Annotated in this window: 58 protein-coding genes and 1 other annotated feature (2 of these 59 cut by a window edge); of the genes, 23 read left to right on the forward strand and 35 right to left on the reverse strand. The window is 56.3% G+C overall.

Annotated elements, in window-relative coordinates:
- From UR504_RS02650 to ppsA, 3 genes are all read right to left on the reverse strand, one after another.
- On the reverse strand, window positions 1-197 hold the start of the coding sequence (locus UR504_RS02650; RefSeq protein ID WP_302234778.1) for a glycoside hydrolase family 3 N-terminal domain-containing protein. Its footprint begins 2,179 nt before the window's first position; the window shows 197 of its 2,376 coding nt (coding positions 1-197); the start codon lies at window positions 195-197; the stop codon falls past the left edge of the window.
- A gap of 3 nt (window positions 198-200) precedes the next feature.
- Window positions 201-1,601: an MFS transporter gene (locus tag UR504_RS02655; protein ID WP_048977420.1), complete on the reverse strand. Its 1,401-nt coding sequence runs from the start codon at window positions 1,599-1,601 to the stop codon at window positions 201-203.
- Between the two features lie 233 nt (window positions 1,602-1,834).
- Entirely contained in the window at window positions 1,835-4,213 is a 2,379-nt protein-coding gene (ppsA, locus tag UR504_RS02660; protein WP_302234777.1) for a phosphoenolpyruvate synthase, read from the reverse strand.
- 335 nt (window positions 4,214-4,548) lie between these two features.
- Here ppsA and UR504_RS02665 point away from each other — a divergent pair, with 335 nt between their 5' ends.
- Together UR504_RS02665 and aroH are read left to right on the forward strand one after the other, a co-directional pair.
- The gene (locus UR504_RS02665; protein WP_023311315.1) at window positions 4,549-5,382 is read left to right on the forward strand and encodes a pyruvate, water dikinase regulatory protein; all 834 of its coding nucleotides are present in this window, start codon (window positions 4,549-4,551) and stop codon (window positions 5,380-5,382) included.
- Window positions 5,383-5,534: 152 nt separating this feature from the next.
- Window positions 5,535-6,581: a 3-deoxy-7-phosphoheptulonate synthase AroH gene (aroH, locus tag UR504_RS02670; RefSeq protein WP_008500645.1), complete on the forward strand. Its 1,047-nt coding sequence runs from the start codon at window positions 5,535-5,537 to the stop codon at window positions 6,579-6,581.
- 19 nt (window positions 6,582-6,600) lie between these two features.
- Here aroH and UR504_RS02675 read toward each other — a convergent pair whose 3' ends face one another.
- On the reverse strand, window positions 6,601-7,503 hold the full coding sequence (locus tag UR504_RS02675) for a LysR family transcriptional regulator (protein ID WP_302234776.1): 903 nt from the start codon (window positions 7,501-7,503) through the stop codon (window positions 6,601-6,603).
- Between the two features lie 140 nt (window positions 7,504-7,643).
- Here UR504_RS02675 and UR504_RS02680 point away from each other — a divergent pair, with 140 nt between their 5' ends.
- From UR504_RS02680 to UR504_RS02700, 5 genes are read left to right on the forward strand one after another with little or no spacing between them, the layout of a single operon-like run.
- Complete coding sequence (locus UR504_RS02680) at window positions 7,644-8,351, forward strand: CoA transferase subunit A (protein ID WP_111965623.1); 708 nt, start codon at window positions 7,644-7,646, stop codon at window positions 8,349-8,351.
- Window positions 8,352-8,353: 2 nt separating this feature from the next.
- A complete protein-coding gene (locus tag UR504_RS02685) occupies window positions 8,354-9,010 on the forward strand; it encodes a CoA transferase subunit B (RefSeq protein ID WP_302234775.1) in 657 nt (218 codons plus the stop codon).
- Between the two features lie 9 nt (window positions 9,011-9,019).
- Window positions 9,020-10,201, forward strand: a complete 1,182-nt coding sequence (locus tag UR504_RS02690) for an acetyl-CoA C-acetyltransferase (RefSeq protein ID WP_302234774.1) — start codon at window positions 9,020-9,022, stop codon at window positions 10,199-10,201.
- Between the two features lie 44 nt (window positions 10,202-10,245).
- Window positions 10,246-11,637 (forward strand): GntP family permease, encoded by a 1,392-nt coding sequence (locus UR504_RS02695; RefSeq protein ID WP_302234773.1) that lies wholly within the window; start codon window positions 10,246-10,248, stop codon window positions 11,635-11,637.
- Window positions 11,638-11,647: 10 nt separating this feature from the next.
- Entirely contained in the window at window positions 11,648-12,418 is a 771-nt protein-coding gene (locus UR504_RS02700; protein ID WP_115874831.1) for a 3-hydroxybutyrate dehydrogenase, read from the forward strand.
- 44 nt (window positions 12,419-12,462) lie between these two features.
- Here UR504_RS02700 and selO read toward each other — a convergent pair whose 3' ends face one another.
- The 14 genes from selO to thrS all read right to left on the reverse strand — a co-directional run bounded on the left by selO (window position 12,463) and on the right by thrS (window position 25,102).
- On the reverse strand, window positions 12,463-13,905 hold the full coding sequence (gene selO, locus UR504_RS02705; protein WP_115874830.1) for a protein adenylyltransferase SelO: 1,443 nt from the start codon (window positions 13,903-13,905) through the stop codon (window positions 12,463-12,465).
- A gap of 61 nt (window positions 13,906-13,966) precedes the next feature.
- A complete protein-coding gene (locus UR504_RS02710; protein WP_111965617.1) occupies window positions 13,967-14,683 on the reverse strand; it encodes an EAL domain-containing protein in 717 nt (238 codons plus the stop codon).
- 294 nt (window positions 14,684-14,977) lie between these two features.
- A complete protein-coding gene (locus UR504_RS02715) occupies window positions 14,978-15,442 on the reverse strand; it encodes a C40 family peptidase (protein WP_111965616.1) in 465 nt (154 codons plus the stop codon).
- Window positions 15,443-15,516: 74 nt separating this feature from the next.
- A complete protein-coding gene (btuD, locus tag UR504_RS02720) occupies window positions 15,517-16,272 on the reverse strand; it encodes a vitamin B12 ABC transporter ATP-binding protein BtuD (protein ID WP_127730480.1) in 756 nt (251 codons plus the stop codon).
- Window positions 16,272-16,823 (reverse strand): glutathione peroxidase, encoded by a 552-nt coding sequence (locus UR504_RS02725; protein WP_111965614.1) that lies wholly within the window; start codon window positions 16,821-16,823, stop codon window positions 16,272-16,274. Before UR504_RS02725 ends, btuD begins: the two co-directional genes overlap by 1 nt.
- Before the next feature lie 22 nt (window positions 16,824-16,845).
- Window positions 16,846-17,826: a vitamin B12 ABC transporter permease BtuC gene (btuC, locus tag UR504_RS02730; protein ID WP_302234772.1), complete on the reverse strand. Its 981-nt coding sequence runs from the start codon at window positions 17,824-17,826 to the stop codon at window positions 16,846-16,848.
- A 104-nt stretch (window positions 17,827-17,930) separates the two neighbouring features.
- Entirely contained in the window at window positions 17,931-18,230 is a 300-nt protein-coding gene (gene ihfA, locus UR504_RS02735; RefSeq protein ID WP_003857805.1) for an integration host factor subunit alpha, read from the reverse strand.
- 4 nt (window positions 18,231-18,234) lie between these two features.
- The gene (gene pheT / locus UR504_RS02740; RefSeq protein ID WP_302234771.1) at window positions 18,235-20,622 is read right to left on the reverse strand and encodes a phenylalanine--tRNA ligase subunit beta; all 2,388 of its coding nucleotides are present in this window, start codon (window positions 20,620-20,622) and stop codon (window positions 18,235-18,237) included.
- Window positions 20,623-20,637: 15 nt separating this feature from the next.
- The gene (pheS, locus tag UR504_RS02745) at window positions 20,638-21,621 is read right to left on the reverse strand and encodes a phenylalanine--tRNA ligase subunit alpha (RefSeq protein ID WP_020884406.1); all 984 of its coding nucleotides are present in this window, start codon (window positions 21,619-21,621) and stop codon (window positions 20,638-20,640) included.
- A 62-nt stretch (window positions 21,622-21,683) separates the two neighbouring features.
- Window positions 21,684-21,808: a sequence feature (Phe leader region), on the reverse strand.
- On the reverse strand, window positions 21,759-21,803 hold the full coding sequence (pheM, locus tag UR504_RS02750; RefSeq protein ID WP_001386830.1) for a pheST operon leader peptide PheM: 45 nt from the start codon (window positions 21,801-21,803) through the stop codon (window positions 21,759-21,761). It overlaps the preceding feature by 45 nt.
- Window positions 21,809-21,925: 117 nt before the next feature.
- Window positions 21,926-22,282, reverse strand: coding sequence for a 50S ribosomal protein L20 (gene rplT / locus UR504_RS02755; protein WP_000124850.1), 357 nt, complete (start codon window positions 22,280-22,282; stop codon window positions 21,926-21,928).
- 50 nt (window positions 22,283-22,332) lie between these two features.
- The gene (gene rpmI, locus UR504_RS02760) at window positions 22,333-22,530 is read right to left on the reverse strand and encodes a 50S ribosomal protein L35 (RefSeq protein WP_003030583.1); all 198 of its coding nucleotides are present in this window, start codon (window positions 22,528-22,530) and stop codon (window positions 22,333-22,335) included.
- Between the two features lie 97 nt (window positions 22,531-22,627).
- Window positions 22,628-23,170: a translation initiation factor IF-3 gene (gene infC, locus UR504_RS02765; RefSeq protein ID WP_014069901.1), complete on the reverse strand. Its 543-nt coding sequence runs from the start codon at window positions 23,168-23,170 to the stop codon at window positions 22,628-22,630.
- Window positions 23,171-23,173: 3 nt separating this feature from the next.
- Window positions 23,174-25,102 (reverse strand): threonine--tRNA ligase, encoded by a 1,929-nt coding sequence (thrS, locus tag UR504_RS02770; RefSeq protein WP_302234770.1) that lies wholly within the window; start codon window positions 25,100-25,102, stop codon window positions 23,174-23,176.
- A gap of 322 nt (window positions 25,103-25,424) precedes the next feature.
- Between thrS and yncL the strand changes: the two genes are divergently transcribed.
- Window positions 25,425-25,517 carry a stress response membrane protein YncL gene (yncL, locus tag UR504_RS02775; RefSeq protein WP_021241082.1) on the forward strand — a complete coding sequence of 31 codons (93 nt, stop codon included), beginning with the start codon at window positions 25,425-25,427 and terminating at the stop codon, window positions 25,515-25,517.
- Window positions 25,518-25,615: 98 nt separating this feature from the next.
- On the forward strand, window positions 25,616-25,723 hold the full coding sequence (yniD, locus tag UR504_RS02780) for a small membrane protein YniD (RefSeq protein ID WP_008500658.1): 108 nt from the start codon (window positions 25,616-25,618) through the stop codon (window positions 25,721-25,723).
- Window positions 25,724-25,803: 80 nt separating this feature from the next.
- On the opposite strand, the gene UR504_RS02785 is transcribed toward yniD, so the two are convergent.
- Window positions 25,804-26,562 carry a YdiY family protein gene (locus tag UR504_RS02785; RefSeq protein ID WP_111965612.1) on the reverse strand — a complete coding sequence of 253 codons (759 nt, stop codon included), beginning with the start codon at window positions 26,560-26,562 and terminating at the stop codon, window positions 25,804-25,806.
- Window positions 26,563-26,857: 295 nt separating this feature from the next.
- Here UR504_RS02785 and pfkB point away from each other — a divergent pair, with 295 nt between their 5' ends.
- From pfkB to UR504_RS02800, 3 genes are all read left to right on the forward strand, one after another.
- Window positions 26,858-27,790, forward strand: coding sequence for a 6-phosphofructokinase II (gene pfkB / locus UR504_RS02790; protein WP_127732767.1), 933 nt, complete (start codon window positions 26,858-26,860; stop codon window positions 27,788-27,790).
- A gap of 106 nt (window positions 27,791-27,896) precedes the next feature.
- Window positions 27,897-28,187, forward strand: a complete 291-nt coding sequence (gene ghoS / locus UR504_RS02795) for a type V toxin-antitoxin system endoribonuclease antitoxin GhoS (protein ID WP_115874825.1) — start codon at window positions 27,897-27,899, stop codon at window positions 28,185-28,187.
- Between the two features lie 105 nt (window positions 28,188-28,292).
- Complete coding sequence (locus UR504_RS02800; RefSeq protein WP_024909435.1) at window positions 28,293-29,153, forward strand: fructosamine kinase family protein; 861 nt, start codon at window positions 28,293-28,295, stop codon at window positions 29,151-29,153.
- A gap of 36 nt (window positions 29,154-29,189) precedes the next feature.
- Here the strand turns inward: UR504_RS02800 and UR504_RS02805 are convergent, their stop codons facing one another.
- A complete protein-coding gene (locus tag UR504_RS02805; protein WP_023311291.1) occupies window positions 29,190-29,726 on the reverse strand; it encodes a YniB family protein in 537 nt (178 codons plus the stop codon).
- A 148-nt stretch (window positions 29,727-29,874) separates the two neighbouring features.
- Here UR504_RS02805 and hxpB point away from each other — a divergent pair, with 148 nt between their 5' ends.
- The 3 genes from hxpB (at window position 29,875) to UR504_RS02820 (ending at window position 32,757) form a co-directional block, all read left to right on the forward strand.
- Window positions 29,875-30,546 (forward strand): hexitol phosphatase HxpB, encoded by a 672-nt coding sequence (gene hxpB / locus UR504_RS02810; RefSeq protein WP_127730474.1) that lies wholly within the window; start codon window positions 29,875-29,877, stop codon window positions 30,544-30,546.
- Between the two features lie 101 nt (window positions 30,547-30,647).
- Window positions 30,648-31,238, forward strand: a complete 591-nt coding sequence (locus tag UR504_RS02815) for a metal-dependent hydrolase (RefSeq protein ID WP_302234769.1) — start codon at window positions 30,648-30,650, stop codon at window positions 31,236-31,238.
- A gap of 127 nt (window positions 31,239-31,365) precedes the next feature.
- Window positions 31,366-32,757: an L-cystine transporter gene (locus tag UR504_RS02820; RefSeq protein WP_302234768.1), complete on the forward strand. Its 1,392-nt coding sequence runs from the start codon at window positions 31,366-31,368 to the stop codon at window positions 32,755-32,757.
- 47 nt (window positions 32,758-32,804) lie between these two features.
- On the opposite strand, the gene cedA is transcribed toward UR504_RS02820, so the two are convergent.
- The gene (gene cedA / locus UR504_RS02825) at window positions 32,805-33,059 is read right to left on the reverse strand and encodes a cell division activator CedA (RefSeq protein WP_072032690.1); all 255 of its coding nucleotides are present in this window, start codon (window positions 33,057-33,059) and stop codon (window positions 32,805-32,807) included.
- A gap of 188 nt (window positions 33,060-33,247) precedes the next feature.
- Here cedA and katE point away from each other — a divergent pair, with 188 nt between their 5' ends.
- Entirely contained in the window at window positions 33,248-35,497 is a 2,250-nt protein-coding gene (gene katE / locus UR504_RS02830; protein WP_302234767.1) for a catalase HPII, read from the forward strand.
- 88 nt (window positions 35,498-35,585) lie between these two features.
- Here katE and chbG read toward each other — a convergent pair whose 3' ends face one another.
- From chbG to osmE, 7 genes are all read right to left on the reverse strand, one after another.
- Window positions 35,586-36,335, reverse strand: coding sequence for a chitin disaccharide deacetylase (gene chbG, locus UR504_RS02835; RefSeq protein ID WP_302234766.1), 750 nt, complete (start codon window positions 36,333-36,335; stop codon window positions 35,586-35,588).
- An 11-nt stretch (window positions 36,336-36,346) separates the two neighbouring features.
- Window positions 36,347-37,702, reverse strand: a complete 1,356-nt coding sequence (locus UR504_RS02840) for a 6-phospho-beta-glucosidase (protein ID WP_115874820.1) — start codon at window positions 37,700-37,702, stop codon at window positions 36,347-36,349.
- 109 nt (window positions 37,703-37,811) lie between these two features.
- Window positions 37,812-38,630: a transcriptional regulator ChbR gene (chbR, locus tag UR504_RS02845; RefSeq protein ID WP_029740446.1), complete on the reverse strand. Its 819-nt coding sequence runs from the start codon at window positions 38,628-38,630 to the stop codon at window positions 37,812-37,814.
- A gap of 29 nt (window positions 38,631-38,659) precedes the next feature.
- Complete coding sequence (gene chbA, locus UR504_RS02850; RefSeq protein WP_111965604.1) at window positions 38,660-39,007, reverse strand: PTS N,N'-diacetylchitobiose transporter subunit IIA; 348 nt, start codon at window positions 39,005-39,007, stop codon at window positions 38,660-38,662.
- Window positions 39,008-39,054: 47 nt separating this feature from the next.
- Window positions 39,055-40,413 carry a PTS N,N'-diacetylchitobiose transporter subunit IIC gene (gene chbC / locus UR504_RS02855; RefSeq protein WP_032657878.1) on the reverse strand — a complete coding sequence of 453 codons (1,359 nt, stop codon included), beginning with the start codon at window positions 40,411-40,413 and terminating at the stop codon, window positions 39,055-39,057.
- A 79-nt stretch (window positions 40,414-40,492) separates the two neighbouring features.
- Window positions 40,493-40,810, reverse strand: coding sequence for a PTS N,N'-diacetylchitobiose transporter subunit IIB (gene chbB, locus UR504_RS02860; RefSeq protein WP_008500676.1), 318 nt, complete (start codon window positions 40,808-40,810; stop codon window positions 40,493-40,495).
- Between the two features lie 281 nt (window positions 40,811-41,091).
- Window positions 41,092-41,436 carry an osmotically-inducible lipoprotein OsmE gene (gene osmE, locus UR504_RS02865; protein WP_010430142.1) on the reverse strand — a complete coding sequence of 115 codons (345 nt, stop codon included), beginning with the start codon at window positions 41,434-41,436 and terminating at the stop codon, window positions 41,092-41,094.
- A gap of 232 nt (window positions 41,437-41,668) precedes the next feature.
- Between osmE and nadE the strand changes: the two genes are divergently transcribed.
- Together nadE and cho are read left to right on the forward strand one after the other, a co-directional pair.
- Window positions 41,669-42,496 (forward strand): ammonia-dependent NAD(+) synthetase, encoded by an 828-nt coding sequence (gene nadE / locus UR504_RS02870; RefSeq protein ID WP_111965602.1) that lies wholly within the window; start codon window positions 41,669-41,671, stop codon window positions 42,494-42,496.
- A 114-nt stretch (window positions 42,497-42,610) separates the two neighbouring features.
- Window positions 42,611-43,489 carry an excinuclease Cho gene (gene cho / locus UR504_RS02875; RefSeq protein ID WP_302234765.1) on the forward strand — a complete coding sequence of 293 codons (879 nt, stop codon included), beginning with the start codon at window positions 42,611-42,613 and terminating at the stop codon, window positions 43,487-43,489.
- Here the strand turns inward: cho and ves are convergent.
- The 7 genes from ves to UR504_RS02910 form a co-directional block, all read right to left on the reverse strand.
- Window positions 43,467-44,024: an environmental stress-induced protein Ves gene (gene ves / locus UR504_RS02880; protein ID WP_302234764.1), complete on the reverse strand. Its 558-nt coding sequence runs from the start codon at window positions 44,022-44,024 to the stop codon at window positions 43,467-43,469. The two genes, cho and ves, sit on opposite strands and share 23 nt — an antisense overlap.
- Window positions 44,025-44,319: 295 nt before the next feature.
- The gene (spy, locus tag UR504_RS02885) at window positions 44,320-44,814 is read right to left on the reverse strand and encodes an ATP-independent periplasmic protein-refolding chaperone Spy (protein ID WP_274242758.1); all 495 of its coding nucleotides are present in this window, start codon (window positions 44,812-44,814) and stop codon (window positions 44,320-44,322) included.
- Window positions 44,815-45,152: 338 nt separating this feature from the next.
- Window positions 45,153-46,118, reverse strand: coding sequence for a succinylglutamate desuccinylase (gene astE / locus UR504_RS02890; RefSeq protein WP_127730464.1), 966 nt, complete (start codon window positions 46,116-46,118; stop codon window positions 45,153-45,155).
- Window positions 46,119-46,128: 10 nt separating this feature from the next.
- On the reverse strand, window positions 46,129-47,454 hold the full coding sequence (astB, locus tag UR504_RS02895; RefSeq protein WP_127730462.1) for an N-succinylarginine dihydrolase: 1,326 nt from the start codon (window positions 47,452-47,454) through the stop codon (window positions 46,129-46,131).
- A complete protein-coding gene (astD, locus tag UR504_RS02900) occupies window positions 47,441-48,928 on the reverse strand; it encodes a succinylglutamate-semialdehyde dehydrogenase (RefSeq protein WP_271367704.1) in 1,488 nt (495 codons plus the stop codon). Before astD ends, astB begins: the two co-directional genes overlap by 14 nt.
- On the reverse strand, window positions 48,925-49,959 hold the full coding sequence (gene astA / locus UR504_RS02905) for an arginine N-succinyltransferase (protein WP_115874811.1): 1,035 nt from the start codon (window positions 49,957-49,959) through the stop codon (window positions 48,925-48,927). Before astA ends, astD begins: the two co-directional genes overlap by 4 nt.
- Complete coding sequence (locus UR504_RS02910) at window positions 49,956-51,176, reverse strand: aspartate aminotransferase family protein (RefSeq protein ID WP_302234763.1); 1,221 nt, start codon at window positions 51,174-51,176, stop codon at window positions 49,956-49,958. Before UR504_RS02910 ends, astA begins: the two co-directional genes overlap by 4 nt.
- A gap of 433 nt (window positions 51,177-51,609) precedes the next feature.
- Here UR504_RS02910 and xthA point away from each other — a divergent pair, with 433 nt between their 5' ends.
- The 5 genes in view from xthA to UR504_RS02935 are tightly spaced (at most 15 nt apart) and all read left to right on the forward strand, a layout consistent with a single transcriptional unit that may run on beyond the window.
- The gene (gene xthA / locus UR504_RS02915) at window positions 51,610-52,416 is read left to right on the forward strand and encodes an exodeoxyribonuclease III (protein WP_111965595.1); all 807 of its coding nucleotides are present in this window, start codon (window positions 51,610-51,612) and stop codon (window positions 52,414-52,416) included.
- 6 nt (window positions 52,417-52,422) lie between these two features.
- The gene (locus UR504_RS02920) at window positions 52,423-53,106 is read left to right on the forward strand and encodes a TVP38/TMEM64 family protein (RefSeq protein ID WP_302234762.1); all 684 of its coding nucleotides are present in this window, start codon (window positions 52,423-52,425) and stop codon (window positions 53,104-53,106) included.
- Between the two features lie 15 nt (window positions 53,107-53,121).
- A complete protein-coding gene (locus UR504_RS02925) occupies window positions 53,122-54,282 on the forward strand; it encodes an ABC transporter substrate-binding protein (RefSeq protein WP_414464875.1) in 1,161 nt (386 codons plus the stop codon).
- A complete protein-coding gene (locus UR504_RS02930) occupies window positions 54,255-55,784 on the forward strand; it encodes a thiamine ABC transporter permease (protein WP_320739312.1) in 1,530 nt (509 codons plus the stop codon). Before UR504_RS02925 ends, UR504_RS02930 begins: the two co-directional genes overlap by 28 nt.
- Window positions 55,784-56,290, forward strand: the 5' portion of a protein-coding gene (locus UR504_RS02935; RefSeq protein ID WP_127730452.1) for an ATP-binding cassette domain-containing protein. Its footprint extends 114 nt past the window's final position; the window shows 507 of its 621 coding nt (coding positions 1-507); the start codon lies at window positions 55,784-55,786; its stop codon lies off the right edge, out of view. Before UR504_RS02930 ends, UR504_RS02935 begins: the two co-directional genes overlap by 1 nt.

Here is a 56,290-nt window from a genome sequence, read left to right on the forward strand (position 1 = left end):
TCACTCAGCGCTGCCTGCTCGCTCACGCCGGCGAATTCATCGCTGAGGTCGCTGCGTTCGCGGTGGTTGCCGTTTTCATCGAGGATCAGCCAGTAGGCATGCATCTGGGCGAACTTCTCTTCCGGGGTCATACGCGCCAGTAAATCGGCGACGCGCTCGTGCACGGGACGTCCCGCGTCCTTATAGATATCTGTCATGTTTTACTCCTGTAGTGCGGAAGGGGTTGCCGGGCTGAGCTGCCCCGCTTCGGGTCTGACTTCACGTTTGCTGGCCAGCTCACGGGCGATGGAATCCACCAGCCGGCTGTTAAGCTTGTAGATGGCCAGCAGCGCGACCATGCAGAGGAACAGCGCGCAAGGGATGAGGGTGAACAGCGCGTTGATGGTCGAGAGAACGCCTGGCGCCTGGGTTGCCTGTCCCGGGGCGTAATCCACCATGCCAAGCACCCAGCCGACCACCGCGCCGCCCAGCGCCAGGCCGAATTTGATGGCAAACAGCGCGGTGGAGAAGACCAGCCCGTCCAGACGACGGCCGCTGCGATGCTCCTCGTAGTCGACCACATCGGAGAACATGGTCCACTGCAGCGGCGTGGTGAGGTTTTGAATAAAGCTAAAGACGATGTTGAGGCCAAAGATCAGCCACACCTGCGAAGGCGGCAGGAAGAAAATCAGCGCACCAAAAATCACGAAGGAAATTATCGTCCACTGATAGGCGCGCACGCGGTCAAATTTTCCCAGCAGCCGTTCAGATAATAATGCGCCGCTTAAGGAGGCCACCATGCCGGAAACAATAAAGGCAAAAACCAGATCCGGGCGCAACAGCACATAGTTCACGTAATACATCGTGGCGGAACCGCGCGTCACCACCGCCGTTAACAGCAAAATATTAAACAGGAACACAATACGCCACTGGCTGTTCCCGGCCAGCAGTTTTAAATCGGTGAGCATCGAGCCGGAGGTATCATTGCGCGGCGAATAACGCTCGCGGGTCATCAGGAAACAGCAGAAGAACAGAACGATTCCCAGCAGGCCCATCAGACTCATGGCATAGAAATAGCCTTTCTGCACGTTGCCCTGGCCTAACAATGAGACCAGCGGCAGGGCAATAACCGTCACAATCAACCCGCCGATAAACGACAGGCCAAAACGCCACGACTGCAGGGAGTGACGCTCGCGCGGGTCCAACGTCAGCGCGCCGGGCATGGCGCAGTAAGGCACGTTAATCGCGGAGTAAATCAGGCTTAAAATTGCGTAGGTCACGCAGGCATAGACGATTTTCGCCGTCGGCCCCACGTCCGGTACATAAAAAGTGATAAGGCAGCTTACGCCAAACGGGATGGCGAACCACAGCAGCCAGGGACGGAAACGTCCGTGACGCGTCTGTGTGCGGTCAACCAGCGCGCCAATGCACGGGTCGACAAATGCATCGACCACGCGCACCACTAAAAACATGGTGCCCATAATTGCGGCGGGAAGCCCAAAAACGTCCGTATAGAAATAAGCGAGAAATAAGGTTGCCGTTTGCCAGACCAGTGCGCTGGCCATATCACCTAAGCCATAACCTATTTTATCTTTGGTACGCAATACAGAGGAAAGTGTCATTGTTATTTGCCTTTTTATCAGGTTAAAACGTATTTCAACCAGTTGCGCATCACCTGAAGGGAAATGCGCAGTAAGGCTCAAGTATTAGCAACGCGTTGCGCGCTAACAATTGTCTAAATTAACAGGCAAATTATGATATTTAGTTTTTTACTTTATTTGTGATGGGGAGCAAATAACAAATGAAATAAAAAAGGCGAGGAATAATATCCTCGCCTTTTCGGGTCAGCGTAGCGTTACTTGTTCAGTTCCGCCAGGCTCAGCCAGGTTTGCACCACCGTATCCGGGTTCAGGGACAGGCTATCGATCCCCTCTTCCATCAGCCAGGCGGCAAAGTCTTCATGGTCGGATGGACCCTGACCGCAAATCCCGACGTATTTGCCCTGCTTCTTCGCCGCGCGAATGGACATAGAAAGCAGCGCCTTCACCGCCTCGTTACGCTCATCGAACAGCTCGGAGACCACGCCGGAGTCACGGTCCAGACCCAGCGTCAGCTGCGTCATGTCGTTCGAGCCGATAGAGAAGCCGTCGAAATGTTCCAGGAACTGCTCGGCCAACAGGGCGTTGGACGGGATTTCGCACATCATGATGATCTTCAGCCCGTTCTCGCCGCGCTTCAGACCCTGACGCGTCAGCTCGTCAACAACGGCTTTAGCCTGATCGACGGTACGCACAAACGGGATCATGATTTCGACGTTGGTCAGCCCCATGTCGTTGCGCACGCGCTTCACCGCCTCGCACTCCAGTGCGAAACAGTCGCGGAAGCTGTCGGACACGTAGCGTCCGGCCCCGCGGAAGCCCAGCATCGGGTTCTCTTCTTCCGGCTCGTAGCGATCGCCGCCTACCAGGTTGGCGTATTCGTTAGACTTAAAGTCAGACAGACGCACAATCACGCGTTTCGGATAGAAAGCGGCGCCGAGCGTCGCGATCCCTTCGGTCAGACGGCCGACGTAGAACTCTTTCGGCGAGTCGTAGCCTTTCATCATCTCGCGGATTTCGTTCTGCAGCTTCGGATCCTGGTCGTCAAACTCCAGCAGCGCACGCGGGTGAACGCCGATCATACGGTTGATGATAAATTCCAGGCGCGCCAGGCCTACGCCTTCGTTCGGCAGGCAGGCGAAGTCGAACGCGCGGTCCGGGTTACCGACGTTCATCATGATCTTCAGCGGCAGATCCGGCATGGTGTCCACGCTGGAGCTCTTCACGCTGAAGTCGAGGATATCGGCATACACATAGCCGGTATCGCCTTCGGCACAGGAAACGGTCACGTTCTGGCCGTCCTTCATGCGCTCGGTGGCGTCACCGCAGCCGACAACCGCAGGAATACCCAGCTCGCGGGCAATGATCGCCGCGTGACAGGTACGACCGCCGCGGTTGGTAACGATAGCCGCCGCTTTCTTCATGATCGGTTCCCAGTCCGGGTCGGTCATGTCGGTCACCAGCACGTCGCCGGGCTCAATACGGTTCATCTCGCTGATGTCGTGGATCACTTTAACCGGACCGGCACCGATGCGGTGACCGATAGCACGGCCTTCCGCCACGATTTTGCCCTGGGCGTGCAGCGTATAACGCTCCATCACCTGGCCGCGAGAGCGGACGGTTTCCGGACGCGCCTGCACGATAAACAGCTTGCCGGTGTTACCGTCTTTCGCCCATTCGATGTCCATCGGACGGCCGTAGTGTTTTTCAATCTGCACCGCCTGCTTCGCCAGCTCCTGAACTTCAGCGTCGGTGAGGGAGAAGCGGTCGCGCTGCTCCTGCGGTACGTCTTCAATTTTAACCTGCTTGCCATGCTCCTGCGTCGGGGCATAGATCATGCGGATTTTTTTCGAGCCCATGGTGCGGCGCACTACCGCCGGACGGCCAGCTGCTAGCGTAGGCTTATGAACATAGAATTCGTCAGGGTTTACCGCACCCTGCACGACCATCTCACCCAGGCCCCACGCGGAGGTGATAAACACCACCTGGTCGAAGCCGGATTCGGTATCAATGGAGAACATCACGCCGGATGAGCCCACGTCCGAGCGCACCATGCGCTGTACGCCAGCGGAGAGCGCCACGCCGCGATGGTCGTAGCCCTGATGCACGCGATAGGAGATGGCACGGTCGTTGAACAGGGAAGCAAACACGTGCTTCACGGCCACCAGCACCGCATCGTAACCCTGGACGTTCAGGAAGGTTTCCTGCTGTCCGGCAAACGAGGCGTCCGGCATATCTTCTGCGGTCGCAGAGGAACGTACGGCAAAGGAAGCCTGCGCATCGTCAGCGGAGAGCTGGTTGTACGCGTCGTGAATGGCTTTTTCCAGTTCCGGCTGGAAAGGTGTGTCGATGATCCACTGGCGGATCTGCGCCCCGGCTTTGGCAAGCTCGGTGACGTCATCAATATCCGTTTTATCCAGCAGGTCGTAAATGCGCTGGTTAACACCGCTCTGGTCTAAAAACAGGTTAAAGGCATCGGCGGTGGTGGCAAACCCGTTCGGTACGGAGACACCCATACCCGAGAGGTTTGTAATCATTTCACCCAGGGAGGCATTTTTGCCCCCAACTCTGTCTACATCATTCATGCCGAGTTGGTTATACCAAAGCACCAGCGGTGACGAGCCATTGTTGGACATCGAAACAATCCTTTTGTGATATTTGATCGGAGTAAGTAACACCTGACTACGTTTTTATACTGGCATATTTATTTCCGCTAAAAAAACGGTGAATCGTGTAAGCAATTTAAAATTTCAACTTTTCGGATACTTTCCCATCAACGATTAACCCGATGATTCCTCTATATTCAGCCAGAAACCCCAAAAATAAAGTCGCTATTTGAAAAATGAAATCCACTTTTCAGGAAAATCAAAAACAGTGTTTCACTCATAATTAGGATAAGTTCTTTGCTGTGTAAATTACTTTTTTAATTTATGCTTTCAGACAATTACGTCTGATATTCAGGGTGGGTAAAATGGATAGTGCTGTCGATCGTCACGTTTTTTATATTTCTGATGGTACGGCGATCACCGCCGAGGTGCTGGGCCACGCGGTGATGTCGCAGTTTCCCGTATCGATCAACAGCATTACGCTGCCGTTTGTCGAAAATGAGAGCCGCGCCAAAGCGGTGAAGGACCAGATCGACGCCATTTACCAGCAGACCGGCGTCCGCCCGCTGGTGTTCTACTCCATCGTGATCCCCGAGATTCGCTCCATCATTCTGCAGAGCGAAGGCTTCTGCCAGGATATTGTGCAGGCGCTGGTGGCTCCGCTGCAAAGCGAGCTGAAGCTCGACCCGACCCCTATCGCCCACCGTACCCACGGGCTGAACCCCGGCAACCTGACCAAGTACGACGCGCGTATTGCCGCCATCGATTACACCCTCGCGCACGACGACGGTATCTCGCTGCGCAATCTCGACCAGGCGCAGGTGATCCTGCTTGGCGTGTCGCGCTGCGGCAAAACCCCGACGAGTCTCTACCTGGCGATGCAGTTCGGCATTCGCGCCGCCAACTACCCGTTTATCGCTGACGATATGGATAACCTGGTGCTGCCCGCTGCCCTCAAGCCGCTGCAGCACAAGCTGTTCGGGCTGACCATTAATCCGGAGCGCCTTGCCGCTATCCGCGAAGAGCGCCGCGAGAACAGCCGCTACGCCTCCATGCGCCAGTGCCGGATGGAGGTCTCCGAAGTGGAAGCCCTGTACCGCAAAAATCAGATCCCATGGCTGAACAGCACCAACTATTCGGTGGAAGAAATTGCCACCAAAATTCTCGACATCATGGGGCTAAACCGCCGTATGTACTAATATGCTAGTACATTAACTCAGATTCAGGTATCATCATCGGCAACCACGGGGCGGTGTCGCCCCGAACTTGAAATCAGCAGGGATTGGTTTAAGGTGATGCCCATCACTTCCCGGTAGTCTGCCGATGAAGCAAAAATTTTCTGAGACATTCCATGAATAAAACCGATGAACTCCGCACTGCGCGCATTGACAGCCTGGTTACGCCGGCTGAACTGGCCCAGCGGCATCCTGTTTCCGCTGCCGTTGCGGAACACGTGACGGCCTCCCGCCGCCGCATTGAAAAAATCCTCAATGGTGAAGACAAGCGTCTTCTGGTGGTGATTGGTCCCTGCTCCATCCACGACCTGGATGCCGCGATGGATTATGCAAAACGGCTTCAGGGCCTGCGGGATAAGTATCAGCACCGCCTTGAGATTGTTATGCGCACCTACTTTGAAAAACCGCGGACCGTGGTGGGCTGGAAAGGGCTGATCTCCGATCCTGACCTCAACGGCAGCTATCGCGTGAACCACGGCATCGAGCTGGCGCGTAAGCTGCTTTTGCAGGTCAACGAGCTGGGCGTACCGACAGCAACCGAGTTTCTTGATATGGTGACCGGGCAGTTTATCGCCGATCTGATCAGCTGGGGCGCAATTGGCGCACGCACCACCGAAAGCCAAATCCACCGCGAGATGGCCTCCGCCCTCTCCTGCCCGGTCGGCTTTAAAAACGGGACCGATGGCAACACCCGTATTGCGGTTGATGCCATCCGCGCTGCCCGTGCCAGCCATATGTTCCTGTCGCCGGATAAAAGCGGTCATATGACCATCTACCAGACCAGCGGTAACCCTTACGGGCACATCATTATGCGCGGCGGGAAGAAACCCAATTACCATGCACAAGATATTGCGGCAGCCTGTGAAACGCTGGCCGAATTCGACCTGCCGGAACATCTGGTAGTGGATTTCAGCCACGGCAACTGCCAGAAGCAGCATCGCCGCCAGCTGGACGTCTGCGATGAGATCTGCCAGCAGATCCGCAGCGGCTCGACCGCCGTTGCCGGGATTATGGCGGAAAGCTTCATCAAGGAAGGCACGCAGAAAATCGTTGCCGGACAGCAGATGGTTTACGGCCAGTCGATCACCGACCCGTGCCTGAGCTGGGAAGACAGCGAGCTGCTGCTGGAAAAGCTGGCTGCAGCAGTAGATACCCGCTTCTGAAGCATGCGGGTCAGCCGGGTCACACCGCCTGACCCGGCTGATAAAAATCCTTCAGCGTTTCCAGCAGGGCATGCGCCGCTTTTGAGAGCTGCGTGTGCCCGGGATGGATCGCCCCAATGCACTTTTCAATCGGCGGGTTATCCAGCGGAATACAGACCGCGCCCAGCGCCGTCATCTGGGCTTCACAGAGCGCCGGGACGGCGCTGCCGCCCAGCCCGCTCGCGACCATTCGCCCGACCGTAACCAGCTGATGGCTCTCCAGCGCGACGTCCAGCTTTCTGCCGCTTCGCGCCAGCTCCTCCTCCATCATCAGACGTACCGCTGAGGGGCGCTGCAGGGTGATGAAATCCAGCGTCAGCAGCGCTTCCCATGTCAGGCGCTTTTTGCCCGCCAGCGGGGAAGCTTTCGGCACAATGGCAACAAAGCGGTCGAGACCCAGCGGGGTAAACAGCAGGTTGTGCGTGGGCGCGGGCTCAAAGGCGATGCCCATCTCCACGCGCCCTTCCCGCACCATCTCTATCACCTGCTCGTTGATAACGTCATGCACGGTGACGTTAATCCCGGCATGACGATCGCGAAACGCTTTTAGCACCTCGGGCAGGACATTCGCGGCAAACGACGGCATGGCCGCAACCGAAATTTTACCGCGCTGCAGGGTAAAGCATTGGTGCATCGCCTCTTCGACGTTATCCCAGTCGGCAAGCAGCTGGCGCGCCATCGGCAAAAACGTCTCGCCCTCCTGCGTCAGCGCGACCTTGCGCGTGCTCCGCTGCAGCAGCGGTCCGCCGAGCGCGTCCTCCAGCGCTTTAATCGTCAGGCTCAGGGCCGGCTGGGAAAGATTCAGCCGTTCGCTGGCGTGCGCGAAATTAAGAGTGTGAGCTACCGCTAAAAACGCACGTAACTGTTTGACACTCATTCTCATTTTTCATCCTGTTAACTAATTGAAAAAATTTAGTTAACAGGAAATTAATAAAAAAACCAAATGAGTGGGTCACAAATTCAAAATTAACAAATGAGTTGCCGCCCCTAATGATACCGCCACGGTTAAGAGGAGGAATGACGATGGCGGGACTGGATAAGCGCGTCGACAGCTATGCGCAGGCGCTGGATGGGCTGACGGACGGAATGACTTTGCTGGCGGGCGGCTTCGGCCTGTGCGGTATTCCGGAGAACCTGATAGCAGAGGTCAGACGCCGTCAGGTGAAAGATCTGACGGTGGTATCAAACAACTGCGGCGTGGACGGCTTCGGTCTTGGGCTTCTGCTTGAGACGCGGCAGGTGCGTAAGGTGGTGGCTTCTTACGTCGGCGAAAACGCGCTGTTCGAGCAGCAGGTGCTGAGCGGCGAACTGGAGATTGAACTCACGCCTCAGGGCACGCTGGCGGAAAAGGTGCGCGCGGGCGGTGCGGGTATCCCGGCATTTTACACGGCCACCGGCTACGGCACGCCCGTGGCTACCGGCAAAGACGTGCGCCAGTTTGCCGGTAAGCACTACATCCTCGAAGAGGCCATTACCGGTGATTTCGCACTGATCAAGGGCTGGAAAGCTGACTGGTACGGCAACGTCGTCTACCGGCATACCGCGCAAAATTTTAATCCGCTGATGGCAACGGCGGGCCGGATAACGGTCGTCGAGGTGGAAGAGATTGTTCCCCCGGGCGAGCTGCCCCCGTCGTCCATTCATACCCCGGGCATTTACGTCGACAGGCTGATTGTCGGCCAGTTTGAAAAACGTATTGAACAGCGCACCCTGCGCGCGGAAGGAGTGTGACGATGTTAACCCGTGAACAGATGGCCATGCGCGTCGCCCGCGAGCTGCGCGACGGATATTACGTCAACTTGGGGATCGGTATTCCTACCCTGGTGGCGAACTACATTCCGGAAGGAATGGACGTGATGCTTCAGTCGGAAAACGGACTGCTGGGGATGGGCGCGTTTCCTGACGAAAAGAGCCTTGATGCGGACATGATCAACGCCGGTAAACAGACCGTGACCGCACGGACAGGCGCGGCCATTTTCGACTCGGCCCAGTCGTTTGCCATGATCCGCGGCGGCCATGTTGACCTGACTGTGCTGGGCGCGTTTGAGGTGGATGTCGAAGGCAATATCGCCTCGTGGATGATCCCCGGAAAGATGGTGAAGGGTATGGGCGGCGCGATGGATCTCGTCGCCGGAGCGCAGAACATCATTGTGGTGATGACCCACGCGTCGAAAAGCGGTGAGTCAAAGCTGCTGTCGCGCTGCACGCTGCCGCTCACGGGGGCGGGCTGTATCCGCCGGGTCTTAACCGACCTCGCGCTGCTCGAGATCGCGGACGGCGCGTTCATCCTGCGGGAATACGCCCCCGGCGTCAGTATCGATGAAATCGCGGCGAAAACGGCCGGGAAAATGATTGTGGCGGACGACGTTCGCGAGATGCGCTTTAGCTGAGGACTCACCATGAAAGAGGTCATGATTGTCGGGGCCACGCGAACCCCCATTGGCAGTTTTCGCGGATCGCTCGCGCCCCTCTCTGCGGCCGAGCTGGGTGCCGTCGCGGTACGTCGTCTGCTTGAAAAAAGCGGTTTTCCTGCTGAGACGGTCGATGAGGTGATTTTCGGCCAGGTGCTGACGGCGGGATGCGGGCAAAACCCTGCGCGCCAGACGGCCATCGCCGCCGGATTGTCCGTCAGCACGCCGGCGACTACGGTCAACCTGGTGTGCGGCGCGGGCTTGAAAGCGGTGCAGCTCGCCGCGCAGGCGATCCGCTGCGGCGACGCGGACGCGATTATCGCAGGCGGTCAGGAGAGCATGAGCAACGCCCCCTATCTACTGGACGGCGCGCGTTCAGGGCTGCGTTTTGGCCATGCGGGCCTGCAGGACAGCATGATTACGGACGGCCTGTGGGATGCGTTCAACGATTACCACATGGGGATCACCGCTGAAAACGTCGCCCGGCAGTTTGGCGTTTCCCGCGAAGAGCAGGACGCCTTCGCTGCCCGGTCGCAGCAGAAAGCGGCTTCCGCCGCCGAAGCGGGTCGTTTTGACCCGGAGATTGCGCCGGTGACGGTGAAACAGGGTAAAAAGCCTCCGCTTATTGTCAGCCGTGACGAGCAGCTCCGGCCAGGCACCACCGCCGAGCAGCTTGCGCAGCTGCGCCCCGCCTTTTTGCAGGAGGAAGGCACGGTCACGGCCGGAAATGCCTCCACGCTCAACGACGGTGCCGCTGCGGTGCTGCTGATGAGCGGCGAAAACGCACGGGCGAGCGGACTGCCGATCCTGGGCCGCATCGTGAGTTACGCCGTGACGGGCGTTGATCCGTCGGTGATGGGCATCGGTCCGGTCAGCGCCTGTCAGACCGCGCTGGCACGAGCGGGCTGGACGCTCGATGACGTGGACCTCATTGAAGCCAATGAAGCCTTTGCCGCGCAGGCACTGGCGGTGGGTAAGCAGCTCGGCTGGGATGAGCGAAAGGTGAACGTTAACGGTGGCGCTATCGCCCTGGGCCATCCGATTGGCGCCTCCGGCTGCCGCATCCTCGTGACGCTGCTGCACGAAATGCAGCGCCGTGACGTTAAAAAAGGACTCGTCACCCTGTGCGTAGGCGGCGGGCAAGGCATTGCCCTCACCGTTGAACGTTAAGCATCTCGTTGGTACCCGAATAATAATTAAAGTGAGGAGTCGTAATGAGCGTGTTAATTGCCCTGGCGGCGCTGGGGCTGCTGATGCTGGCGGCCTATCGCGGATATAGCGTGATTTTGTTTGCGCCAATTGCGGCGCTCGGTGCCGTACTGCTGACCGATCCGGGCGCCGTCGGCCCGACCTTTACCGGCCTGTTCATGGAAAAGATGGTGGGCTTCGTCAAGCTCTACTTCCCGGTGTTCCTGCTGGGGGCGGTGTTTGGCAAACTGATTGAGCTTTCCGGCTTCTCGCGCTCCATCGTCGCCGCCGCGATTCAGATCCTGGGCCGTCGCCACACCATCCCGGTGATTGTTCTGGTGTGCGCGCTGTTAACCTACGGCGGCGTGTCGCTGTTCGTGGTGGCGTTTGCGGTTTATCCGTTTGCCGCCGAACTGTTCCGCCAGAGCGGCATCCCTAAACGGCTGATCCCGGCCACCGTGGCGCTGGGGGCCTTCTCGTTTACCATGGATGCCCTGCCCGGTACGCCGCAGATCCAAAACATCATCCCCACCAGCTTCTTTGGTACCAACGCCTGGGCCGCCCCGTGGCTGGGGCTTATCGGCTCTCTGTTTATTATCGTCTTTGGCCTGCTCTGGCTGGAGCGCCAGCGTCGTAAGGCGTTCAATAACAAAGAAGGTTACGGCACGGATCTGAAAAATGAGCCCGAAACGCCGGACAACATTAACCTTCCTCACCCGCTTATTGCTATCTCCCCGCTGCTGGTGGTGGGCATACTGAACCTGCTGTTTACCCGCTGGATCCCCGTCTGGTACGGCACGACCCACGAGCTGACCCTGCCCGGTCTGGCGAAACCGATTGTGACCGAGGTGGGCAAGATCACCGCCATCTGGGCCGTGGAAGTGGCGCTGATCGCCGGTATTTTGCTGGTGCTGATTTTTGGCTTTCGCAATATCCAGGGGCGTCTGGCTGAAGGCAGCCGGACCGCGGTAAGCGGCGCCATTCTTGCGGCGATGAATACCGCCTCGGAGTATGGTTTCGGCGCGGTTATCGCCGCCCTGCCCGGTTTTCTGGTGTTATCCCACGCGCTGGCGGCTATTCCGAATCCGCTGCTGAATGAGGCCATCAGCGTGACGGTGCTTGCGGGGATCACCGGCTCGGCGTCCGGGGGGATGAGTATTGCGCTCGCCGCCATGTCCGACTCGTTTGTCGCCGCCGCCCACGCCGCCAATATCCCGCTTGAGGTGCTGCACCGCGTGGCTTCAATGGCGAGCGGCGGTATGGATACGCTGCCCCATAACGGCGCGGTGATTACCCTGCTGGCTATCACTGGCCTGAGCCATCGCCAGGCCTACGGCGGCATTTTTGCTATCACTATCATTAAAAGTCTGGCAGTGCTTTTTGTCATTGCCGTGTTCTATCTGACCGGCATTGTGTAAGGAGAGAAAGATGAATCTGAACGGTAAAACCGCCCTGGTCACCGGCTCGACCAGCGGCATTGGTCTTGGGATCGCCCGCGTACTGGCGAAGGCCGGGGCGCAGCTTATCCTCAACGGTTTCGGCGATAGCGAATCAGCAAGAGAAGCTATTGCGCACCTGGGCAAAAAGCCGGGCTATCACGATGCGGACCTGCGTGACGTGCTGGAAATTGAAGCTATGATGCGCTACGCCGAATCGCAGTTTGGCGGCGTGGACATTCTTGTTAACAACGCTGGCATACAGCACGTGGCGCCGGTTGACGCGTTTCCGGTAGAGAAATGGAACGACATTATCGCCATTAACCTCTCGTCGGTGTTTCACACCAGCCGGCTGGCGCTCCCTGCCATGCGCGAGAAAAACTGGGGGCGCATCATTAATATCGCCTCCGTTCACGGGCTGGTCGCGTCAAAAGAGAAGTCGGCCTACGTTGCTGCCAAGCACGGCGTGGTGGGCTTTACGAAATCGCTGGCGCTGGAAACCGCGCGCACCGGCATTACCGCCAATGCGATCTGTCCCGGCTGGGTACTGACGCCGCTGGTGCAACAGCAAATCGACAAGCGTATCGCCGACGGCATTCCGCCGGAGCAGGCTCGGGAACAGCTTCTGGCGGAGAAACAGCCTTCGGGCGAGTTTGTTACCCCGGAGCAGCTGGGCGAACTGGCGCTGTTTTTGTGCAGCGACAGCGCCGTTAACGTTCGCGGCGCCGCGTGGAATATGGATGGCGGCTGGGTCGCGCAGTGACGTTCAGGCCGGGTAAGGCAAAGCCGCCTCCCGGCAAAAAATCTCTAGCTTGAGCAACTGACCTCCAGCCGCTTGCCCCAGTCAGGTGGGCGGCTGACGTAATCATCATCACGGTCGGCAAACGGCGTGCGCAGCGCCACGTGCAGACGGTGTAACTCGTCGTACTCGCCCTGCTCCGCCTGCTCAATCGCCCGCTGCGCCAGCCAGTTGCGCAACACCATCGCCGGGTTCGTGGCGTTCATCTGCGTCTGGCGAGTCGCATCATCTACCTCTTCCTGCTGCAGCCGCGCGCGGTACGATGCAAACCAGTCGTCAAACGCCTGTCTGTCAATAAACTCATCGCGCAGCGGCGAGGCGGCGCTGTGCTGCTCCGTCTGCCCCAGCATCCGGAAGGTGCGCGTATAATCGCTGCCCTCGCGCGCCATCAGGGCAAACAGGCCATTGAGGATGTCGTTATCGCCCCTCTCCTGCGTCACCAGCCCCAGCTTGTTGCGCATCAGCGTGCCATATTCCCGCAGTAATATGTCCTGATAGCTGTCGAGCGCATCATTCAGGGCATCAACGTCGATAAACGGCGACAGGGTTTGCGCAAGCCGCTGCAGGTTCCACAGGCCCACCGCGGGCTGATTGTCAAAGCTGTAGCGCCCCTGATAGTCGGAGTGGTTGCAGATATACCCCGGCTGATAATCGTCCAGGAAACCAAACGGGCCGTAGTCGAAGGTCAACCCGAGAAGCGACATGTTGTCCGTATTCATAACGCCATGGGCAAAGCCTACCGTTTGCCAGCGGGCAATCAGGGTTGCGGTACGGGCCACCACATCCCTGAACCAGAGCACGTATTTATCCGCCTCGTCCATCAGATGCGCCCAGTGGTGGCGAATGGCAAAGTCTGCCAGCTGGCGCACCTTTTCCGGCTCGCGACGATAGTAAAAGTGCTCAAAATGACCGAAGCGCAGATGGCTTTGCGCGATACGCATCAGCATTGCGCCCTTTTCCACTGTTTCGCGCACAACCGGCGTATCGCTGGTAACGATCGACAGCGCGCGGGTGGTGGGGATCCCCAGGGCATGCATCGCTTCGGAGCCCAGGCATTCGCGGATCGTTGAACGCAGAACCGCACGCCCGTCGCCCATTCGCGAATAGGGCGTCAGGCCCGCGCCTTTCAGGTGCCAGTCAACCGTCTCTCCGTTGGGAAGCCGTTGTTCACCGAGCAGGATCCCCCTGCCGTCGCCCAGTTGACCCGCCCAGACGCCGAACTGATGTCCGCTATAAACCTGCGCCAGTGGTTGCATTCCGGCGAGTAACGTTTCACCTCCCCAGACGCCAGCGCCCTCTGAACGCTGAAACAGCTCAGGCGGAATGGCCAGTTCTTCTGCCAGCAAATCGTTATGCCAGATAAGGCGTGAATTTTGTAACGGTGTTGGTTTGAGTGCGGTGTAAAAGCCGGGCAACTCGTCATGCCATTGAGCAGTAAAAGACAGGGTCATAGGTCCTCCTGCTTTTAGTGTAGAGGGTTTACCCGGACTTAAACACGGGCGAAAGCAAGGGTTATCGCTGCTGAACCAGCGTTGTAACGTGCTCGGCAGAGACGGCTGGCCAAAGTGCGCCCTGCATGGCGCCAAAATTGAAGGACAACACGCGTTGCAACAGGCTGTGATCGTCAATGCCCGAGACGATCACTGACTGGCAATGCGGTGTGATTTGCCAGAGGATGGCGCGCATAAAAGGCTCAAAAGAGAGCTCCGGTGCGCGCTGCTGAATGAATCCTTTATCGAGGATAACCCGTTTAAATAATCCATCATAGACAGCTTTGAGCGAGGCGGCGCCTGCGCCAAAGTTTGCCAGCACCAACGGGAAATGGATTGCCATTCTCGCCAGCTGCAGATCGTCCTTGCCGTTATTTAAACCTGGATAATTCTCATTAACAGTAAACTCAAGAAACGGATAACGCTCAAGAATTGAAACAGCGTTTCCATTACTTAATAAAAATTCAACTATTGCAGGTGTAATATTGATCCATGCAATTAACTGATGCTGAATAAAAAACAGTTTACAGGTATCAAGCAATTGCAGTTTTTCGTTAAAAAGCACTAACTCTTCAGCTGCTGAAAGCCGAGGGATAACGAGTTCAGTGGGGATCCTCACATCGCTGCCGACGCCAGTAAAGTTAACCAGAACCTCTAAACCTTTAAGCTCCCCTGCGCTATTACGGGCGGGCAGAAGCAGCAGTTCAGACTGGTAAGCATTATCTAGCGTAATAATCATTGCACTCGCTCCGCATTAAAGATGAGAGAGGACATCCTGGAGCAATTGCCGACACAATTCCACTGTCTTGATTTTAATAAGAATAATTTCATTAGTTCCGTATTTATTTTCAGATTTATCCCTGAATCTAAAATAATTTTATCCTGGTTGCAAAATAATAGCCAGTTTTAGATAAAACAGACACATGCAGGATTCGATAATTTTAGATAAATTTAACTTTAAGCATCTTATTTGAGAAAAAACGGCATGATTTATTAGTTACCATGCCGCCATAAGAGAAGTTTCTGACAAAGACTATATACGTCGTGCCTGCCAGAAATTTTTACGCCAGTAAACATTATCAAGAGAAGAACGCATCACGCCGCGGCTGGTCGAGGCGTGAATGAACTGATTGTCTGTATCATAAATGCCCACGTGCAGACCACTTTCACCCGAGCCGGTTTTGAAGAAAACCAGGTCCCCGGGCAGTAGATCGTCTTTATCAATTTCAGTACCAATTTCGGCCTGCTTGCGCGTTTCGCGAGGAAGCTGTAAATCAAACTTGTCGCGAAACGTCATCAGAACGAAGCCGGAGCAATCTACGCCGCCGCGGCTCATGCCACCGTAGCGATAAGGCGTACCGCGCCAGTTGCTCAGCTGGTCGTTGAGGCTGGCAATAACGGTGATCGAATCTGAAAGCCGTGGGTTAGGCGGCGGCGCACGATGGCTACTGCATCCCGCAAGAAAGAGTGCGGCCATCAGGATAAACCAGAATCGCATTTTCAGACGAATCCTCTGCTTTTTTTATTCTTTTCGTAATTTAGCGTGCAATTGTGCTAAGAGGCAAGAAACGGTTACGTTTGCCCGGTAGAAATCAGCATCTTATGTCCCTCTATATCCAGCCTGCGGAACGACATATTGTATGCGCGGGCAAGATGGGGCGGCGTAAGCACCTGATCCCGCGTACCGCTGGCGACCATCTTTCCCTGCGACAGTAGCCACACCCGGTGGGCATGACGCAGCGTGTGATTGAGGTCATGACTGCTCATCACCACGGCGATGCCTTGTCGGCTCAGGGCGCTTAAAAGCGTATCCAGTGCTGCCTGCTGCGCCACATCCAGACCGCTCATGGGTTCATCGAGAAGCAGCATCCGCCCGTGAGGATTGCCAGCCGGGTGGATCTGAAGGATGACAGCCGCCAGTCGCACCCGCTGCCACTCTCCGCCGGAAAGCTGGCTGGCGTGCCGGGACAGTTTATCTTCCAGCCCGAGGGCCGCGGCCACGTCAGTCAGCAGTGCCGTATGTTGTTTGTCGTGCAAATGCAGCATCAGATAATGCCAGACCGGCATCGCAAAGGGCGGCACCTGCTGCTGCACGAGGTAACTGCGCCGATGCGCCAGCGAGACCGGTGACCAGTCGGCGAGCGTATGCTCAAGCAGCGTTATCTGCCCTTCTCCGTCAGTCATGCCTGCCATCCGTGCCAGCAGCGTGCTCTTTCCTGCGCCGTTCGGCCCGACAAGATGCAGGATTTCTCCCGCATTGACGGCGCCGGTCATCGGCTCAAGACGTCCCCTCTCGGCAACGTCCATGAGCTGCATCAGCAAAGACATTATTTCGCCAGCGCCAGCTTGATCGATTCCATGACGATCGGATCCTCTGGGGTCATATCGGGCGAAAAACGCTGAACGACCTGGCCATCGCGACCAATCAGGAATTTTTCAAAATTCCACAGGATATCGTCCGGGTAAAGCGGCGCGCGGCCTTTGCTGGCCATGCGTTCATAAAAACCGCTTCCTTCAGGCGCAACGGCCTTCGGCGCGGCAGCGATCAGCTTCGCATACAGCGGATGGCGGTCTTCGCCGTTGACATCGATTTTGCTGAACATCGGGAACGTCACGCCATAGGTGGTGCTGCAGAAGGTTTTAATCTCTTCTTCGCTGCCCGGCTCCTGGCCCAGGAACTGGTTGCACGGGAAGCCCAGCACGGTAAAACCGTCTTTCTCCCAGGCCTTCTGAATATTTTCCAGCTGCTCGTACTGCGGCGTCAGGCCACATTTGGATGCCACGTTGACGATAAGCAGCACGTTGCCTTTGTAGCGTTCCAGCGTGGTTTTATCGCCATCAATGGTGGTCACTTCAGTATTCAGGATATCTGACTGCATAGCATTTCCTCAGGTTGTCGATTTAACGTCCAGCTTTTAATAGTAGCCAGATAAATACCGGCGCGCCCAGCGTGGCGGTCACCACGCCAATGGGCAGCTCTGCGGCCGTCAGGGCAAGCCGGGCGATGACGTCGGCCACCAGCAGCGTGACGGCCCCGGCAACCCCCGAGGCCGGAAGCAGGGTTCTGTGGTCCGTGAGGCCACACAGACGCAGCATGTGTGGGATCACCAGCCCGATAAAACCGATCGCGCCCGCCAGAGCCACGCTGACGCCGACCAGCCAGCCAATAGCTATTACCAGCACATTGCGCCAGAATCCAATCGGCATACCGAGCTGGCGGGCAGAGGTTTCACCCAGCGCGAGCATATTCAGCGGCTGCGCCTGCAGGGCAGCCCACACGATGACCGGTACCAGCAGCGCCATCAGCCAGCCCTGGTGCCAGTCAACGCCGCCAAAACCGCCCATCATCCAGTACATGAGCTGTCGCAGGTCAAAGGATGTTGAGAAGTAGACCGCCCAGGTCATCAACGCGCTACAGATGATCCCCAGCGCCACGCCGGCAAGCAGCAGACGGCTGGTCGATAAGTGACGTCTGGCGAAACGAAGAAGGATCGCTGTGATCAGCAGTGCGCCGAGAATAGCGCTCAGGCTAATACGCCATCCCGAGAGTTCTCCTCCTCCCAGCATTACCGCCGCTATCAGGCCTACGCCCGCTCCGTTCGACACGCCGAGCAGCCCCGGCTCCGCCAGAGGGTTATCAAACAACGCCTGCATTATGGTGCCGCATAGCGCCAGCGCGGCGCCGACCAGAACCACCGCGACGGTCCGCGGCAGGCGAATTTGCCAGACGAAGAGCTGCCCGTCAGGCCCCCACCAGCTTTCAGGCCCAATCCATCTGTCGCCCGCGCAGAGGCTCACGCCCGCGGCGACAATGAGCAGCAGCACCAGCAAAAGCAGGTGACGCTTATCGGAACGGTGCTGGCGATGGGCATAATCAAGCATGTGTACGGTTTTAGTAGCGTGAGATGTAATTGATTTTACGGCGGGTTTGCCGAAGAGCGCAAAGAAAAAAAGGCCGCGTGGGCGGCCTTTTTAGTTAGTTCATATTACTCTGCTTTAGGCGTTGCGTTTTCGACACGGCTTTTTAACTTCTGGCCGGGTCTGAAGGTCACCACGCGGCGGGCTGTAATGGGAATATCTTCCCCCGTCTTCGGGTTGCGGCCCGGACGTTGGTTTTTGTCTCGCAAATCAAAATTGCCAAAACCGGAGAGTTTTACCTGCTCACCATTTTCCAGAGCACGACGGATCTCTTCGAAAAACAGCTCTACCAGCTCTTTGGCATCCCGTTTGCTAAGCCCAAGCTTATCAAACAGATATTCTGACATTTCAGCTTTTGTAAGCGCCATAGGTTCAATCCCTCAATGATGCCTGGAATCGCTCTTTTAATGCCTCTACACATTTGGCGACGGTAGCGGCAATCTCCTCTTCTTCGAGTGTACGGCTGGTATCCTGAAGGATAAGACTAATAGCGAGGCTCTTGAAACCTTCTGCTACGCCCTTGCCGCGGTACACGTCAAATAAGTTTACGCCAACTACCTGATTTACGCCAACTTTCTTACATTCGGCCAAAATATCTGCTGCGGGCACATTTTCCGCGACCACAACCGCGATATCACGGCGGTTTGCCGGGAAGCGGGAGACGTCCTGAGCCTGAGGAATCACGCGGTCAGCCACCGGGTTCCATTCCAGCTCGAACACGATGGTACGGCCGTTCAGATCCAGTTTACGCTCCAGCTCAGGGTGAACAACCCCAATAAAACCAACGCGTTTGCCGTCTAAATAAATGGCAGCGCTCTGGCCCGGATGCAGGGCCGGGATGGCTTCTGCGCGGAATTCAATTTCAGATAATTTACCGGTCAGATCCAGAATCGCTTCCAGATCGCCCTTCATATCGTAGAAATCAACCGTCCCTTTTGCCAGGTCCCAGTGCTCTTCATAGCGGTTACCGCTGATGGCGCCAGCCAGCATGAGATCCTGACGGATGCCTAAATTTGCCTGATTATCCGGTACAAAGCGCAAACCGCTTTCGAAAATTCGCACGCGGTTTTGCTGACGATTCTGGTTATAAACGATAGTACCCAGCAGGCCCGTCCACAGGGACAGACGCATCGCGGACATTTCGCTGGAGATTGGGCTTGGCAGGATCAGCGCTTCCTGGCCCGGATGGATCAGCTGCTGCAGTTTTGGATCAACAAAGCTGTAGGTGATCACTTCCTGATAGCCTTTGTCGTTCAGGATGGTTTTCACACGCTTCAGGGACAGGTCGGCTTCACGGTGGGTGCCCATCACCAGACCTGCCTGCACAGGCTCGTCAGGGATGTTGTTGTAGCCATAAACACGGGCCACTTCTTCCACCAGATCTTCTTCAATTTCCATGTCGAAACGCCATGACGGCGCAACGGCTTTCCATTCGTCCTGGCCTTCGGTTACTTCACAGCCCAGACGCTTCAGGATATCGGTCACCTGCGCATCGGCAACGTGGTGACCAATAAGACGATCCAGCTTGCTGCGGCGCAGGGTGATGGTCGCACGCTTCGGCAGCGTCGCTTCGTTGGTAACGTCGATAACCGGGCCCGCTTCACCGCCGCAGATGTCGATCAGCAGGCGGGTCGCACGTTCCATCGCTTTATACTGCAGCGCCGGGTCAACGCCGCGCTCGTAGCGGTGAGAGGCATCGGTATGCAGGCCGTGACGGCGTGCGCGACCGGTGATGGAGAGCGGGCTGAAGAACGCGCATTCCAGCAGCACGTTTTGCGTCTCGTCGTTGACGCCCGAATGCTCGCCTCCGAAAATACCGCCCATTGCCAGCGCCTTGCTGTGGTCAGCAATCACCAAAGTGTCGGCGTTCAGTTTCGCTTCGCTGCCGTCCAGCAGAACCAGGGTTTCGCCCTCTTTCGCCATGCGCACAACGATGCCGCCGTCGATACGATCTTTATCAAACGCGTGCATTGGCTGGCCCAGCTCCAGCAGAACGTAGTTGGTCACGTCGACCACGGCGTCGATAGAGCGAATACCGCAGCGGCGCAGCTTCTCTTTCATCCACAGCGGAGTTGGCGCTTTCACGTTGATGCCTTTCACCACGCGACCGAGGTAGCGCGGGCAGGCATCCGCAGCGTCAACCTGAATAGGCAGCACGTCACTGATGGTCGCTTCAACCGGCGCGATCTCCGGCGCGTTCAATTCGGTCTGGTTCAGCACGGCCACGTCGCGCGCCACGCCGATGATACCTAAGCAGTCGGCACGGTTTGGCGTGACGCTGATTTCAATAGTGTTGTCGTCAAGCTTCAGGTATTCACGGATATCGGTGCCGATTGGCGCATCCAGCGGCAGCTCGATGATGCCGTTGTGATCGTCGGAAATACCCAGCTCGGAGAAGGAGCACAGCATGCCTTCAGACGGCTCGCCGCGCAGCTTAGCCGCTTTAATTTTGAAATCGCCCGGCAGTACCGCACCGACGGTCGCCACGGCCACCTTCAGGCCCTGACGGCAGTTTGGCGCACCGCAGACGATATCCAGCAGACGATCGCCACCCACGTTCACTTTTGTCACGCGCAGTTTGTCCGCGTTAGGGTGCTGGCCGCACTCTACCACTTCGCCGACGACCACGCCGTTGAAGGCACCGGAAACCGGCTCAACGCCGTCCACTTCCAGACCCGCCATGGTGATCTGGTTAGAAAGCGCGTCGCTGTCCAGCGTGGTGTTCACCCACTCGCGTAACCACAGTTCACTGAATTTCATTGTTCTGTCCTGCCCTTATTTAAACTGTTTGAGGAAACGCAGATCGTTTTCGAAGAATGCACGTAAGTCGGTCACGCCGTAGCGCAGCATGGTCAGACGCTCCATGCCCATACCGAAGGCAAAGCCGGAGTAAACTTCCGGATCGATACCTACGTTGCGCAGCACGTTTGGATGCACCATGCCGCAGCCCAGCACTTCCAGCCATTTGCCGTTTTTACCCATCACGTCAACTTCCGCAGACGGTTCGGTGAACGGGAAGTAGGACGGACGGAAACGAACCTGCAGATCTTCCTCAAAGAAGTTGTTCAGGAAATCGTGCAGCGTGCCCTTCAGGTTGGTGAAGCTGATGTTTTTATCAACAATCAGGCCTTCCATCTGGTGGAACATTGGGGTGTGGGTCTGATCGTAGTCGTTACGATAGACGCGGCCCGGCGCGATAATACGGATCGGCGGTTCCTGCTCCTTCATGGTACGGATCTGAACGCCGGAGGTCTGAGTACGCAGCAGACGCGTTGCGTCGAACCAGAAAGTGTCGTGGTCAGCGCGTGCCGGATGATGGCCAGGAATGTTCAAGGCGTCGAAGTTATGGTAATCATCTTCGATTTCCGGGCCAGTCGCCACGGTAAAGCCGAGCTCACCGAAGAAACTTTCAATGCGATCGATAGTGCGGGTAACCGGGTGCAGACCGCCGTTCTCGATGCGGCGACCCGGCAGAGAGACGTCGATCGTCTCTGCGGCCAGACGCGCATTCAGCACAGCGCTTTCCAGCTCGGCTTTACGTGCGTTAAGCGCCTGCTGTACCTGCTCCTTGGCTTCGTTAATCACCGCTCCCGCTGCCGGACGTTCTTCTGGCGGCAGCTCACGCAGGGTTGTCATCTGAAGGGTCAGGTGCCCTTTCTTCCCAAGATATTCGACGCGGACATTGTCTAACGCGGCAACATCTGAGGCCTGATTAATGGCGGCTGTTGCACTGGCAACCAGCTCTGCGAGATGTGACATGATTTTCCTCATTATGTCGGTGCAGACACCGATTTGGTGGAGTTATTCTCTCAAATTCAGGCACAAAAAAAGCCTCCATCGGGAGGCTTATCTGGCGCTGTTTTTCGTTTCATCTTTCACGCGCTAGCCTCCTGAAATCAGGTGCTAAAGTAAAAGAAGAAGCGGAAAATAGCAGCATTCATGCTTGCGTTACCTTGTCTGGTAAAAACCGTTAAGACCTTATTGAAAAGCCTGCACGGGTAAATGTCAATCTTCTTACAGGGTTATATGAAAAGAGGGAGCCAGGCCCCCTCTCTCAACTGGCTTATGCCAGTGCTGCTTTCGCTTTTTCGACCAGAGCGGTGAACGCTACTTTGTCGAATACTGCGATGTCAGCCAGGATCTTACGGTCGATTTCAACAGAGGCTTTTTTCAGGCCGTTGATGAATTTGCTGTAAGAAATACCGTTCTGACGTGCTGCTGCGTTGATACGCGCAATCCACAGTTGACGGAACTGACGCTTACGCTGACGACGGTCACGGTAAGCGTACTGACCTGCTTTGATAACAGCCTGGAAGGCAACGCGGTAAACGCGTGAACGCGCACCGTAGTAGCCTTTAGCTTGTTTCAAAATTTTCTTGTGACGTGCACGTGCAATTACACCACGTTTTACGCGAGCCATATGTGCTCTCCTGTATCTATATTCTTAGTAAAAAATTAAACGTTAACGGCTTATGCGTACGGCAGGCACGCGATAACCAGACCCAGATCGCCTTTAGAAACGAGGCCTTTTGGACGCAGGTGACGTTTACGCTTAGTAGATTTTTTGGTCAGAATATGACGCAGGTTTGCGTGCTTACGCTTAAATCCACCACCACCGGTTTTTTTGAAGCGCTTAGCAGCACCGCGTACGGTCTTAATTTTTGGCATCTTAATAACTTCCACTTCGCATTGTTAAATAAACGAAACATAGGCGAACAAAACCTATGAAACCCGAAGGCTCCACAGATTTTGCTGCTTGAAGGCCTTACTGTTTCTTCTTAGGAGCGAGCACCATGATCATCTGGCGGCCTTCGATCTTCGTAGGGAAGGATTCGACTACTGCCAGTTCACTCAGATCGTCACGGACGCGGTTAAGCACTTCCATACCAATCTGTTGGTGGGCCATCTCACGACCGCGGAAACGCAGTGTGATCTTGGCCTTATCGCCATCTTCCAGAAAGCGAATCAGGCTGCGGAGTTTTACCTGATAATCGCCATCGTCGGTACCAGGACGGAATTTGATTTCCTTAACCTGGATAACTTTTTGCTTTTTCTTCTGTTCCTTAGAAGACTTACTCTTTTCATAAAGGAACTTGCCGTAGTCCATGATACGACAAACTGGCGGTTCGGCGTTAGGGCTGATTTCAACTAAATCTACTCCAGCTTCTTCAGCTTTTTCGATCGCTTCTCTCAGACTCACAATCCCCAGTGGTTCACCTTCAAGATCTGTTAAGCGAACTTCCTGGGCGCGAATCTCGCCATTGATACGATTCGGACGTGCCGTTTGAACTCGTTTTCCGCCTTTAATACCTTATTCCTCCAGTTGTTGAAGACTGCGGCTGCGAATCTCTTGTTGCAGCTTCTCAATCACTTCACCTACGTCCAGGCTGCCCAGGTCTTTACCACGGCGGGTGCGAACGGCAACTTTGCCTGCTTCCACCTCTTTATCACCACAGACCAACATATACGGGACACGACGTAAAGTGTGCTCGCGGATTTTAAAGCCAATCTTCTCATTTCTCAAGTCTGCTTTTACGCGAATGCCCGCATTTTGTAGTTTCTGCGTCAATTCTTTAACGTAATCCGCCTGAGAATCGGTAATGTTCATCACCACGACCTGCACTGGCGCAAGCCAGGTTGGGAAGAAGCCGGCGAACTCTTCGGTCAGGATGCCGATGAAGCGCTCCAGAGAACCAAGAATTGCGCGGTGAATCATTACTGGTACCTGACGTTCGTTGTCTTCGCCAACATAAGAGGCGCTTAAACGCTGCGGCAGGGAGAAGTCCAGCTGTACAGTACCGCACTGCCATGCGCGATCGAGGCAGTCATACAGGGTAAATTCAATTTTCGGACCGTAGAATGCGCCCTCACCCAGCTGGTATTCGAACGGAATGCCGTTCTCTTCCAGCGCCACGGCGAGATCCGCTTCTGCGCGATCCCAGGTCTCATCGCTGCCGATACGTTTTTCCGGACGCGTTGAGAGTTTGACCACGATCTTCTCGAAGCCAAAGGTGCTGTACATATCGTAGACCATACGAATACAGGCGTTAACTTCGTCACGGACCTGATCTTCAGTACAGAAGATATGCGCATCATCCTGAGTAAAGCCACGAACACGCATCAGACCGTGCAGCGCACCTGATGGTTCGTTACGGTGGCAGCTACCGAACTCCGCCATACGCAGCGGCAGGTCGCGGTAGGATTTCAGACCCTGGTTAAAGATCTGAACGTGACCCGGGCAGTTCATTGGCTTGATGCAGTATTCACGGTTCTCAGACGAGGTGGTGAACATCGCATCTTTGTAGTTGTCCCAGTGGCCGGTTTTTTCCCACAGCACACGGTCCATCATGAACGGGCCTTTTACTTCCTGATACTGGTACTCTTTCAGCTTGGAGCGTACGAACGTTTCGAGCTCACGGAAGATGGTCCAGCCGTCGTTATGCCAGAACACCATACCCGGCGCTTCTTCCTGCATGTGGTACAGGTCAAGCTGCTTGCCGATTTTACGATGGTCACGCTTCGCCGCCTCTTCCAGGCGCAGCAGGTACGCGTTCAGGGCTTTTTTATCGGCCCACGCGGTACCATAGATACGCTGCAACATCTTGTTGTTGCTGTCACCGCGCCAGTAGGCGCCGGCGATCTTCATCAGCTTAAAGTGATGACAGAAGCGCATGTTCGGCACGTGCGGTCCACGGCACATGTCGACGTATTCTTCGTGATGGTACAAGCCAGGCTTGTCATCATGGGAAATATTTTCGTCAAGAATAGAGACTTTATAGCTCTCGCCGCGCTTCACGAAGGTTTCACGCGCTTCGTGCCAGCTGACTTTCTTCTTGATGACGTCATAGTTCGTTTCGGCGAGCTCGTGCATACGTTTTTCGAGCGCGTCGATATCTTCCTGAGTCAGAGTATGGTCAAGGTCAACGTCGTAGTAGAAACCATTGTCGATAACCGGACCGATCGCCATTTTGGTGTTTGGCCACAGCTGTTTGATGGCATGACCTAACAGGTGCGCGCAGGAGTGACGAATGATCTCCAGACCTTCTTCGTCTTTCGCGGTGATGATGGCAAGCGTCGCATCGTTTTCAATCAGATCGGAGGCATCCACCAGCTCACCGTTAACACGGCCAGCAATAGTCGCTTTCGCGAGACCAGGACCAATGTCCAGGGCAACATCCATTGGGCTAACAGCACGGTCGAAATGGCGTTGGCTGCCATCAGGAAGAGTAATTACAGGCATTTTATATCCTTATTTGCAGTGATGCCCCACACATAAGAGCATATACAAAGAAAATAATCGTGATTTGACAATAGATTACGACACCATCTGACCAACAATCGTCAAATTGGTTCGTCATCATTCACCTGCCGAATTCAGATTAATTCGGATTTACGGCAAGCGACGTAATGTTAACACTAACGGAAAGGAGATTGCACCCTCTGCGGCCAGATTGATGGGCTGGCACTTTCGCACGAATTTGCAGATTGCTTCTCCCCTGCGCTCGCATTTCGATGATGCTGGGCTACTCTTGAACAGGTCCTTAAACCCAAAGGTGCATACCATGAACGTATCCAGTAGAACGGTTGTGATATTGAACATCCTTTCCGCAACAGGTTTATTGTTGATTCTCGCCGAACGATTCCACTGGTTCTGAGCCAATCCCTACGCTGGCATAACCCAATCGATCCTGAAAAGGGGCATATTTCGGCCCTGTTTGGTAGACTGTGGATATTAACGAACAAGGATTAGGTTATGCCAACAAAACGATTTGCCGTAAAACACTGGAAAATGGTGCTGGTGCTGATTGCCATCTGCGGCGCAATGCTGCTACTCCGTTGGGCGGCAATGATTTGGGGCTAGGGGCGAATGCAGGTCATCAGAAGGGACATCAAAAAGTCACAGACAATAAACGGGCCGACATCATCATCGGCCCGCTTTTATTACATTCTATAACCCAGTGAAACCGTGGTTCTGCGGTCGGTATGATCCGGCGCAGATTCTGGTGGTGAAGAGTTCCAGGTCACGTTGTAGGCGAGTTTCAGACCAAAGTGTTCGTTGATAGCCACGTTAAGCGCCGTCTCAGAGTTCAACGTCGTATCGTCGGCACCAAATACAGAAACACCCTGGGTAAATTTGGTGTTGTCAGTCATCTGCCAGGCATAGGTACCGGAAGCGTAACCGAGCGGTTGAGTTTTGGTATCGCCATTGGTGTATTCGTCATAACGCACACCCGGACCGAATTCAAAACGGAAGCTGTGTACCGGTCCGTTCAGGAACTGACGACCATAACCGGCGGTGAAGACATCGCGCTGGCGATAACCGTTGTAACGGTCGGTTAACCAGCTCCCCTGACCAAACAGATAGTCATAGTCGGTCATGTTGTAACGGCTACGTCCGCCTACCGCATATTTCTCGGAAGAACGTTCGTCGTTAGCGGAAGTGTTGCTGGCATTACCCCACAGAGACCAGGCGGTAGTATTACCGTACCATGTGAGCGTACTGTCCGCCGTCAGAGAAGAGCTTTTCGTGTTACCGGATTGTGCCAGGTACCCAGCATTCAGGTTACCTTCAAACGGTTTTTTCGCGGTGGATGGATCGTCCATGACAGTAAAAACGGAATCATCGGCGGTCGCGTTCATAGCCGCAAACACGCCACCCGCCAGCATCAGTGCAGCGGGCACTGTCTTTAAAAGCTTCATTTTATTAAGGAGTCCGTACAACAAAAAAAGAGACCACACGGTCCCGGAATCTTTCTTGAGGATCAATGACAAGGCGTCCAGAGAAAGGTAACAAATTATAAAAAGCCGCAAATAACATAGCAATGTTTTCTTATTTCATTTTTTGAATAAGAACGATCTCAAAAAGCGTTTTATTTTATATATCTCCGGCCTGACTTTTATTGAGTATTCATATTTAAAATCATACTGTTATTTACATTGCCTTCCTGACAAATGGTGCCAGACTAAAAGGAACCCATGCTAAAAGGAGGTAATGATGGTTTCTATCTACACCCTGACGCTCTCCCCTTCCCTTGATTCCGCTACCCTGACGCCGCAGATTTACCCGGAAGGTAAATTGCGCTGTAGCGCCCCGGTCTTTGAGCCTGGCGGCGGCGGGATCAACGTGGCGCGCGCTATTACCCACCTCGGCGGCAAAGCCACGGCCATTTTTCCCGCAGGTGGTGCTACCGGTGAACACCTGGTCTCTCTGCTGGCCGATGAACAGGTGGCCGTAGACACCGTCGAGGCGAAAGACTGGACGCGGCAAAACCTGCATGTCCACGTGGGATCCAGCGGCGAACAGTACCGGTTTGTCATGCCGGGCGCGAAACTTACCGATGACGAGTTTCGTCAGCTTGAAGAGAAAGTGCTGACGATAGAAAGCGGCGCGCTGCTGGTGGTAAGCGGCAGCCTGCCGCCTGGCGTCAGCACGGAAAAATTGACGGCGCTGATTCAGGCTGCACAGCAACGCGGTATCCGCTGCATCGTTGACAGCAGCGGTGAGGCCCTGCAGGCGGCACTGGTGCCGGGCAATCTTGAACTGGTCAAACCCAACCAGAAAGAGTTAAGCGCGCTGGTCAACCGCGAACTGACGCAGCCTGACGATGTTCGCACCGCCGCGCAGGAGCTGGTGCGCAGCGGCAAAGCGCGGCGCGTGGTGGTTTCCCTTGGCCCTCAGGGGGCGCTTGCAGTTGATGAATCGTCATCCGTTCAGGTTGTTCCGCCGCCGATGAAGAGTCAGAGCACGGTTGGCGCGGGTGACAGCATGGTGGGCGCGATGACGCTCAAACTGGCGCAGGGCGCGTCTCTGCTCGAAATGACACGCTACGGCGTAGCAGCGGGTAGCGCCGCCACCATCAACCAGGGCACACGTCTCTGTTCACTTGCCGATACGCAAAAAATCGTCGATTACCTGTCCCGAAATTAACGCCAATTCCCCTTCGTCTTTACGGAGGGGAATGTCATCACCGAGTCGCCAAACGCAAACTATCGACTATGCTAAGAAAACTTCCATGATAACAATGAGGTGAATTATGAGCAGTGGTGACATCACACGCTACGTCGTGACCATCAACCTTCATGAGGCATCGCTGACCGAGCTGAATGAGCTCAACAATGCGTTTACCCGGGCTAATTTTCTCCTCACGCTGACGGATGACGAAGGCAATATTCATGATTTAGGCACCCTGACATTTGGTCTGATCGGCGCCCTGAGTCAGGAAGAGGTTCAAGCGCTGGCCGCCAGTCTGGTGGAGAGCGTGACCGACAAGCCTGGCGAAATTAACGTGGATACCTGGGAAAACTGGCGAAAAAAAGAACAATAAGTGCGCTGCATGAATTTAAACCGCTCAGGTGTGCGTTAGTTCGTATTTTTTTACCGCAATTATGCGCTAACTTTATGATCTGGCAGACAACATGGGAGAGTGAACATGTGGCAGGCTATCAGTCATCTTTTACGTGAGCAACTGGGTGAAGGTGAAATTGAACTGCGTAACGAACTGCCAGGCGGTGAGATCCACGCCGCGTGGCATTTACGCTACGCAGGGCGCGATCTTTTCGTTAAATGCGATGAACGAGAGCTGCTTCCGATATTTACCGCCGAAGCCGATCAGCTGGAGCTGTTGTCGCGCAGTAAAACGGTGACGGTCCCACAGGTTCTGGCCGTAGGTAGCGACCGCGATTACAGTTTCCTGGTGATGGAGTACCTCCCCGCCCGTCCGCTGGACGCGCATAATGCATTCATTCTTGGCCAGCAGCTAGCGCGCCTCCATCAGTGGAGCGACCAGCCGCAGTTTGGGCTCGATTTTGACAATGACCTCTCCACCACGCCACAACCCAATGCCTGGCAGCGTCGCTGGTCGACTTTTTTTGCCGAGCAGCGCATTGGCTGGCAGCTAGAACTTGCCGCCGAGAAAGGGCTGGAGTTTGGCAATATAGATGCCATCGTCGAGCATGTTCAGCAGCGTCTGGCATCCCACCAGCCTCAGGCGTCTCTGCTTCACGGCGACTTATGGTCCGATAACTGCGCGCTGGGTCCAAACGGTCCCTACATCTTCGACCCGGCCTGCTACTGGGGTGACAGAGAGTGCGATCTTGCCATGCTGCCGCTTCATCCGGAGCAGCCGCCGCAAATATATGACGGATACCAGTCTGTTTCCCCCCTGCCGCCCGGTTTCCTCGACCGCCAGCCGGTGTATCAGCTTTATACCCTGATGAACCGAGCCATTCTTTTTGGCGGAGAACACCTTGTTAACGCGCAGCGAGCACTTGAGCGTATGCTTGCCGCCTGAGACGCGAACGGGTGGCTATGCAGCCACCCGTGTCGCTTACAGAAAACCGAGCAGTGAGAAGAAGAAATATCCCGCCACAATGATAATCACGGGAAGAATATAGAGCGGGAAAATTTGCAGGAAAATGGTGTGACGCGGCACAACAATGCGGGATTCAATCTGCTCCCGACTCATGCCTTCCGGGCCTTTGGCCTGCTCCAGAATCAACTGATCCTCAACGCCTTCGCGTAAAAAGCGCGTCTGACGACTCATTCGCGCCCCAGAGGCCTGCAGTGCCAGCGCGACAAAGATCAGGGCGTATATCACCCAAAAGCCGATATTCAGCTGTTGATGAAAATCCGGGGTGGGTGAGTTAAACCAGAAGACATTCAAAAATGGCGTATTGAAACGCATCATCTCAATCATAACATGCGCAAAATCAAGCATTACCGCATTGATACCCGGCTGTTTTTCGCTGTGGTCGTACATAAATTTGAGTACAGAAATCAGCGTAGAAATGACGGCAGGAATAAAAATCACCCAGCCTGCAATACGTTTTAAGACCGCAATGCGTCCAGCTTGTTGATACGTCATCAGTTCCTCTTCATAAAGACGCGTTATTTGTGCCTAAGTCTACCTGCTGGTCATCAATTTCGCCCGCTCTTTAAAAGCAATATGCTAAATTGCAGATTGTGCTTAGCACTTATCGTCTGTCGTACACCCTGGATAAGGAGACGTTGTGATGTCGACACCGCGCCAAATTCTTGCCGCAATTTTTGACATGGATGGATTACTGATCGATTCCGAACCGCTGTGGGATCGCGCCGAACTGGACGTTATGGCCAGCCTGGGCGTGGATATCAGCCGCCGTAATGAACTACCCGATACGCTGGGCCTGCGCATCGACATGGTGGTTGACCTGTGGTTTGCCCAACAGCCGTGGACTGGACCGGGTCGAGACGAGGTGACCGCACGCATTATCAGCCGTGCCATTTCGCTGGTGGAAGAGAACAAGCCGCTGCTGCCCGGCGTACGTGAGGCCGTCGCGCTGTGTAAAGCCCAGGGGCTGAAGGTCGGACTGGCCTCGGCTTCACCGCTGCATATGCTGGAAAAAGTGCTCGTCATGTTTGAACTGCGCGACAGTTTCGACGCGCTGGCGTCCGCTGAAAAATTGCCTTACAGCAAGCCGCACCCGCAGGTCTATCTGGACTGCGCCGCTAAGCTCGGCCTGGATCCCCTCAACTGCGTTGCGCTGGAAGACTCCGTTAACGGCATGGTCGCCTCTAAAGCCGCGCGGATGCGCTCCATTGTGGTGCCTGCGGAAGAAGGCCGCCACGATCCCCGGTTTGCCCTCGCCGATGTGAAGCTAAATTCACTGGCAGAACTCACGGCGCATCATCTGCAGGGCGGTTAACGCCCTCCTCCGGTTTGTGACAAACAGTTACACCGTCACCTCTTCCGCCTACTGTATAAAAACCCTATACTGTATGAATTGACAGTTTTGTGGGTTTTATCATGACGGCGGAAGGCCACCTGCTTTTTTCAATCGCGTGCGCAGTATTTGCCAAAAACGCTGAACTTACCCCCGTGCTGGCACAGGGGGACTGGTGGCATATTGTTCCTTCCGCCGTATTGACCTGTCTGCTGCCCGACATCGACCACCCCAAGTCCTTCCTCGGACAGCGCCTGAAGTGGGTGTCTAAACCCATCGCCCGCGCGTTCGGCCACCGGGGGTTTACGCACAGCCTGCTGGCCGTGTTTGGCCTGCTGACGCTGTTCTATTTAAAAGTGCCCGAAAGCTGGATCGTCCCCGCTGACGCTATCCAGGGGATGGTGCTGGGCTATTTAAGCCATATCCTTGCCGATATGCTGACGCCTGCGGGCGTGCCGCTACTTTGGCCCTGCCGCTGGCGTTTCCGTTTTCCCATCCTGGTGCCGCAAAAAGGTAACCAGCTTGAGCGGGTATTGTGCATGGCGCTGTTTGCTTACGCCGTCTGGATGCCGCAAACGTTGCCCGAACACAGTGCAGTCCGCTGGTCTTCCCAGATGATTAATTCGCTGCAATTTCAGTTTAATCGCTTTATTCATCACCAGATTGAACAGTAAACCAACAAAATTATCCCATTTGTCATAACCCATTCCATTTGGATATAAGCGCTACATCACACTTCTGCTAACCTTCCGCCAACAGGATCGGTAAAAACCGACCCGATAATAAATCAGGAGAACGGGGATGAATTTTCCACTCATCGCGAACGTCGTTGTGTTCGCTGTATTGCTATTGCTTCTCGCGCAGGCGCGCCACAGACAGTGGAGCCTGGCGAAAAAGGTGCTGGTTGGTCTGGCCATGGGTGTCGTATTTGGTCTGGCATTACAGGCAATTTATGGCTCCGATAATCCAGTTCTTAAAGATTCCATTCAGTGGTTCAACATCGTCGGTAACGGCTATGTCCAGCTGCTGCAGATGATCGTTATGCCGCTGGTGTTCGCCTCTATTCTGAGCGCCGTTGCCCGCCTGCATAACGCGACTCAGCTGGGAAAAATCAGCTTCCTGACCATTGGTACGCTGCTGTTCACCACGCTGATTGCCGCGCTGGTGGGTGTGCTGGTCACCAACCTGTTTGGCCTGACCGCAGAAGGCCTGGTTCAGGGTACCGCTGAAACGGCGCGTCTGACCGCGATTCAAACCAACTATGTTGGTAAAGTGGCTGATCTGACCGTGCCGCAGATGGTGCTCTCCTTCATTCCGAAGAACCCGTTTGCTGACCTGACCGGTGCGAGCCCAACCTCGATCATCAGCGTGGTTATTTTCGCCGCGTTCCTGGGCGTAGCGGCGCTGAAGCTGCTGAAAGACGACGCGCCTAAAGGCGAACGCGTGCTGACCGCGATTGATACCCTGCAAAGCTGGGTGATGAAGCTGGTACGTCTGGTGATGCAGCTGACCCCGTACGGCGTGCTGGCGCTGATGACCAAAGTGGTTGCCGGCTCTAACCTGCAGGACATCATTAAGCTGGGCAGCTTCGTTGTCGCCTCTTATCTGGGCCTGGGCATTATGTTCGTGGTGCACGGCATCCTGCTGGGCGTGAACGGCGTCAGCCCGCTGAAGTACTTCCGTAAAGTCTGGCCGGTACTGACCTTTGCCTTCACCAGCCGCTCCAGCGCCGCGTCTATCCCGCTGAACGTGGAAGCGCAGACCCGTCGTCTGGGCGTGCCTGAATCCATCGCCAGCTTCTCTGCCTCCTTTGGTGCTACCATTGGTCAGAACGGCTGTGCGGGTCTGTACCCGGCGATGCTGGCGGTGATGGTTGCTCCTACAGTCGGAATCAATCCACTTGATCCGGTCTGGATCGCCACGCTGGTCGGGATTGTTACCGTAAGCTCCGCAGGCGTTGCGGGTGTTGGCGGTGGCGCAACCTTCGCCGCGCTGATTGTGCTGCCTGCGCTGGGTCTGCCCGTGACGCTGGTCGCCCTGCTGATCTCCGTTGAACCGCTGATCGACATGGGTCGTACCGCGCTGAACGTGAGCGGCTCCATGACCGCCGGCACGCTGACCAGCCAGTGGCTGAAGCAGACCGACAAAACGATTCTGGAAAGTGAAGACGACGCCGAGCTGGCGCACCGCTAATCACGTCTGAAATAAAAAACCGCCTGATGGCGGTTTTTTTATGGCTGTTATTCCTCAACCTCTTCATCCTGGCGGATCTGCATCGCCCACCGCTGCGCTGACTCCGGCACCGTAAAGGTGGGTGAGCGACGGAAATGTTCGCCGATCAGCACAAAGGCCACGTATTTCCCCCGCAGCAGCCAGACATCGCGAAAACCCTCCACTTTCAGGGCATGGTCAGGCGGCGCGGGCTCAACGCGGGGCACATAGCTAATAACCTGGCGGTTTTGTTGACGAAGAGGTTTCATAAGCGACTGGTTCACTAAAGCAAATTCTTGAAGCAGGAAAACTCTATGATAGCCGATCCTGCTGCCTTCCGTCGCGCCCCGAGTAGGTGAGAGGGCTCCTTTCGTTAATCACGTCATGTGAAAACTCTTAGTTCGCGAACCATGTCGCGACATTGTTCTATCCTTAATAGGGTTTTTAGCAATGGATAAAGGAGAAGCGTGCAATGTCGAACAAAGATAAAACACATCAATCACCGATTCATGGCACTGAAGAATCTCAACCGGGTATGGACTCTCTCGCCCCTGCTGACGGCTCTCACCGCCCCTCCCCTGGCCCTTCCGCGCCGGGAGAACAGCCTACCGCACCGGGAAGCATGAAATCGCCGGATACGGGAAACGAGAAGCTGAAATCTCTTGAGCCACACCGTAAAGGCGGCGAAGGTTTTGCGCTCACCACCAATCAGGGCGTACGCATTGCTGACGATCAGAACTCCCTTCGCGCAGGCGCGCGCGGACCTACCCTGCTGGAAGACTTTATCCTGCGGGAAAAAATTACCCACTTCGACCACGAGCGGATACCGGAACGTATCGTCCACGCGCGCGGTTCCGCTGCGCACGGCTACTTCCAGCCCTACAAGAGCCTGAAAGCGATCACCAAAGCGGATTTTCTCTCCGACCCGGATAAAATCACCCCGGTGTTTGTGCGTTTCTCCACCGTGCAGGGCGGTGCGGGGTCGGCAGATACCGTCCGGGATATCCGCGGCTTTGCCACCAAGTTTTATACCGAAGAGGGGATTTTCGATCTGGTCGGCAATAATACGCCGGTGTTTTTCATTCAGGACGCGCATAAATTTCCTGACTTTGTCCATGCGGTAAAACCGGAGCCCCACTGGGCCATACCGCAGGGACAAAGCGCGCACGACACCTTCTGGGATTATGTTTCCCTGCAGCCTGAAACCTTACACAACGTGATGTGGGCGATGTCTGATCGCGGCATCCCCCGCAGCTACCGCACTATGGAAGGGTTTGGCATCCACACCTTCCGGATGATCAACGCCGAGGGGAAAGCCACGTTTGTCCGTTTCCACTGGAAGCCGGTGGCGGGTAAAGCCTCGCTGGTGTGGGACGAGGCGCAGAAGCTAACCGGGCGCGATCCGGACTTCCATCGCCGCGAGCTGTGGGAGTCCATTGAAGCGGGCGACTTCCCGGAGTACGAGCTGGGTCTGCAGCTCATTCCGGAAGAGGACGAATTTAAGTTCGATTTCGATCTTCTGGACCCGACGAAGCTGATCCCTGAAGAGCTGGTACCGGTGCAGCTGGTAGGTAAAATGGTGCTCAACCGCAACCCGGATAACTTCTTTGCCGAAAACGAGCAGGCCGCGTTCCACCCGGGGCATATCGTGCCGGGGCTGGACTTCACCAACGATCCGCTCCTGCAGGGACGCCTGTTCTCCTATACCGATACGCAGATCAGCCGACTCGGCGGGCCGAACTTCCACGAAATTCCGATTAACCGCCCAACCTGCCCGTACCACAACTTCCAGCGCGACGGGATGCACCGTCAGGATATTGATACCAACCCGGCTAACTATGAGCCGAACTCCATCAACGATAACTGGCCCCGTGAAACCCCTCCCGGGCCGAAACGCGGTGGCTTCGAATCCTACCAGGAGCGTATCGATGGCAACAAAATTCGCGAGCGTAGCCCCTCGTTCGGCGAGTATTACGCCCACCCTCGCCTGTTCTGGAACAGCCAGACGCCGATTGAGCAACAGCACATCATCGGCGGCTTCAGCTTTGAGCTGAGCAAAGTGGTGCGCAGCTACATCCGCGAGCGGGTAGTCGATCAGTTGGCGCATATTGATATTCAGCTAGCCCAGAGCGTTGCGGACAACCTGGGCATTACGCTGACCGACGAGCAGCGCAATCTTGCCCCGCCGAAAGAGGTTAGCGGGGTGAAGAAAGATCCGTCTCTGAGCCTGTATGCGGTGCCGGGCGGCTCAATTAAAGGCCGCGTGGTCGCCATTCTGCTGAACGACAGAACCCGCGCCAGCGACGTGCTGGGAATTATGCAGGCGCTTAAAACCCAGGGCGTGCATGCCAAACTGCTCTATTCCCGCATGGGTGAAGTGACGGCCGACGATGGTTCTGTGCTGCCGGTCGCGGCGACCTTTGCCGGTGCGCCATCGCTCACAGTCGATGCGGTAATTGTGCCGGGCGGAGATCTTGCCAGCCTGCTGACCAACGGCGACGCCGTCTATTATCTGCTGGAAGCCTATAAGCACCTGAAGCCGATCGCGCTGTCCGGCGACGCGCGACAGTTTAAGGCGCAGCTGAAGGTAGCCGATCAGGGTGAGGACGGGATTGTCGAGGGCGATAACGTTGACGATGCCTTTATGACCAAGCTGTTTGATTTGCTCGCCGCGCACCGCGTCTGGTCGCGAAGCAGCAAGATCGATCAGATTCCGGCGTAAAAAAAGCCGGGTGGCGCTTGCGCTTACCCGGCCTACATTCGATTGGTTTTGTAGGCCCGGTAAGGCAAAGCCGCCACCGGGCTTTATTTCAAAGATCCCCGAACGTCCCTAAACGATACCCTCGCTCGGCAATCGCGTATTTCAACGACGGCGACGTCAGGACATCCAGCTCCGCCAGGCGCGGCCAGCAGTAGGCGCTTTTATGCACGGTGTTATCGACAAAGGCAGGATGCGCCATGACCTCCAGCGACCGTTCCCCTCGCGCGGCGGAATCATCCAGCACCGTCAGGAACAGCGCGTCGCTGATCTCTTCTCCGTAAAATGCGCTGCTGAACCCCTCAGTGGTGGTGACAGCGCAGTCCGGCAATCCGCGCACCTCCCGATCCACGCGCATCGCGACGCCGTTGCGCTTTGCGAAATCAGCGACAATCGGGAAAATCGCCGGGATCATATGCACGTGGTGATGGCTATCGATGTGCGTCGGCGCCCTACCAAACACATCAACAAAGCGGTTGAACTGACTCTCCAGCTCGCGGGCAATCTCTTCGAGCGGCAGAGCACCCTGCTCCGCCAGTTCCCAAATCCATTTGCCCAGCTGGCCGTCGCGCGTCAGGCCCGGCATTGGAGAAAGCGGCATCCCGAGCGTCAGTACAAAATGCATGCCGACCCCCAGCTCAGGCACCTCGCGGCTCAGCTGCGCCGCGTGTTCAACCGCCTCACCATTAACCAGCGCCGTGGTAGAGGTCACCACACCCCAGCGACAGGCTTCAATAATGCCGTAGTTCTGGCCTTTCGAGAGGCCAAAATCATCAGCATTAACGATCAGCAGGTTTTCCATTGTGCGTCCTCTTATTGCTGTTTGAACTTCAGCTTCTCGATCGTAGCGGCAAAGTTTGGCAACCATTTCTCATGCGCCAGGATCATCTCGCTGGCCAGCTGCTCCGCGTCGCGGTCGGAATGCACCAGCGGGCTAAGGTTCAACGCCAGCAGCACGTCATTGAGCTCGCCGCTTAGCGCCGCATTGCTTGCCGCCACTTCAAAGCCTTTGATGGTATGAATCAGGCCCATGACCTTGTCATCGAAGTGGGTGATACGAGGATGCGGTTTAGCCCCCTCGCGCCCCAGGATGCAGGTCATTTCAACGGCCCAGTCAGCCGGAATATTGTCGATATGGCCATGATGCGGCACATTGACATAGTGCTCCGCCTGCTTGTCGTTGTAGATGGCGTTGATCACTTCGCACGCCGCATCGGAGTAGTAGGCCCCGCCGCGCTGCTCCAGCTCTTTCGGTTTGACGTTCAGGTTCGGATCTTTATACAAATCGAACAGCTGCTTCTCGACCTTCTGAACGATCTGCGCACGCGCGCCGCCCTTATAGTACTCTCCCATTTCGATGGCCAGCATCTCTTTCTGCTTGAAGTAGTAAAGCAAATACGAGCAAGGCAGCAGATTCAGCGAGCGGATCAACCCTTCGCTGAACGGCAGGTCAAAGATGTTTTTCACCGATGCCGCCGTCAGGCGACCGGAAGCCACGCCGTCCAGCAGTTCGGCAAACCGCGATTTACCGTTCACGATAACGTCTTTAATGAACACCATGTGATTCAGGCCGAACAGGTCGATGGAGAGGTCGTCGCTGTCGGTCAGCTCCAGCACGTCGCGGATGAACATCTTCATGCCGATCGGAATATTACAGACGCCGATAAAACGTTTGAAGTTCGTATGCCGATAGACCGCCTCGGTCACCATCCCGGCCGGGTTGGTGAAGTTAATCACCCACGCGTTCGGGCAGATCTCCTGCACGTCTTTGACGATGTCGAAAATGACCGGGATGGTACGCAGGCCTTTAAAAAGGCCGCCCGCGCCGTTGGTCTCCTGCCCCAGATAGCCATGGCTCAGGGGAATACGTTCGTCCAGCTCACGCGCTTTCAGCTGGCCGACGCGCAACTGGGTGGTCACGAAATCCGCATCTTTCAGCGCCAGACGACGGTCCAGGGTTTTATGCACGGTCAAAGGCACGCCGGCTTTTTCCACCATGCGCTTGCACAGGTCGAAAATAATATTCAGCTTTTCCTGACCTTCCTCAACGTCCACCAGCCATAATTCGCTGACCGGTAATTCATGATAACGTTTCAGAAAGCCTTCCAGTAATTCCGGGGTATAGCTGCTGCCGCCACCAATGGTTACGACTTTTAATTTCTTCTGCATAATATCTCCCTTAGCGTATCAGGTTAATCGCCTGCAAGGTATAGCGTGCTCTTCCCGCTATTTGGGCAAGCCATTAAAGCAATATTCGTGGCGGGTAATCCGCCGACAGTTAATTAATTACCGTTAAATTTTTCCGGTAACTGTTCGGGGTAAATGACGTCAATTTCTTAAAGGTTTTAATAAACAGGCTGGGACTGCTGTATCCTGACTCGTATGCAATATCGGTGACAGAATAGTTGGTGATTTCCAGCTGTTTTTTAGCAAAATTAATGCGGATTTCATTAATAATTTGCACGGGCGTTTTACGATAATAACGCTGCGTCGCGCGGGTCAGATATTCCTGGGATTTCCCCGACAGGGAGACCATATTTTCCAGCGCATTTTCGCTGAACTGGCCTTTATCGTGCATCAGCTCAACGGTGCTGCGCAGCCACTGCGGAATATCATCCGTTACCTGCTGCTCTTCCCGATGGTGGCGCAGCCGGTTCATCACGTAGAAGGTCACCGTTTCAATAAACTCATCAAATTCATTGTCGCGGAAGTTAAGCGAGGCGATAACCGTTTCAATCCAGGTCATGAACTCGTTTTTGACCCGATAGACCTGGGAGGCCACAAAGCAGAACGGCACCAGCGGCAGATAGTGCTTCTCGAAGAATCGTCTGCTGACGCCCACGTTCAGAATGCGGGTGGCACCAAATTCGTAAAAGCTCTGGTGGTAAGACCCCATCGGCAGGAAGACGAAATCCCCTCGTTCAAGCAGGACGCGCTTACCGTTGATCTCCTGATAGTAGCGACCGGTCAGAACAATCGTGAACTCGTAGTAGTCATGCTGGTGCAGACCGCTGGCGCTCTCCGTTTTGTTGTAGATAACCACGTGAAAATTTTTGCCGTTAAACAGCTGCTGTTCAAGCGCGGTTTTGATTTCCATCGTGCTGACCTCCTGCTACTCAGTCTGACTTACTGCATCTTCTCGTGAAGCTCAATGAGCTCCGCCACCAGCTCGCGCGCCAGCATCGAGGTCATCAGGTGATCCTGCGCGTGGACCAGCACCAGGCTGACCTTCATCTTTCCTTCGCCCTGATCGCTTTCAATCAGCTTTGTTTGCACCAGATGCGCTTCGTTAAGCGCCGTGCGGGACTGTTCCATCATGGTTTTTGCCGCGGCGAAATCCCCCTGCTTCGCCTGCTTCAGTGCGCCATAGGCCAGGCTGCGGGCCTGACCGGAGTTGATGATAAGCCCCATCACCACTTCTTCGAGATCGTTCTCAACGGCTTCGTCTGCGACAATACTATCCAAATCTAACATGTTTAAGCTCCTTGTGGCTGGCGCGGGTTTCCCCGCGCCGGTCAATCTTAGAATTTCAGTGAGAGGGCAATATCCTCTTCGCTCTCTTCTTCATCAATGATGGTGGCGGCTTTGTTGGCAATCGCCACGAACGGCATGTACAGCAGGGTGGCAACTCCGAGGTTGAATATCGCCAGCAGGAAGGCCGCGACGCTGCCGTTGGTGTTGAAGAAGGCGCCCAGACCCGCCGGCATGGTCCACGGCGCAATGTTGGTGACCGGTGGGATGATGCCCATGTAATACGCCGTCAGGGTGATAGCGGCCAGCAGCGGCTGAATCAGGATGAACGGAATGAACATTACCGGGTTCATGATGATTGGCAGACCGAACAGAATCGGTTCGTTAATCTGGAAGATGCCTGATGGCAGCGCCAGCTTCGCGACCTGACGGTAGTCAGCACGGCGAGAAACAATAAAGACCGCGATGATCAGACCCAAGGTTGCCCCGGTACCGCCCAGGAAGATATAGGAGTCAAGCATCGGCTTCGCCCACACATGGAAGGTTTTACCCGCTGCCAGCGCCGCGTCAACGGAGCCGTACTGTTGGTAAAGCGCAACGTTTTCCAGTGCCCATGGGGTCATAATTCCGCTGTCCAGCGCGGCCAGTGCCAGTGAACCATGCACGCCAAAGAACCACAGCAGAGAGGTGAAAATCACATACGCCCAACCGACCACGCCACCCATCGACGCCAGCGGCGTAGAGATAGAGTCCATGATGATCTGGTGGAAGTTTGTGCCCCAGTGGGAGAGCGCCCAGGCGATAATCCCCATGATGGAGAGAATAATGAAGCCCGGAATCAACGCGGAAAATGAACGAGAAACAGAAGCCGGTACGCTATCCGGCAGGCGGATAACCCAGTTGCGGCGGATAATAAAGGTGAACATCTCTGCCACCACCAGACCGATAACAATACCGGAGATGATGTTGGCCCCGCCCAGCCAGTTGGCACCGACGGCATAGGCTTCACCCACGCTGTATGGCGTTACGGTCATAAAGGCGGCGACGGATAATAACCCGGCGGCCAGCGGATCCACCTTACGCTCTTCTGCCAGTGCCATCCCAATAAAGAAAGGCGCCATCAGCGACATAATCCCCAACGTACCGTTATAGACGTTGCCGCCGATGGCTTTAAAACCATTAAGGGTTTCAATAGTAGAAGCGTCTAACCGAATTCCTAATGAATAAAAGAAGGAACCTTCACCAAAGCTCAGAAAAACGTTGTTAATTAAAACGAACATGGCCCCGGCCAGCGTCAACGGCATTAATTTAATAAAGCCGTTTTTGATGGCATTAACGTGAGGCTGCTTTCCTATTTTAACAGCAAAAGGAAGGAGTACCTTTTCAAGTGAAGCGATGACTTTACTCATAGGAAAATACCCTTAAATGCCGTAACGCATGTTACGGCGTATTGTGTGTGAAATAACTCTTTGACGGGAAAAATAAAAATTAATTAGCAGCTTTTTTAATGGCTGCCACAGCAGCTTTAAGAACACCTAAACCATCAATTTTGCCGTACAGCCCCGAGTCGATCACTTCGACCGGTTTATTCGGTAACAGTCGTTGAATTTCGGGCAACATATAGGCAATTTGCGGTCCCAGTAAAACGACATCGGCTGTCTGACCTTTTTCGCCCGCCAGCGTCTCGGGGAACGCTTCGATCACCACAGGGACTTCATACTTTTCAGCCTGCGCACGCATCTTTGAAACCAGAAGCGAGGTTGACATGCCCGCTGAGCAGAACAGGTAGATATGTTTCTTTTCCATCGTGATTTCCCTCTTGTATGACTACCTGCCATCGCGCTATCACTCGACTCGCTGTCCCGGCAGACAGGTAGCTTGCGTACTGTTGTTTATCGTTGGAGTGAGTATACGCAATGGTACAGACAGGGGATAATTCTGGATAGACTCAAATTGTCTCTCATTGACCTGGCTTGTTGACTCCCTTCACATTTCGGGCAAATAATTCGCGCAAAGAAATAAGATTTTCTGATGAATAAAAAAACCGGCCCTGGGGGCCGGTTTTTTACATCCTCAGGCAAGCAGGGTTACTGCGCCTTAGGTGCCTGCGGATCGGTGTCGTATTCAGCACAGGTCTGATAGCCGGAGTTAATCACATGGCCGGTATCATCCAGGGCGACAAAGTAGGTTTCTGCCTTACCATCACGTTGACCCAGGATATAGGTCTGGCAGGTCCCTTTCGCATGAATCATGGTCACTTCAGAAGAAGGTTTACCGGCAATCGCAGCCACCTGCGAACGGGTCATCCCTTTTTTAACGTCTTTTACTACGGGCTGCGTAAACTGATCCTTAGTGCGATCGTAAGCCGTACACCCTGCCAGCATAGTCAGTACCGCCGCTGCGCTAAGAATTCCTGCTACGTTCTTGTTCATATTCCGTCCTCTTGTTTATCAGCGTGTTATCTAAGCATGGGATAAAAAGTACTATTGTTCAACTTTGTGAGTTACGCCAGACGAATTTCGGAAAATTCTAATAAAACAACGATAAGCTGCTAAATCGGCGCAAATTAGCGCACTCGAAACTGTGATCCTTGTCGTTTCTCGCCCAAAGGGTTAGTTTTAACAGCTAACACATTCTGTTTATGTACTGCATATGGAGGGCGTGATGGCTCTGCAACAAGAGATTATTCAGGCACTGGGCGCGAAGCCTACGGTAGATGCACATGAAGAGATCCGCCGCAGCGTGGATTTTTTAAAATCGTACTTAAAAAAGAACGCTTTCCTGAAATCCCTGGTGCTGGGCATCAGCGGCGGCCAGGACTCTACCCTGACCGGTAAACTCTGCCAGATGGCGATTTCAGAGCTTCGCGAAGAGACGGGCGATGAGACGCTGCAGTTTATCGCTGTGCGCCTTCCTTACGGCGTACAGGCGGACGAGCAGGATTGCCAGGATGCCATTGCCTTCATTCAGCCTGACCGCGTGCTGACCGTGAATATTAAGGGCTCGGTGCTGGCAAGCGAGCAGGCGCTTCGCGAAGCGGGCATTGAGCTGAGCGATTTTGTCCGCGGCAACGAGAAAGCCCGCGAACGTATGAAAGCACAGTACAGCATCGCCGGGATGACCAAAGGCGTCGTGGTCGGCACCGACCATGCGGCCGAAGCGATCACCGGCTTCTTCACCAAGTACGGCGACGGCGGCACCGACATTAACCCGATCTTCCGCCTGAACAAGCGTCAGGGCAAGCAGCTGCTTGCCGCGCTGGGCTGTCCTGAGCATCTGTATAAGAAAGCGCCGACAGCCGATCTGGAGGACGATCGCCCTTCCCTGCCGGATGAAGCAGCGCTTGGCGTCACCTATGACAACATTGATGATTATCTGGAAGGCAAAAAGCTGGATGAACGTACCGCGAAAATCATCGAAGGCTGGTATCTGAAAACCGAGCACAAGCGCCACACGCCCATTACGGTGTTTGACGACTTCTGGAAAAAATAAAGCAAAACGGTAACCCCGTTTAGTAGGCCGGGTAAGGCGTCGCCGCCACCCGGCTCTTTTTTAACCACCACACTCCTGCTACACTGTATACCTGAACAGTATATGGAGCAGTATGTGAGCAGGCGTCAATCCGCCCCGCGACTTGAGTTTGAAGCGGCGGCTATCTACGAATATCCCGAGCACCTTCGCCCCTGGCTTGAAGCATTGCCTAAACAGCCGGGCGTGTACATCTTTCACGGCGAAAGCGACACCCTGCCGCTCTACATTGGCAAGAGCGTTAACATTCGCAGTCGGGTGTTATCCCATCTGCGTACCCCGGACGAGGCCGCCATGCTGCGCCAGTCGCGACGCATTACCTGGTTCCAGACGGCCGGAGAAATGGGCGCGCTGTTGCTGGAGGCTCGGTTGATAAAAGAACAACAGCCGCTGTTCAATAAGCGCCTGCGCCGCAACCGTCAGCTCTGCTCCCTGCAGATAAACGATGGCAAGCCGCAGGTCGTCTACGCGCGCGAGGTCGATTTTTCACATGCCCCGAATCTTTATGGGCTATTCGCCAATAAACGCGCCGCGCTCCAGGCGCTGCAGACGCTGGCGGACGATTTACAGCTTTGCTACAGCCTTTTAGGTCTGGAGGCAACCACCCGCGGACGCGCCTGTTTTCGATCCGCGCTGAAGCGCTGCGCCGGTGCCTGCTGCGGGAAAGAGAGCGTTGAGGCGCATCACGCCCGGCTTCTCACCGGTCTGGCGGCCATCAGCGTGAACTGCTGGCCCTGGGAAAGCGCCGTTGCGCTAAAAGAAGTGGGTGACGCGATGACCCAGTATCACATCGTCAACAACTGGCTCTGGCTGGGCGCTGTCGACGACATCAACGACGCGGCAACCCTGCTGCGCACGCCCGCCGGATTTGACCACGATGGCTATAAAATTCTCTGTAAACCGGTATTAGCCGGTAAATTTGAGATCATTGTGCTCAATAACCTGGCAGCCACGTGATTTCGCTGAACAATAAGGTGCCCTGAGCCTCCAGCAGACGCAGCGTATGGGTACCCTCCTCCCAGCTGGCGCCCTGATCGGCCGTCAGCAATTTATCACCCAGCTGCCACGCCCCGCTTAACACAAACACCACCCCCCCGCGTGAGCCAAAGGTGGTAAAGGTACGGTCAGCCACGCGCACCTTCGCCCGGCAGCAGTCGCGCCGGGTCATGATGTTGAAGTCCATCGCCATCCGCCCATCGGAAAGCAGCGCTTTCACCGGCAGATCGCCAGCAAAGCTGTAGGGCTGATGGTGCTTGAGGGTATGGAAGAATGCCTGACCGGCATCCAGCGTCACCTCCCCTCCTTCCAGTAACGTGATCACCCGGTCGACGCCTGGAAACGAGGAAAATTCGCCGTTGCTTGCAATAGTCGCGATACTGGCACGCCATTGAAAATCCCGCGTCGCGGGAGGGAAACAACAAATCTCACGCGTTTCACCCGCACCATTGCGCCAGAGGCTGACCGGCATCTTACGGATATCAAAGAACTCCATCACCACTCCTGAATGGCACAACCCGTGCCAGGGCAAGGATATTGCTATCGTTGCTGTCTTGTTTGTTATCGTTGGGTATTCACAGAAACAGTATCGGCAGCAGAGAGGTCAGGCCTTAGCGGAACGTTAATAAAAATTCTAACGCCATGACTCTACAAACATTCTCTGATGCGACTACAGGAGCATACCGCGCTGGCGGCGGCAGACAAGAGGGCATGAAAGAAAAACCGCCGGTCCTGTCCACAGCGGTTGCGCTTTTGTGGACAGGACCGGCGGTCTTAAGAGAGTGAACCGATTATTCGGTTGGTGCTGGCATTTTACCTTCCATCGCCGGACGTTCTGTCAGACGCTTCTCAAAATTCGCATTAAATTGTTTTTTCTGTTCCGGGGTCAGAATGTTGTAGATCTTGTTCTGGGTTTCCATGTGAGCCAGCATGCGGGCTTTGTGCTGCTCGGCCATTTTGTCGATCTGCGCTTCGGCTTTCGCCTTATCGAAGCTGTCGCTGGCGATGATGTCATGCATGGCACGACGCTCTTCCAGCGGCGGACGTTTCATCTGATCGCGTTCGCTTTTCCGGATATCGCGGATCTGCTGTTTCTGCGCATCCGTCAGGTTGAGATCCTTGAACATCATCATCTCGTTGTGCATACCCGGACCTTTATGATGCATCATCATTTTGCCTTCAGCAGGCGCGGCAGGTGCAGTGGTCGCAGTATCTGCGGCGAACGCCATGCTGGTAGCGCCCAGAGCCAGGGTAGAAGCAACAAACAGTGCAGTAAACTTACGCATAATTTATTTCCTTTCTTTCAGTTATTCTTCGGCGCTATGCCGTGTTGACGAGATTAACTTTACGGGGTTTATCGTCAATTAGTCAGAGCAACGGTAAAACAATGAAAGTGTAAAAAACAAATTTTCGCCAAATGTGGAGGAAATAAGGATAAAGCGTGGAGAGTTGCAACGAAAAATATTTAATACGATGATTTAAAAGCGATTTAGCAGAAGTATAACCGAGTGAAGATGAATAATAAAGCAATTCACCAGGAATATTCTGCAAAACACGCACAGGCGCTTTAATTGTTAAGAAAAGGTATTTTAGTTCCCCTCCCGGATGAAGAGAGGGGAAAGGTTCAGGATATTTTTTCCAGCATCAGTCCGGCACGCAGGCCAAACGCCACGCTCGGGTTAGGGAATAAAACATACTCGGTGGTTTTCTGCACCTCGTAACGCTCCTCGCCATCCTCGGCCAGCAGCGCCCCTTTGCGAAACGGCGTGAAGTTTAGAGTATGCGCGGCCATATGGAGCAGGAAGGCGTCGCTGCGCCGCGTGATCTGCTGTACGACCCGATACCGCTCGACGGGCAGATGCGTATGCTCGAGAGCCGTTCCGCCCAGCAGCGCCCGAAGGGCGAGATGCGTTGGCGCAAAGCGGGTGAGATCGTTTTGCCCAAACGGCAGCGCTTTCCCCAGCTCCAGCGTACAGGACAACGCGCCAAAGTGCTCACAGGTGAAGTGCGTAAAGGTTCCGCCCGGCGACTGGTGAAACACCAGCGCCTCCAGCCCGGCGTCTCCCAGCCAGCTCAGGAAATCTTCCTCCCACGGCTGATTGCGCTGCGGCAGAACGCCAAAGCGGACATGGTAGGACGCGCGGATGGCCGTATGCAGATCCAGATGCCAGCGCACGGGACCCGCAGCGGCAAAGAACGCGGTCACCACGTTCTCCAGCCACTGTGCCCGCGCCGTTTCGTCACTCTGCGGAAACTGCGACCAGCGCCCGCCGAACATGCGGTTAATGTCGCTCACCAGATACCGCTTGTTTTGCGCCAGCGCAGGGGGATTGCCGAGCACCACCAGCACGCGGCACTTCAGGGCAATTTCATTGCGATACAGCGCGCGCAGCAGCAGATCGACAATCTCAACGGGCGCCGTTTCATTCCCGTGAATGCCCGTTGAAAGCAGCAGCGAGAGATCGCTCTTTGCTGTCGGCGTCAGCTCAAGCACCCCGCGCCCCAGCCACCGCCAGCGAAATGAGGGGCCATCCCCCTCTTTCTGTTCCGGCGTTTCATCGGCCAGGGTCAGCGCCAGTAAATTTTCCATACCCACTCCTTTAGCGCTGGAACGGATAAACCGATCCCAGCTGCAGGATTGTCGACAACGCGTCCAGCGCCTCGCGACCTTCGCGCAGAAGCTGCGGGTCAACCAGATCGGCCTGCGTTAGACGGTCGCGATAGTAGCGATCGACCCAGTCATTCAGGCGCGTAAAGAGCGTATCGTTCATCATGACCGCCGGGTTAACCGCCTGCATTTCGGCCTGAGTCAAGACCACGCGCAGACGTAAACAGGCTGGACCACCGCCGTTGGCCATACTTTCACGCAGGTCAAACACGCGCAGTTCGTCAATCGGGTTATCGGCCTTCACCAGCTCGGTCAGGTAGCGCCACACGCCCTGATGATCCCGGGACTCCTGCGGCAGAACCAGCATCATGCTGCCGTCATCGCGGCTCAGCAGCTGGCTATTGAACAGATACGTTTCGACCGCGTCCTGCACGCTTACCGCCGCCGTTGGCACCTGGATTGGCGTGAAGCCACGCACGCGCTCATGCAGCGTGGCGAGCAGCTTTTCCTGATGGGCAAACGCCTGCTCGTGGCAGAACAGCACCTGGCGGTTAGAAACGGCGATCACGTCGTTATGGAATACGCCCTGGTCAATCACATGCGGGTTTTGCTGGGCAAAAACCACCTGGGAAGGATTGACCTGATTCAGGCGGGCAACCGCCTGGCTGGCCGCCAGCGTCTGACGCGCAGGGTAACGGGTTGGCGCGGCGTGGCCCCCCTCTTCTCGCCCGTAGATAAACAGCTGCAGGCCCGGGTCACCATAATCGCCCCCCAGGCGGTTATGGTTGGCCGCGCCTTCGTCGCCAAACATCGCCACCTGCGGCAGGGCCTGATGCACCGCAAAAAGGGCGTCCTGGTTGAAAATGGCGCGCAGCACGCGCTCGGTGGTTTCCGCTTCGGTGGCGCGGTGAAACTTGTTATTCAGGTTCGCCACCGTCAGGTGGACTTTGCCATCCAGCGTATCGGCTGACGGCGCGACGGTTGCCGCGTTGGCGACCCACATCGAAGAGGCCGAGCTTGCCGCCGAGAGCAGGTGCGGCGTCTGCGTACCCGCTTTTTCAACCACCTGCTCATCGGTGCCGCTAAAGCCGAGCTGACGCAGCACCGCCACGTTCGGACGCTCCTGCGGCGGGATCACCGCCTGCGGGAAACCGGCATCCGCCAGCGCTTTCATCTTAAGCAGCCCCTGCTTCGCCGCCAGCTTCGGGTTGGAAACCTGAAAGCGGTGCTTCGTGGAGGCTTCATTACCAAAAGAGAGACCGGCGTAGTGGTGCGTCAGCCCCACCAGCCCGTCAAAGTTGACTTCACGCGCTTTCATGGCGATCCCCTCCGGTAAAGTCCAGCCCCGGATTAAGCGTCTCCGGCAGCGTCAGCGCCGGGGTTTCCAGGCTCGCCATCGGCCAGGCACAGTAATCGGCGGCATACCACGCGCTGGCGCGATGGTTGCCCGATGCGCCCACGCCGCCGAACGGCGCGGTGCTCGCGGCCCCGGTCAGCGGTTTATTCCAGTTCACGATCCCGGCGCGCGCTTCCAGCAGCAGTCGATCAAACTTCTCGCGATGAGGCGAAATCAGCCCGCTCGACAGGCCGTAGCGGGTGTTATTCGCCATCGCAATCGCCGCATCAAAATCGTCGTAACGCCAGACGCACAGCAGCGGACCAAAGACCTCTTCATCCGGGACGTTGCTCGCGCCACTCATCTCTACGATGCCCGGCGTCAGCAGCGAGGTTCCTGGCTGAACCAGCTTCGGCTCCAGCAGGGTTTTCGCGCCGCGCGCGACGTGGTCCTGCCAGGCCTTCAGCACGTTCAGCGCGGCCTGTTCGGAAATCAGTCCGCCGATAAACGGCTGCGGATCGGCATCCCACGCGGCAGGCACCAGACGCGCGCTCACTTCAACCAGACGTTTCAGGAAGGCATCCCCCTGTGCGCCCCGCTTCACCAGCAGACGGCGGGAACAGGTGCAGCGCTGTCCGGCGGTAATAAAGGCGGACTGAATCGTCAGGTGCACCGCGGCGTCGATATCGTCAGGGTCTTCCACAATCAGCGGGTTGTTGCCGCCCATCTCCAGCGCCAGGATTTTCTCCGGCTGCCCTGCCAGCTGGCGGTGCAGCTGATAGCCCGTACCGGCGCTGCCGGTAAACAGCAGGCCGTCGATATCGCTCAGCGCGCTCAGCGCCTGACCGGTTTCCCGTCCGCCCTGCACCAGGTTTAGCACGCCCGGCGGCAGGCCTGCCTGTTCCCACAGCTTAACCACCGCTTCGCCGGTTAATGGCGTGAGCTCGCTCGGTTTGAAGATGACGGTATTGCCCGCCAGCAGCGCGGGCACAATGTGCCCATTCGGCAGATGCCCCGGGAAGTTGTACGGACCAAACACCGCCAGCACGCCGTGCGGACGGTGGCGCAGCGTGGCCGCGCCGTCCGGCATGTCGGTGTGCTGTTCGCCGGTACGGGTGTGGTACGCCTTCACCGAAATGGCGATTTTGTTGATCATCGCCGTCACTTCGGTTGTCGCTTCCCAGCGCGGTTTACTGGTTTCAGACGCGATGATGCGCGTCAGTTCGGCCTTGTTTGCCTCCAGCAGCCCGGCAAACTTTTCAACAATTTCCTGGCGCACGGCGAAAGGCTGTTTTGCCCACGCCGGAAACGCGCGGCGGGCGGCATGGCAGGCTTGTTCCACCTGCGCGGCGCTGGCGTCATTCCCCTTCCAGAGCGCCTCTTTTCCTACCGGATTGGTCTTTACGCGCTCTTCGCCTTCGCCCGTGACCCAGTCACCGTTAATCCATAATGTCATGCTGTTTTCTCCTCAGGGCAGAGACGCACCAGGCGAACCGTATCGCCGGCGTTACATTTCAGGGCATCCAGTTCTGCAGCCGTCAGCACCAGACGTTCACATTTGGGGTTGGTCCGCACCAGCATGGCGCGGAAGTTGGCATAATTTTCGTTCGCCACCAGGCACGCCGGCCAGTCGCCCGGCGCGGGCTGGCCTTCAGAGACCTCAACCAGACGGCTTTTACGGATCGCGCGCACGCGGTCGATGTCGCACTCAAGCGTAGGCCCGCCGTCAAAGATGTCGACATAGTTGCGGTAGCGGAAGCCTTCTTTCTCCAGCACCGCGCGGGCGGGTGCGGTTTGCGGATGCACTTCGCCGATCACCGCCTGTGCTTCCGGGCTGAGGAAATGGGTATAGATAGGATGCTTCGGCATCAGCTCGGCGATAAAGGCTTTCTGGCCGGTACCGCAGAGATAGTCCGCCCGGCTGAACTCCATCGAGAAGAAGCGCTCGCCCAGGCTCTCCCAGAACGGCGAGTAGCCGGTGTCGTCGATCACGCCGCGCATCTCCGCAACCACTTTTTCGTTAAAGCGATCGCGGAAGGCGGCCATAAACATAAAGCGCGATTTGGAGAGCAGATAGCCGTTGCCCTCTTTTCGCCACGCCGGGTCGAGGAACAGCGTGCACAGCTCGCTGGCGCCCGTGTGGTCATTGCAGAGAAACAGCGTGGGCAGCGCGTTATAGACGTTCAGCTCTTTCGAGGCGTGAACCATGGTGCCGACGCGGTAGTTGTACCACGGATCGTTAAGCCCGACGGCCACTTCAATGGCGCAGATCCCGGCCACGGTTCCCGTGTCGGTGTCTTCCAGCACGAACACATACCCCTGTTCGCTTTTAGGCAACGTCCCCTGCCAGGTTTGCAGGGCGCGCTCAATGCGCGCCGACAGCGTATTTTCATCGGCAGGAAGCGAGGTCAGCCCGCCTCCCGTCTTACCGGCAAGCTGCATGAGCCCGGCGAGGTCGCCGCGCTCAACGGGACGGATGACCATCATGATGACACCCCGGATTTCACCTTTTCACACGCCAGCGCAAAGCGGTCCAGACCGGTTTGCACCTCTTCCTCGCTGACGATCAGCGCGGGAGCAAAACGCACTACGCTGGCACCGGCAATCAGCACCATCACGCCCACTTTTGCCGCTTCCTGTGAAATAAGTTTAGCTTTCCCGGCAAACTCAGCTGTGAGCTCGCAGCCGATTAACAGCCCCAGGCCGCGGATCTCTTTAAACAGCCCCGTTTTGCCGTTGATGGCGTTCAGGCGCTCAACAAACCAGTCGTGGCGCTGCTTAACGCCCTTCAGCACCTCAGGGGTGTTAATGATGTCGAGCACCTGTCCGGCGACGGCGGTGGCCAGCGGGTTGCCGCCGTAGGTGGTGCCGTGGGTGCCGACGGTCATCACGCTGGCGAATTTATCGATGGTCAGCGTCGCGCCAATCGGGAAGCCGCCGCCCAGCGCTTTGGCGGTCGAAAGCACGTCCGGCGTGACGCCGTAGTGCATATAGGCATACAGCTCGCCGGTGCGGCCCACGCCGGTCTGCACTTCGTCGAAAATCAGCACCGCGTTATGACGATCGCACAGCTCGCGCAGCCCCTGCAGGAATTCCTTTTTCGCCGGAAGCACGCCGCCCTCGCCCTGCATCGGCTCGACGATCACCGCGCAGGTGGTGTCGTTAATCAGCTCGCTGGCGGACTGTAGATCGTTATAAATACCGTGACGGATATCCGGCGGCAGCGGGGCGAAATCCTGCGAGTATGAAGGCTGGCCGCCCGCGCTGACGGTAAAGAGCGTGCGCCCGTGGAAGGCATTTTTAAACGCCACGATGCCGCTCTTGTGGGTACCAAATTTATCGTGCGCATATTTGCGCGCCAGCTTCAGCGCCGCTTCGTTGGCTTCCGCCCCCGAGTTACAGAAAAAGACTTTTTCGGCAAACGTCGCGTCGATCAGTTTTTTGGCCAGACGCAGCGCGGGCTCGTTGGTAAAGCCGTTGCCGGTATGCCAGAACTTCGCCGCCTGGTCATTGAGCGCCTGACGCAGCGCCGGGTGCGCATGACCCAGCGCATTGACCGCAATCCCACCGGCAAAGTCGATATACTCTTTACCCTGCTGATCCCACAGGCGCGAGCCTTCCCCACGAACCGGAATAAAAGCCGCCGGAGCGTAAACCGGCATCATCCATTCATCGAAATTTTCACGCGTAATTGACAGAGACATAGCGACCTCATCCGGTAAATAAAAAGTTATTTGAATGTTAAATAATTGAGTGTTTGCACTGTGAATGTAGATTGCAGCCTTCGTGCCAGCCAGCGATAAAATTGCATAAACGGGTTGAGGTAACAGAATATCAACAAGTTACGACATGGAGTTATTCACTGTTAGTGCATAAAAAGTGAATATTTTTACGACAAGCGGCGCTTTGCCGCATGAAAATCAGAAAGAGTATGCACAGGCCAAATATAATTCTGGAATTGTGATCGCTCGCGAAATTTATCGGTCATTTACGCCCTGTTTGAGGGCGAGGCGCGTCAGAATGGTGCAAATATTGCACCACCGGCATTATCTGTTGCAGTTATTGGCCGAAGCCGGTAACAGTTGACGCAAATTCTGCTACCATCCTTGCACTATTCACCTTGCACTGGCAGCGACTATGAAATTTGTCTCTTTTAATATCAACGGCCTGCGTGCCCGCCCTCATCAGCTTGAAGCTATCGTTGAGCAACATCAGCCAGATGTGATCGGCCTGCAGGAGACAAAGGTTCACGACGACATGTTCCCCCTCGAAGAGGTGGCGAAACTCGGCTACAACGTCTTTTATCACGGCCAGAAAGGTCACTATGGCGTCGCGCTGCTGACCAAAGCGCCGCCGGTTTCCGTGCGTCGCGGCTTCCCCGGCGACGGTGAAGAAGCGCAGCGCCGCATCATCATGGCGGAAGTCCCTTCCGCGCTCGGAAATATCACGGTCATTAACGGCTATTTCCCGCAGGGTGAGAGCCGTGACCATGAAACAAAATTCCCTGCTAAAGCCAAGTTTTATCAGGATCTGCAGGACTACCTGACCACCGAACTCAAAAAAGAGAATCCGGTGCTGATCATGGGCGATATGAATATTAGCCCGACGGATCTGGATATCGGTATTGGCGAAGAGAACCGCAAACGCTGGCTGCGTACCGGCAAATGCTCCTTCCTGCCGGAAGAGCGTGAGTGGATGGAGCGCCTGCTGGGCTGGGGCCTGGTGGACACGTTCCGCAACGCCAACCCGGAAACGCAGGATCGCTTCTCCTGGTTTGACTACCGCTCAAAAGGCTTTGACGACAACCGCGGCCTGCGTATCGACCTGCTGCTGGCCAGTTCGCCGCTGGCAGAGCGCTGCATCGAAACCGGGATCGACTACGACATCCGCAGCATGGAAAAACCGTCTGACCACGCGCCGGTGTGGGCTAAATTCAAGCTGTAATGACGCGTGAACATTCGAAAAACACTCTTCCTGTGCGCCCTTCTGGGCGCATTTATTCTGACGTTTGTCATGCTTTCCCCGGGAACCCTCTCCCTGGAAGGGATTAAAACCCACCAGCAGGCACTCCTCTCCCATGTTGACCACGCGCCGCTGCGCAGCGCGCTGACCTTTTTTGCGATCTATGTGGCGGTCTCCGCCCTCTCGATTCCCGGCGCGGCGATCCTTACCCTGCTGGGCGGGGCGTTGTTTAGCCTGTGGGAAGGCACCGTGCTGGTCTCGTTTGCCTCCACCCTCGGGGCGACGCTTGCGATGCTCGCAAGCCGTTATCTGCTGCGCGACTGGGTTCAGCAGCGGTTTGCTCAGCGGATGAAAACGGTAAACGCTGGCATGGCGCGCGACGGAGCGGGCTATCTTTTTGCCCTGCGCCTGATGCCGCTGTTCCCGTTTTTCCTGGTGAATTTGCTTATGGGGCTGACCCGCATTGGCGTCTGCCGCTACTGGTGGGTCAGCCAGGCAGCCATGCTGCCCGCCACGATTATCTTTCTGAACGCCGGGCGCGAGCTGGGAAAAGTGGCATCGCTGCGCGATATTTTGTCGCCTGGCATGGTATTCGCCTTTACACTACTGGGGTTATTACCGCTGGTCACCCGCTGGCTGTTTTCCCGTTTTCTCCCGTCTGCTAAAAAGTGAGGCATTATGCGCCGTGTGCGTTTTTGCACGTTTCTGACCGGTCTGCTGCTGGCAGCCCCCCTATTTGCCGCCGACGGCTGGCAGGCCATTCAGCAACAGGCTAAAGGCCAGACCGTCTGGTTTAACGCCTGGGGCGGCGATCCGGCGGTCAACCGCTATCTGGAATGGGTCAGCGGCGAGATGCAAACGCACTATGCCATTACCCTAAAAATCGTCCCGCTGGCGGATGCTGCCGACGCCGTAAAACGTATTCAGACCGAAGCCGCCGCGGGGCGTAAGACCAACGGCTCGGTTGACCTGCTGTGGATTAACGGCGAAAACTTCCGCACGCTGAAAGAGGCGAACCTGCTGCAAACCGGATGGGCGCAGACGCTGCCAAACTGGCGCTATGTTGATACCCGCAAACCGGTCACCGAAGATTTTGCCGTCCCAACCGACGGGGCGGAGTCGCCATGGGGCGGCGCGCAGCTGACCTTTATCGCCCGCAAGGCCAGCATGCCGACGCCGCCTGTGGATCCTCAGGCGCTGCTGGCCTACGCGCAGCAGCACCCCGGCAAGATCAGCTATCCTCGCCCGCCCGATTTTACCGGCACGGCATTTCTTGAGCAGCTGCTGCTGACGCTGACCGCTCACCCGGACGCGCTGCAAAAGGCTCCCGATAGCACCTTTGCCGAGGTGACGGCACCGCTCTGGGATTATCTGGACAAACTCCACCCGCAGCTGTGGCGCGAAGGGAAAGATTTCCCCCCTTCCCCTGCACGGATGGATGCCCTGCTTGCCAGCGGCAGTCTGAACCTGTCGCTGACCTTTAACCCGGCCCATGGTCAGCAAAAAATAGCGAGCGGCGAACTGCCTGCCGACAGCTACAGCTTTGGTTTCCAGAGTGGGATGCTAGGTAACGTCCATTTTGTGGCGATTCCGGCCAATGCCGGCGCCAGCGCGGGTGCAAAACTGGTCGCTAATTTCCTGCTGTCACCGCAGGCGCAGATCCGCAAGGCCGACCCGGCCATCTGGGGCGATCCGAGCGTGCTGGATGCCAAAACGCTGCCCGAAGGTGAAGCCAAACAGCTGCTGGCCCACACGCCTCAGGAGTTGCCGAAGGTGCTTGCAGAGCCGCAGTCCGCCTGGGTGAACGCGCTGGAGCAGGAATGGCTGCGTCGTTACGGCACCCGCTGAGCGGGCTAGTCTGGCTGGCGATGGCGGTAATTTATCTACCGGTCCTGCCCGCCGGCGCCATGCTGCTTGCCCCGGCGTTTTCGGTGACAAACTGGCAGCAGCTGCTGAACGATCCGCAACTGCCGCAGGCGACCGTCGCCACGCTGGTCTCAACGCTCATCGCCACGCTCGGGGCGTTGCTGATTGCCCTTTTCCTCGTCAGCCTTTTATGGCCCGGTAAGCGCTGGCGCCGTCTCACTACCCGCCTGCCGTGGCTACTGGCGATCCCCCATGTGGCGTTCGCCACCGGTGCATTACTGCTTTTTGCCGAGGGCGGTCTGTTTTATCAGATCTGCACCGTCTGTTCGCCGCCGTTTGACCGATACGGCGCCGGGCTGGGCCTGACGCTCGCGGTCAAAGAGAGCGCGTTTGTGCTGTGGGCGATTTACGCCGTGCTGCCGGAGAAGCGGCTCGCGCAGCATAAGATCGTCCTGCAAACCTTTGGCTACGGGCGTTTTCAGACGCTCAGCTGGCTGATTCTCCCGGCCATCGCGCCAGTCCTCGGCGCAGTGATGCTGGCGGTGCTGGCATGGTCGCTCTCGGTCGTGGATGTGGCGATCGTTCTCGGGCCCGGCAACCCGCCTACCCTGGCCGTGCTGGCCTGGCAGTGGCTGAGCCAGGGCGACGCGCATCAGCAGGCAAAAGGGACGCTGCTGTGCCTGCTTCTCCTTCTGCTGCTGTCCGCGCTTGCCGCCCTCGGGTACGGCCTCTGGAAAGCATGGCGTCGCACCATTCCGGAAGTCGCGGGGACGCGTCCCCGGTCTCAGCGCCTCCTGCCTGAGCGAGCACTGAGCGGGTTCCTCCCCGCGTGCGGCGTGCTGTGCGCCGTGGTGCTGTTGATGCTGGCGCAAAGGAATGACGTTGGCCCGGTGGGAAGCAGCCTTTCCTTCGGTCTGCTTTCAGCCCTGATTGCCCTGGTCGTCGGCTTGCTCTGGCTGGAATGGGGTCCGCAGCGCGGCGCACTGTGGGTGTGGCTACCGATCGCCCTTCCGGCCCTCCCGCTCGTCACCGGCCAGTACGCGATTGCGTTGCACCTGGGCGTCGACGGGCACTACGCCGCCGTGCTCTGGAGCCATCTGCTCTGGGTGTTGCCGTGGATGCTGCTGGTGCTGCAGCCCGCCTGGCGGCGGATCGATCCCCGACTTATCCTTACCGCCAGGACGCTCGGCTGGCGACGGGCAAAAATCTTCTTGCTGCTGAAATGCCCCCTGTTGGTGCGCCCTGCGCTGCTGGCCTTTGCTAGCGGTTTTTCCGTCAGCATGGCGCAATACATGCCGACGCTGTGGCTGGGCGCGGGGCGGTTCGCCACCCTTACCACCGAAACCGTCGCGCTCAGCAGCGGGGGCAGCATCCCGATCCTCGCTAACCGGGCGCTGGGACTACTGCTGGTCACGGGCACGGTGTTTGGTCTTGCGGCCCTGCTATCCCGGCTCGTGGGCCGCTACCGACAAGGATTACGTTAATGCTGAAGGTAAACAATCTCACCATCGAACCGCTTTTCCGCGAGGTCAGTTTTTGCGTGCCCCGCGGGGAGATCGTCACCCTGATGGGGCCGTCCGGCAGCGGCAAATCGACCCTTTTTGCCTGGATGGTCGGCGCGCTGTCAGACGATTTCCAGGCGCGGGGCGAACTGTGGCTGGACGCGCGTCGCTGCGACGGTCTCCCCGTGGAATCCCGCGGGCTGGGTATTCTCTTTCAGGACGCGCTGCTGTTCGAACAGTTCAGCGTCGGGCAGAATTTGCTGCTGGCGCTGCCCGAGCGCATCACCGGACGCGCGCGTCGGGAAGCGGTCGAGCAGGCTCTGAATTCCGCGGGGCTGAGCGGTCATTACGCCAGCGACCCGGCCACCCTTTCCGGCGGTGAGCGCGCCCGGGTTAGCCTGCTGCGCGCCCTGCTCGCGGAGCCGCAGGCGCTGCTGCTGGATGAACCGTTCAGCCGCCTCGATAAAGCGTTGCGAGCCTCGTTTCGG

The organism is Enterobacter sp. 241F3 (genome assembly GCF_034106785.1).
Classification (GTDB): Bacteria; Pseudomonadota; Gammaproteobacteria; order Enterobacterales; family Enterobacteriaceae; genus Enterobacter; species Enterobacter vonholyi.

Excerpts from the sequence above, each read along its gene's own strand:
- UR504_RS02785 (WP_111965612.1), bottom strand. The coding sequence starts at position 26,562 with ATGAAGCTTTTAAAGACAGTGCCCGCTGCACTGATGCTGGCGGGTGGC.
- astA (WP_115874811.1), bottom strand. The coding sequence starts at position 49,959 with ATGATGGTCATCCGTCCCGTTGAGCGCGGCGACCTCGCCGGGCTCATG.
- nadE (WP_111965602.1), top strand. The coding sequence starts at position 41,669 with ATGGCTCTGCAACAAGAGATTATTCAGGCACTGGGCGCGAAGCCTACG.
- UR504_RS02690 (WP_302234774.1), top strand. The coding sequence starts at position 9,020 with ATGAAAGAGGTCATGATTGTCGGGGCCACGCGAACCCCCATTGGCAGT.
- chbR (WP_029740446.1), bottom strand. The coding sequence starts at position 38,630 with ATGGAAATCAAAACCGCGCTTGAACAGCAGCTGTTTAACGGCAAAAAT.
- ves (WP_302234764.1), bottom strand. The coding sequence starts at position 44,024 with ATGGAGTTCTTTGATATCCGTAAGATGCCGGTCAGCCTCTGGCGCAAT.
- astB (WP_127730462.1), bottom strand. The coding sequence starts at position 47,454 with ATGAAAGCGCGTGAAGTCAACTTTGACGGGCTGGTGGGGCTGACGCAC.
- UR504_RS02930 (WP_320739312.1), top strand. The coding sequence starts at position 54,255 with ATGGCTGCGTCGTTACGGCACCCGCTGAGCGGGCTAGTCTGGCTGGCG.
- UR504_RS02840 (WP_115874820.1), bottom strand. The coding sequence starts at position 37,702 with ATGCAGAAGAAATTAAAAGTCGTAACCATTGGTGGCGGCAGCAGCTAT.
- chbC (WP_032657878.1), bottom strand. The coding sequence starts at position 40,413 with ATGAGTAAAGTCATCGCTTCACTTGAAAAGGTACTCCTTCCTTTTGCT.
- UR504_RS02715 (WP_111965616.1), bottom strand. The coding sequence starts at position 15,442 with ATGCGATTCTGGTTTATCCTGATGGCCGCACTCTTTCTTGCGGGATGC.
- ihfA (WP_003857805.1), bottom strand. The coding sequence starts at position 18,230 with ATGGCGCTTACAAAAGCTGAAATGTCAGAATATCTGTTTGATAAGCTT.
- katE (WP_302234767.1), top strand. The coding sequence starts at position 33,248 with ATGTCGAACAAAGATAAAACACATCAATCACCGATTCATGGCACTGAA.
- ghoS (WP_115874825.1), top strand. The coding sequence starts at position 27,897 with ATGAGCAGTGGTGACATCACACGCTACGTCGTGACCATCAACCTTCAT.
- yncL (WP_021241082.1), top strand. The coding sequence starts at position 25,425 with ATGAACGTATCCAGTAGAACGGTTGTGATATTGAACATCCTTTCCGCA.
- selO (WP_115874830.1), bottom strand. The coding sequence starts at position 13,905 with ATGACCCTGTCTTTTACTGCTCAATGGCATGACGAGTTGCCCGGCTTT.
- UR504_RS02680 (WP_111965623.1), top strand. The coding sequence starts at position 7,644 with ATGGCGGGACTGGATAAGCGCGTCGACAGCTATGCGCAGGCGCTGGAT.
- pheS (WP_020884406.1), bottom strand. The coding sequence starts at position 21,621 with ATGTCACATCTCGCAGAGCTGGTTGCCAGTGCAACAGCCGCCATTAAT.
- xthA (WP_111965595.1), top strand. The coding sequence starts at position 51,610 with ATGAAATTTGTCTCTTTTAATATCAACGGCCTGCGTGCCCGCCCTCAT.
- UR504_RS02805 (WP_023311291.1), bottom strand. The coding sequence starts at position 29,726 with ATGACGTATCAACAAGCTGGACGCATTGCGGTCTTAAAACGTATTGCA.
- yniD (WP_008500658.1), top strand. The coding sequence starts at position 25,616 with ATGCCAACAAAACGATTTGCCGTAAAACACTGGAAAATGGTGCTGGTG.
- astE (WP_127730464.1), bottom strand. The coding sequence starts at position 46,118 with ATGGAAAATTTACTGGCGCTGACCCTGGCCGATGAAACGCCGGAACAG.
- UR504_RS02700 (WP_115874831.1), top strand. The coding sequence starts at position 11,648 with ATGAATCTGAACGGTAAAACCGCCCTGGTCACCGGCTCGACCAGCGGC.
- UR504_RS02820 (WP_302234768.1), top strand. The coding sequence starts at position 31,366 with ATGAATTTTCCACTCATCGCGAACGTCGTTGTGTTCGCTGTATTGCTA.
- UR504_RS02710 (WP_111965617.1), bottom strand. The coding sequence starts at position 14,683 with ATGATTATTACGCTAGATAATGCTTACCAGTCTGAACTGCTGCTTCTG.
- ppsA (WP_302234777.1), bottom strand. The coding sequence starts at position 4,213 with ATGTCCAACAATGGCTCGTCACCGCTGGTGCTTTGGTATAACCAACTC.
- chbA (WP_111965604.1), bottom strand. The coding sequence starts at position 39,007 with ATGTTAGATTTGGATAGTATTGTCGCAGACGAAGCCGTTGAGAACGAT.
- spy (WP_274242758.1), bottom strand. The coding sequence starts at position 44,814 with ATGCGTAAGTTTACTGCACTGTTTGTTGCTTCTACCCTGGCTCTGGGC.
- pfkB (WP_127732767.1), top strand. The coding sequence starts at position 26,858 with ATGGTTTCTATCTACACCCTGACGCTCTCCCCTTCCCTTGATTCCGCT.
- astD (WP_271367704.1), bottom strand. The coding sequence starts at position 48,928 with ATGACATTATGGATTAACGGTGACTGGGTCACGGGCGAAGGCGAAGAG.
- UR504_RS02665 (WP_023311315.1), top strand. The coding sequence starts at position 4,549 with ATGGATAGTGCTGTCGATCGTCACGTTTTTTATATTTCTGATGGTACG.
- UR504_RS02815 (WP_302234769.1), top strand. The coding sequence starts at position 30,648 with ATGACGGCGGAAGGCCACCTGCTTTTTTCAATCGCGTGCGCAGTATTT.
- UR504_RS02800 (WP_024909435.1), top strand. The coding sequence starts at position 28,293 with ATGTGGCAGGCTATCAGTCATCTTTTACGTGAGCAACTGGGTGAAGGT.
- chbG (WP_302234766.1), bottom strand. The coding sequence starts at position 36,335 with ATGGAAAACCTGCTGATCGTTAATGCTGATGATTTTGGCCTCTCGAAA.
- UR504_RS02655 (WP_048977420.1), bottom strand. The coding sequence starts at position 1,601 with ATGACACTTTCCTCTGTATTGCGTACCAAAGATAAAATAGGTTATGGC.
- hxpB (WP_127730474.1), top strand. The coding sequence starts at position 29,875 with ATGTCGACACCGCGCCAAATTCTTGCCGCAATTTTTGACATGGATGGA.
- UR504_RS02675 (WP_302234776.1), bottom strand. The coding sequence starts at position 7,503 with ATGAGAATGAGTGTCAAACAGTTACGTGCGTTTTTAGCGGTAGCTCAC.
- rplT (WP_000124850.1), bottom strand. The coding sequence starts at position 22,282 with ATGGCTCGCGTAAAACGTGGTGTAATTGCACGTGCACGTCACAAGAAA.
- UR504_RS02725 (WP_111965614.1), bottom strand. The coding sequence starts at position 16,823 with ATGCAGTCAGATATCCTGAATACTGAAGTGACCACCATTGATGGCGAT.
- rpmI (WP_003030583.1), bottom strand. The coding sequence starts at position 22,530 with ATGCCAAAAATTAAGACCGTACGCGGTGCTGCTAAGCGCTTCAAAAAA.
- osmE (WP_010430142.1), bottom strand. The coding sequence starts at position 41,436 with ATGAACAAGAACGTAGCAGGAATTCTTAGCGCAGCGGCGGTACTGACT.
- thrS (WP_302234770.1), bottom strand. The coding sequence starts at position 25,102 with ATGCCTGTAATTACTCTTCCTGATGGCAGCCAACGCCATTTCGACCGT.
- btuD (WP_127730480.1), bottom strand. The coding sequence starts at position 16,272 with ATGTCTTTGCTGATGCAGCTCATGGACGTTGCCGAGAGGGGACGTCTT.
- btuC (WP_302234772.1), bottom strand. The coding sequence starts at position 17,826 with ATGCTTGATTATGCCCATCGCCAGCACCGTTCCGATAAGCGTCACCTG.
- UR504_RS02695 (WP_302234773.1), top strand. The coding sequence starts at position 10,246 with ATGAGCGTGTTAATTGCCCTGGCGGCGCTGGGGCTGCTGATGCTGGCG.
- UR504_RS02685 (WP_302234775.1), top strand. The coding sequence starts at position 8,354 with ATGTTAACCCGTGAACAGATGGCCATGCGCGTCGCCCGCGAGCTGCGC.
- UR504_RS02910 (WP_302234763.1), bottom strand. The coding sequence starts at position 51,176 with ATGTCTCTGTCAATTACGCGTGAAAATTTCGATGAATGGATGATGCCG.
- chbB (WP_008500676.1), bottom strand. The coding sequence starts at position 40,810 with ATGGAAAAGAAACATATCTACCTGTTCTGCTCAGCGGGCATGTCAACC.
- pheT (WP_302234771.1), bottom strand. The coding sequence starts at position 20,622 with ATGAAATTCAGTGAACTGTGGTTACGCGAGTGGGTGAACACCACGCTG.
- aroH (WP_008500645.1), top strand. The coding sequence starts at position 5,535 with ATGAATAAAACCGATGAACTCCGCACTGCGCGCATTGACAGCCTGGTT.